52 protein-coding genes and 2 tRNA genes (2 of these 54 cut by a window edge) are annotated in these 57,671 nt (G+C 44.1%); 32 read left to right on the forward strand and 22 right to left on the reverse strand.

The annotated features are described in order from the left end of the window. Positions 1-213, forward strand: partial view of a patatin-like phospholipase family protein gene (locus ACJJI5_RS16015; protein WP_445354620.1) — the end only. 1,029 nt of this gene lie to the left of the window's left edge; only the last 213 of its 1,242 coding nucleotides appear in the window; its start codon lies beyond the left edge, outside the window; it ends in the stop codon at positions 211-213. A 50-nt stretch (positions 214-263) separates the two neighbouring features. Here ACJJI5_RS16015 and ACJJI5_RS16020 read toward each other — a convergent pair whose 3' ends face one another. The 3 genes from ACJJI5_RS16020 to ACJJI5_RS16030 form a co-directional block, all read right to left on the reverse strand. Continuing rightward, complete coding sequence (locus tag ACJJI5_RS16020) at positions 264-1,997, reverse strand: SulP family inorganic anion transporter (RefSeq protein WP_445354621.1); 1,734 nt, start codon at positions 1,995-1,997, stop codon at positions 264-266. A gap of 91 nt (positions 1,998-2,088) precedes the next feature. Then, complete coding sequence (locus ACJJI5_RS16025) at positions 2,089-2,502, reverse strand: protein tyrosine phosphatase family protein (protein WP_445354622.1); 414 nt, start codon at positions 2,500-2,502, stop codon at positions 2,089-2,091. 55 nt (positions 2,503-2,557) lie between these two features. Next, positions 2,558-3,436: an MBL fold metallo-hydrolase gene (locus tag ACJJI5_RS16030; RefSeq protein WP_445354623.1), complete on the reverse strand. Its 879-nt coding sequence runs from the start codon at positions 3,434-3,436 to the stop codon at positions 2,558-2,560. Between the two features lie 92 nt (positions 3,437-3,528). Between ACJJI5_RS16030 and ACJJI5_RS16035 the strand changes: the two genes are divergently transcribed. From ACJJI5_RS16035 to ACJJI5_RS16075, 9 genes are all read left to right on the forward strand, one after another. Next, on the forward strand, positions 3,529-3,843 hold the full coding sequence (locus ACJJI5_RS16035) for an ArsR/SmtB family transcription factor (protein ID WP_282932131.1): 315 nt from the start codon (positions 3,529-3,531) through the stop codon (positions 3,841-3,843). A 4-nt stretch (positions 3,844-3,847) separates the two neighbouring features. Next, entirely contained in the window at positions 3,848-4,291 is a 444-nt protein-coding gene (locus tag ACJJI5_RS16040) for a YeeE/YedE family protein (RefSeq protein ID WP_445354624.1), read from the forward strand. Then, entirely contained in the window at positions 4,291-4,725 is a 435-nt protein-coding gene (locus ACJJI5_RS16045; RefSeq protein ID WP_445354625.1) for a DUF6691 family protein, read from the forward strand. Before ACJJI5_RS16040 ends, ACJJI5_RS16045 begins: the two co-directional genes overlap by 1 nt. Before the next feature lie 95 nt (positions 4,726-4,820). After that, on the forward strand, positions 4,821-6,551 hold the full coding sequence (locus ACJJI5_RS16050; protein ID WP_444914231.1) for a SulP family inorganic anion transporter: 1,731 nt from the start codon (positions 4,821-4,823) through the stop codon (positions 6,549-6,551). A gap of 66 nt (positions 6,552-6,617) precedes the next feature. Beyond that, positions 6,618-8,837 (forward strand): ATP-dependent helicase, encoded by a 2,220-nt coding sequence (locus tag ACJJI5_RS16055; protein WP_445354626.1) that lies wholly within the window; start codon positions 6,618-6,620, stop codon positions 8,835-8,837. Between the two features lie 61 nt (positions 8,838-8,898). Continuing rightward, complete coding sequence (locus ACJJI5_RS16060; protein WP_445354627.1) at positions 8,899-9,396, forward strand: DUF1993 family protein; 498 nt, start codon at positions 8,899-8,901, stop codon at positions 9,394-9,396. 306 nt (positions 9,397-9,702) lie between these two features. After that, positions 9,703-10,278 carry an outer membrane beta-barrel protein gene (locus ACJJI5_RS16065; protein ID WP_445354628.1) on the forward strand — a complete coding sequence of 192 codons (576 nt, stop codon included), beginning with the start codon at positions 9,703-9,705 and terminating at the stop codon, positions 10,276-10,278. A 367-nt stretch (positions 10,279-10,645) separates the two neighbouring features. Then, the gene (locus ACJJI5_RS16070) at positions 10,646-11,287 is read left to right on the forward strand and encodes an outer membrane beta-barrel protein (RefSeq protein WP_445354629.1); all 642 of its coding nucleotides are present in this window, start codon (positions 10,646-10,648) and stop codon (positions 11,285-11,287) included. Positions 11,288-11,600: 313 nt separating this feature from the next. Next, positions 11,601-11,677, forward strand: a tRNA-Arg gene (locus ACJJI5_RS16075). A gap of 213 nt (positions 11,678-11,890) precedes the next feature. Here the strand turns inward: ACJJI5_RS16075 and ACJJI5_RS16080 are convergent. Next, positions 11,891-12,115 (reverse strand): hypothetical protein, encoded by a 225-nt coding sequence (locus ACJJI5_RS16080; protein ID WP_445354630.1) that lies wholly within the window; start codon positions 12,113-12,115, stop codon positions 11,891-11,893. A 361-nt stretch (positions 12,116-12,476) separates the two neighbouring features. Here ACJJI5_RS16080 and ACJJI5_RS16085 point away from each other — a divergent pair, with 361 nt between their 5' ends. The 6 genes from ACJJI5_RS16085 (at position 12,477) to ACJJI5_RS16110 (ending at position 16,261) form a co-directional block, all read left to right on the forward strand. Further along, positions 12,477-13,274 (forward strand): potassium channel family protein, encoded by a 798-nt coding sequence (locus ACJJI5_RS16085; protein WP_445354631.1) that lies wholly within the window; start codon positions 12,477-12,479, stop codon positions 13,272-13,274. A gap of 64 nt (positions 13,275-13,338) precedes the next feature. Continuing rightward, positions 13,339-13,863 (forward strand): hypothetical protein, encoded by a 525-nt coding sequence (locus ACJJI5_RS16090; RefSeq protein WP_445354632.1) that lies wholly within the window; start codon positions 13,339-13,341, stop codon positions 13,861-13,863. A gap of 204 nt (positions 13,864-14,067) precedes the next feature. Beyond that, a tRNA-Arg gene (locus tag ACJJI5_RS16095) sits at positions 14,068-14,144 on the forward strand. A 119-nt stretch (positions 14,145-14,263) separates the two neighbouring features. Beyond that, positions 14,264-15,247 (forward strand): right-handed parallel beta-helix repeat-containing protein, encoded by a 984-nt coding sequence (locus ACJJI5_RS16100; RefSeq protein ID WP_445354633.1) that lies wholly within the window; start codon positions 14,264-14,266, stop codon positions 15,245-15,247. 157 nt (positions 15,248-15,404) lie between these two features. Then, a complete protein-coding gene (locus ACJJI5_RS16105) occupies positions 15,405-15,719 on the forward strand; it encodes a hypothetical protein (RefSeq protein WP_413662626.1) in 315 nt (104 codons plus the stop codon). Next, positions 15,719-16,261: a hypothetical protein gene (locus ACJJI5_RS16110; protein ID WP_444907790.1), complete on the forward strand. Its 543-nt coding sequence runs from the start codon at positions 15,719-15,721 to the stop codon at positions 16,259-16,261. The genes ACJJI5_RS16105 and ACJJI5_RS16110 overlap by 1 nt, the downstream gene beginning before the upstream one ends. 148 nt (positions 16,262-16,409) lie before the next feature. On the opposite strand, the gene ACJJI5_RS16115 is transcribed toward ACJJI5_RS16110, so the two are convergent. Further along, positions 16,410-17,801: an IS4 family transposase gene (locus ACJJI5_RS16115; protein WP_507018337.1), complete on the reverse strand. Its 1,392-nt coding sequence runs from the start codon at positions 17,799-17,801 to the stop codon at positions 16,410-16,412. Positions 17,802-18,364: 563 nt separating this feature from the next. On the opposite strand from ACJJI5_RS16115, the gene ACJJI5_RS16120 reads away from it, so the two are divergent. Further along, positions 18,365-19,525, forward strand: coding sequence for a patatin-like phospholipase family protein (locus ACJJI5_RS16120; RefSeq protein WP_445354634.1), 1,161 nt, complete (start codon positions 18,365-18,367; stop codon positions 19,523-19,525). A gap of 586 nt (positions 19,526-20,111) precedes the next feature. Further along, a complete protein-coding gene (locus ACJJI5_RS16125) occupies positions 20,112-20,759 on the forward strand; it encodes an MOSC domain-containing protein (RefSeq protein ID WP_445354635.1) in 648 nt (215 codons plus the stop codon). 401 nt (positions 20,760-21,160) lie between these two features. Here ACJJI5_RS16125 and ACJJI5_RS16130 read toward each other — a convergent pair whose 3' ends face one another. Together ACJJI5_RS16130 and ACJJI5_RS16135 are read right to left on the reverse strand one after the other, a co-directional pair. Continuing rightward, positions 21,161-22,645: an APC family permease gene (locus ACJJI5_RS16130; protein WP_413662630.1), complete on the reverse strand. Its 1,485-nt coding sequence runs from the start codon at positions 22,643-22,645 to the stop codon at positions 21,161-21,163. 719 nt (positions 22,646-23,364) lie between these two features. Next, positions 23,365-24,072 (reverse strand): alpha/beta hydrolase, encoded by a 708-nt coding sequence (locus tag ACJJI5_RS16135; protein ID WP_445354636.1) that lies wholly within the window; start codon positions 24,070-24,072, stop codon positions 23,365-23,367. Positions 24,073-24,241: 169 nt separating this feature from the next. Between ACJJI5_RS16135 and ACJJI5_RS16140 the strand changes: the two genes are divergently transcribed. From ACJJI5_RS16140 to ACJJI5_RS16160, 5 genes are all read left to right on the forward strand, one after another. Beyond that, positions 24,242-25,324: an alkene reductase gene (locus tag ACJJI5_RS16140; RefSeq protein WP_445354637.1), complete on the forward strand. Its 1,083-nt coding sequence runs from the start codon at positions 24,242-24,244 to the stop codon at positions 25,322-25,324. 12 nt (positions 25,325-25,336) lie between these two features. Next, entirely contained in the window at positions 25,337-25,909 is a 573-nt protein-coding gene (locus ACJJI5_RS16145) for a TetR/AcrR family transcriptional regulator (protein WP_444897861.1), read from the forward strand. Positions 25,910-25,935: 26 nt separating this feature from the next. Beyond that, on the forward strand, positions 25,936-26,238 hold the full coding sequence (locus ACJJI5_RS16150) for a YciI family protein (protein ID WP_444897862.1): 303 nt from the start codon (positions 25,936-25,938) through the stop codon (positions 26,236-26,238). 9 nt (positions 26,239-26,247) lie between these two features. Next, on the forward strand, positions 26,248-26,856 hold the full coding sequence (locus tag ACJJI5_RS16155) for a DNA-3-methyladenine glycosylase I (RefSeq protein WP_444897863.1): 609 nt from the start codon (positions 26,248-26,250) through the stop codon (positions 26,854-26,856). Positions 26,857-27,178: 322 nt separating this feature from the next. Continuing rightward, complete coding sequence (locus ACJJI5_RS16160) at positions 27,179-27,433, forward strand: hypothetical protein (protein WP_444897864.1); 255 nt, start codon at positions 27,179-27,181, stop codon at positions 27,431-27,433. Between the two features lie 261 nt (positions 27,434-27,694). On the opposite strand, the gene ACJJI5_RS16165 is transcribed toward ACJJI5_RS16160, so the two are convergent. Next, positions 27,695-28,612 (reverse strand): LysR family transcriptional regulator, encoded by a 918-nt coding sequence (locus ACJJI5_RS16165; protein WP_444897865.1) that lies wholly within the window; start codon positions 28,610-28,612, stop codon positions 27,695-27,697. Positions 28,613-28,712: 100 nt separating this feature from the next. Between ACJJI5_RS16165 and ACJJI5_RS16170 the strand changes: the two genes are divergently transcribed. Both ACJJI5_RS16170 and ACJJI5_RS16175 read left to right on the forward strand, forming a co-directional pair. After that, positions 28,713-29,846 carry an oxidoreductase gene (locus ACJJI5_RS16170; protein WP_444897866.1) on the forward strand — a complete coding sequence of 378 codons (1,134 nt, stop codon included), beginning with the start codon at positions 28,713-28,715 and terminating at the stop codon, positions 29,844-29,846. Positions 29,847-30,783: 937 nt separating this feature from the next. Continuing rightward, positions 30,784-32,361 carry a phytoene desaturase family protein gene (locus ACJJI5_RS16175; protein ID WP_444897867.1) on the forward strand — a complete coding sequence of 526 codons (1,578 nt, stop codon included), beginning with the start codon at positions 30,784-30,786 and terminating at the stop codon, positions 32,359-32,361. 165 nt (positions 32,362-32,526) lie between these two features. Here ACJJI5_RS16175 and ACJJI5_RS16180 read toward each other — a convergent pair whose 3' ends face one another. Next, positions 32,527-34,353, reverse strand: coding sequence for a DUF885 domain-containing protein (locus ACJJI5_RS16180; RefSeq protein WP_445354638.1), 1,827 nt, complete (start codon positions 34,351-34,353; stop codon positions 32,527-32,529). 1,426 nt (positions 34,354-35,779) lie between these two features. Then, on the reverse strand, positions 35,780-36,904 hold the full coding sequence (locus ACJJI5_RS16185; RefSeq protein ID WP_445354639.1) for a manganese-dependent inorganic pyrophosphatase: 1,125 nt from the start codon (positions 36,902-36,904) through the stop codon (positions 35,780-35,782). A 1,029-nt stretch (positions 36,905-37,933) separates the two neighbouring features. Here ACJJI5_RS16185 and ACJJI5_RS16190 point away from each other — a divergent pair. Both ACJJI5_RS16190 and ACJJI5_RS16195 read left to right on the forward strand, forming a co-directional pair. Further along, positions 37,934-39,072 (forward strand): IS3 family transposase gene (locus ACJJI5_RS16190; protein WP_445354143.1). Its coding sequence is split into 2 segments (ribosomal slippage): positions 37,934-38,183 and positions 38,183-39,072, totalling 1,140 coding nucleotides; the frame shifts between segments, so codons are not numbered across the junction. A gap of 394 nt (positions 39,073-39,466) precedes the next feature. Beyond that, positions 39,467-40,015: a hypothetical protein gene (locus tag ACJJI5_RS16195; RefSeq protein WP_445354640.1), complete on the forward strand. Its 549-nt coding sequence runs from the start codon at positions 39,467-39,469 to the stop codon at positions 40,013-40,015. A 616-nt stretch (positions 40,016-40,631) separates the two neighbouring features. Here the strand turns inward: ACJJI5_RS16195 and ACJJI5_RS16200 are convergent. The 4 genes from ACJJI5_RS16200 to ACJJI5_RS16215 all read right to left on the reverse strand — a co-directional run bounded on the left by ACJJI5_RS16200 (position 40,632) and on the right by ACJJI5_RS16215 (position 43,474). Next, entirely contained in the window at positions 40,632-40,988 is a 357-nt protein-coding gene (locus ACJJI5_RS16200; RefSeq protein WP_445354641.1) for a hypothetical protein, read from the reverse strand. Positions 40,989-41,385: 397 nt separating this feature from the next. Beyond that, positions 41,386-41,736 (reverse strand): hypothetical protein, encoded by a 351-nt coding sequence (locus ACJJI5_RS16205; RefSeq protein WP_445354642.1) that lies wholly within the window; start codon positions 41,734-41,736, stop codon positions 41,386-41,388. Between the two features lie 921 nt (positions 41,737-42,657). Then, positions 42,658-43,206, reverse strand: a complete 549-nt coding sequence (locus ACJJI5_RS16210) for a hypothetical protein (RefSeq protein ID WP_444897873.1) — start codon at positions 43,204-43,206, stop codon at positions 42,658-42,660. Between the two features lie 88 nt (positions 43,207-43,294). After that, positions 43,295-43,474, reverse strand: coding sequence for an IS3 family transposase (locus tag ACJJI5_RS16215; protein ID WP_444897874.1), 180 nt, complete (start codon positions 43,472-43,474; stop codon positions 43,295-43,297). 1,182 nt (positions 43,475-44,656) lie between these two features. On the opposite strand from ACJJI5_RS16215, the gene ACJJI5_RS16220 reads away from it, so the two are divergent. Beyond that, complete coding sequence (locus ACJJI5_RS16220; RefSeq protein WP_444897875.1) at positions 44,657-44,944, forward strand: hypothetical protein; 288 nt, start codon at positions 44,657-44,659, stop codon at positions 44,942-44,944. 172 nt (positions 44,945-45,116) lie between these two features. Then, positions 45,117-45,554, forward strand: coding sequence for a transposase (locus ACJJI5_RS16225; protein WP_445354643.1), 438 nt, complete (start codon positions 45,117-45,119; stop codon positions 45,552-45,554). Between the two features lie 108 nt (positions 45,555-45,662). Here ACJJI5_RS16225 and ACJJI5_RS16230 read toward each other — a convergent pair whose 3' ends face one another. The 5 genes from ACJJI5_RS16230 to ACJJI5_RS16250 form a co-directional block, all read right to left on the reverse strand. Beyond that, positions 45,663-46,190 (reverse strand): hypothetical protein, encoded by a 528-nt coding sequence (locus ACJJI5_RS16230; protein ID WP_445354644.1) that lies wholly within the window; start codon positions 46,188-46,190, stop codon positions 45,663-45,665. A gap of 66 nt (positions 46,191-46,256) precedes the next feature. Further along, positions 46,257-46,655 (reverse strand): hypothetical protein, encoded by a 399-nt coding sequence (locus ACJJI5_RS16235; protein WP_445354645.1) that lies wholly within the window; start codon positions 46,653-46,655, stop codon positions 46,257-46,259. Between the two features lie 851 nt (positions 46,656-47,506). Beyond that, a complete protein-coding gene (locus ACJJI5_RS16240) occupies positions 47,507-48,448 on the reverse strand; it encodes an IS110 family RNA-guided transposase (RefSeq protein ID WP_445354646.1) in 942 nt (313 codons plus the stop codon). Positions 48,449-48,938: 490 nt separating this feature from the next. Beyond that, complete coding sequence (gene csrA, locus ACJJI5_RS16245) at positions 48,939-49,118, reverse strand: carbon storage regulator CsrA (protein WP_444893306.1); 180 nt, start codon at positions 49,116-49,118, stop codon at positions 48,939-48,941. Between the two features lie 1,353 nt (positions 49,119-50,471). Further along, positions 50,472-51,095 (reverse strand): IQM protein middle domain-containing protein, encoded by a 624-nt coding sequence (locus ACJJI5_RS16250; RefSeq protein WP_445354647.1) that lies wholly within the window; start codon positions 51,093-51,095, stop codon positions 50,472-50,474. Positions 51,096-51,312: 217 nt separating this feature from the next. Between ACJJI5_RS16250 and ACJJI5_RS16255 the strand changes: the two genes are divergently transcribed. From ACJJI5_RS16255 to ACJJI5_RS16265, 3 genes are all read left to right on the forward strand, one after another. After that, positions 51,313-51,447 carry a hypothetical protein gene (locus ACJJI5_RS16255; protein WP_445354648.1) on the forward strand — a complete coding sequence of 45 codons (135 nt, stop codon included), beginning with the start codon at positions 51,313-51,315 and terminating at the stop codon, positions 51,445-51,447. Between the two features lie 136 nt (positions 51,448-51,583). Then, complete coding sequence (locus ACJJI5_RS16260) at positions 51,584-51,907, forward strand: hypothetical protein (RefSeq protein WP_413662658.1); 324 nt, start codon at positions 51,584-51,586, stop codon at positions 51,905-51,907. Positions 51,908-52,117: 210 nt separating this feature from the next. Beyond that, complete coding sequence (locus ACJJI5_RS16265; RefSeq protein WP_445354649.1) at positions 52,118-53,095, forward strand: transposase; 978 nt, start codon at positions 52,118-52,120, stop codon at positions 53,093-53,095. Between the two features lie 512 nt (positions 53,096-53,607). Here the strand turns inward: ACJJI5_RS16265 and ACJJI5_RS16270 are convergent. The 3 genes in view from ACJJI5_RS16270 to ACJJI5_RS16280 are tightly spaced (at most 1 nt apart) and all read right to left on the reverse strand, a layout consistent with a single transcriptional unit that may run on beyond the window. Continuing rightward, complete coding sequence (locus tag ACJJI5_RS16270; protein ID WP_445354650.1) at positions 53,608-54,843, reverse strand: phosphorylase family protein; 1,236 nt, start codon at positions 54,841-54,843, stop codon at positions 53,608-53,610. After that, positions 54,843-55,301 (reverse strand): response regulator transcription factor, encoded by a 459-nt coding sequence (locus tag ACJJI5_RS16275; protein ID WP_445354651.1) that lies wholly within the window; start codon positions 55,299-55,301, stop codon positions 54,843-54,845. Before ACJJI5_RS16275 ends, ACJJI5_RS16270 begins: the two co-directional genes overlap by 1 nt. A gap of 1 nt (position 55,302) precedes the next feature. Further along, positions 55,303-57,671: the 3' portion of a hypothetical protein gene (locus tag ACJJI5_RS16280; protein WP_445354652.1), read on the reverse strand. The gene runs 1,072 nt beyond the window's last position; only the last 2,369 of its 3,441 coding nucleotides appear in the window; its start codon lies beyond the right edge, outside the window; its stop codon occupies positions 55,303-55,305.

The raw sequence follows: 57,671 nt of genomic DNA on the forward strand, positions 1-57,671 counted from the left end.
ATTGCAAAGTCTTTATCTGAAGAAGGGAGGATAGAATACGACTATCTAAATATCGAAATTCGAGAGCCTTTTATCGGCATATTTGAGCATAAGAAGCTCCCAAAGTTAAAGGACTATTCAGACCAACTAATCAAAGACAATCAGGCCCAAATCGATCTAATTATCGACCATTTAAAAAGTGAGAGCATTAAAAATTCAAGTGATAAGTCTTGACAGGTGACTCTTAAATCAACATGGGGGAAACCTAGAAGGTTTCCAGGCATCTATGTGTTACCTCCTTGACTCACCTGTATATTTACAAATGCCTGGTACTGGCTTAAAAATACTTCGCCAGAGAGCTTTTGTAAAAAGCTACTTTTCTCCAAACGATCCATCACCGGACCTTTAACTTCAGAAAGATGAAGTCGAACACCTCTATTAAGTAAGATACTGTTTATACTTTCCAGTACTTCCAAGGCGCTCCAATCAATTTCATTGACTGCACTACACATCAGAATAACATGCCTGACCTGGGAATTACCTGCTAGACGGCTATAAATACGCCCTTCCAATGTACTTATATTAGAGAACATCAGACGGCCATCTACTCTAAAAGTAAGAATTTCAGAAGCAGTTTTAACTCGGTGTCGATCTATATTGCGGAAATGCTCAGTGCCTTCGATTAATCCTACCTCTGCAATATGAGGCTTTGATGCACGCCAAATGAATAATAATAGCGATGCACCCACTCCACAGAGCACGCCCGACTCAACGCCAAATAATAGAGTAACGAAGATTGTCACCGCTACAGCAAGAAAATCCGCCTTGGAAAATTGCCAAGTTTTACGCAAGATAGAAAAATCTACCAGTGAAAGTACTGCAACAATAATAGTGGCAGCAAGAGTAGCTTTCGGAAGAAAATATAGTGGTGACGTTAGAAAAAGAGCCGTGAATCCAATGCCTATTGCGGTAAATAGGCTGGCAAACTGTGTTTGTGCTCCCGCGTCAGCATTTACAACTGAGCGTGAGAAGCCACCACTTACCGGAAATCCACCAGAAAAACCTGCCCCAACATTCGCCAACCCTAGAGCCACCAGTTCTTGGTTGGAATCAATTCTTTGTCTACGTTTTGCGGCTAAAGTCTTTGCCACGGATATCGATTCTACATAGCCGATGATAGCAATCATTAGCGCAGGTAACGCAAGTGACTCAAATAGGGAAAGCGACAGCTTTGGCAAGCTAAATTGAGGCAGCCCCGAAGGAACACTGCCAACAAGGGCTACTCCCCATGCTTCAAGGTTAAAAGTATATGAGAAGTACACGGTTATCAGCACTGCTACTGCGGGGGATGACTTAGACAGAAGATTAGCGGTATCAGCTCTGATTCCTAATCTTTGCAATAGTTTTGCCGCACAAGCTCTAGATAGGTATAGAAATAGCACCACCCCCAAACCGACTAACAAGGTCAACTGATTATAGCCTCCCAATTTTTCAAACAAGCCAGGCAACAGCTCTAATATTGTATCTCCATGGACCGATAGCCCCAGCAATTGGGTAATCTGATTAAGTGCAATTAATAATGCAGAAGCAGTTATAAAGCCGGAGATTACCGGGTGTGATAAAAAGTTAGCGAGAAAACCTAACTTTAATATACCTAATACTGTGAGAATTCCTCCAGATAAGAGCGCCAATATCGCTGCTGCAGTGAGGTAGTCCACCTCACCGCTCGCTGTTACCTTTCCAAGAGCAGCGGCGCTCATTAAGGAGATTACCGCTACAGGTCCTACGGATAGTGTTCGACTGCTGCCTAACAAGCCATAGACTAGCAGCGGAACAATACTCGCATAGAGGCCCACCTCAGGTGGCAATCCGGCAAGCAAAGCGTAAGCAAGGGACTGGGGAATAAGGAGCACGGTAACAATTGAAGCCGCCAGTAGGTCCTGGGTTAGCAGCTGCCGATTATAGGAGTGAATAGTAGCCAGAATGGGAAACCATCTGGTGAGATGCTGCATCGCCATGATCTGTTTTCCGCTCTGGCCTTACGGCCTGAGTTCTATCGCCTTAAAAGAAGGGGGTGAATTGCAGCACCGAAAGTGCTGCACTTTAGAGCTAGGGTTCAATCGATATCAGCACAGCGCCAATATCAAATCCTGCGGCCTGTGCCTGGGAATTGAGCTGCTTTTTATCTGCCCCCATCAGGATCTTGGCACCGGCCCATACCTGGCTGGAACGATTTCCCGTCCGGCAAAACGCGTGCACTTTGTCTCCTTCCTGCAAAACATCACGAAATGCCTCGCAGTGATTCCGCATCAAACGTCCGCGAGTAAAAGGAATAGCCACAAATTTAATGCCCACCGCCAATGCGGCCTGCTCCATTTCCACATAGGAAGGGTGAGTCTCACTCTCACCTTCCGGGCAATTGCATACTACAACTTGCACCCCACTCTGAGCCAATGGCACCATACTTTCACAGGCTATATGCTCAGAAACGCTCACCTGTTCATCTAATTGTTTAATATTCATTGTCACCTCAGTTCTATGCATTCAACTGAATAAATATATCGATCAATAATTTCGTCTAAAGCTGATTAAGCGGCACTTTCAAATAAACCGTACCATTCGATTCTGCCGGGGGCATTTGCCCCGCTCGAATATTCACCTGCACAGACGGTACTATCAGCCGCGGCACAGATAAAGTGGCATCGCGCTTGCGGCGCACCGCGACAAAATCTTCCTCGGCAACCCCATCGCGCAAATGAATATTCTCCCTGCGTTGCTCTCCCACGCTGGTCTCACACTGATAGCCCCGCTTACCTTTAGGCGGGTAGTCGTGACACATAAACATGCGGGTTTGGTCGGGAAGGGACAAGATTTTACGCACTGAGCGATACAGCTCTGACGCATCGCCGCCAGGGAAGTCACATCGCGCACTGCCAACATCCGGCATAAATAAGGTATCGCCAACAAAAAGCGCATCGCCGATTAGCCAGGCCATATCTGCAGGGGTGTGACCGGGACTGTAAATCACTTTCGCTATCAGCTTACCGACCTGGAAGGTTTCACCATCCTTAAAGAGATGATCAAACTGACTACCATCTGCCAGGAATTCCCGCTCAAGGTTAAATACATCGCGGAAGATTTTCTGCACCTGGCAAATGTGTTCACCGATCCCGATACGTCCACCCAATTGCTGGCGTAAAAACGGTGCCGCTGATAAGTGGTCAGCATGGGCATGAGTCTCCAGTATCCACTCCAGAGTCAGGTCTTTCTCTTGAATAAATGACACCAGCTCCTCAGCACCTCGGCTACTGGTGCGACCCGAGGCTGAATCAAAATTCAGCACAGAGTCCACAATAGCAGCAGAACCCCCTTCCCTGTCGTACACCACATAGCTCCAGGTTTCTGTATCCCGATCCAGGAACGGCTGTACTCGGGCACAGTGTTCTTCATGAGCCATCTTCTGCTCTCCCGTATTCACTACACCAACAATATACAATGTGATATTATATAAAACAATATATTGTAATTGTGTAAATTGATTTAGTTCCTATGCCTGATACTGAACATCTCGATCTCAACAAAATGCGCGATTCCGCTGGCCAGGCGGCAGCGATGCTGCGCTCCCTGGCCAATCAGGACCGCTTGCTACTTCTATGTCAGCTCAGCCAGGAAGAGTTAAATGTAGGCGAATTGGAAGAGCGCCTGGGTATTCATCAGCCAAGCCTGTCCCAACAACTGGGGGTCCTCCGTCGCGAAGGCCTGGTCGAAACACGCCGCGAAGGAAAAAACGTCTTCTACCGGGTTGCAGACCCGCGAGTACTCGCCCTGCTGCAAACCCTTTACCAGCTCTACTGTGCGGAGTAATCCCATGACCATCGATTGGACCGCTTTCACCCCGGGCACTGCACTCGCCGGGGGGCTACTGATTGGCCTCGCCAGTGCCGCTTTACTCGCCTTCAACGGTCGTATCGCAGGTATCTCCGGCATCATTGGCGGACTGCTTGACCAAATCCAGGGTTCCCTGTGGCGCCTGGCCTTTATCGGGGGGCTATTGATAAGCCCTCTTGCCTGGAAAATCTTTGCAGCAGTGCCCGACATTGATATCCAGGCAGGTTATCCCACCTTAATTGCAGCGGGATTACTGGTGGGCCTGGGCACGCGGATGGCTTCCGGTTGTACCAGTGGCCATGGTGTTTGCGGCTTGTCCCGACTCTCCACTCGCTCGCTAACCGCCACCCTGATATTTATGGCTGGGGGCTTCGCAACCGTGTTTCTAATGCGACACCTCCTGATCGGCCAGCTGGGGCAATGATGATGAAAACCAATATCAGTGCACTTTTGGCCGGGCTCACTTTCGGCCTGGGGTTATTGCTCTCCGGTATGGCCAACCCAGAGAAAGTTCTGGGCTTCCTCGATTTAGCCGGCGCCTGGGACCCCTCTCTGGGACTGGTGATGTTTGGCGCTATCGCCGTGGGCCTGCCACTATTCCATTTCATCAGACGGCGGGGACAGTCTATCTGGAAGCAATCGCTTCACCTGCCGGCAAGTAACCAGGTTGATCGCCGATTGGTATTGGGCAGCCTTCTATTTGGCGCCGGCTGGGGACTGGCGGGGTTTTGCCCCGGACCGGCGATTGTCGCTACCGGGGCGGGACAACTTAAAGCGGTAATTTTTGTACTCGCCATGCTCACGGGTATGGGGATATTCCAACTCTTCGGGATCAAGCGCACTGCCGCAGTGGAGTAACTTACGCCCAAGCACAACGGTGAGGCAGCCGCCGTCTATCTTGTTTGAGCAGTTCACACAATTGCGGCAGGAAGAGAGCGGAAACAAGTGTAAGGATGCGGCTACTCCACCTAATCCCTCCATGGCTTCGACGCTACCAGCCCAAGTGGCTGGTGGGAGATAGTGTTGCCGCCCTCCTGGCCAGCATGATGCTGATCCCACAGGCCCTCGCCTATGCCGCACTTGCCGGCTTGCCCCCATATCTAGGGCTCTACGCTGGGCTACTCCCATTAATAGGATACGCACTGTTTGGCTCCAGCTCGGTGCTGTCAGTAGGTCCAGTGGCCGTGCTCGCCCTAATGACCGCTTCAGCTCTCACCCCCATAGCCTCACCGGGAAGTCCCGAGTACATTTCCGGCGCCATATTATTAGCACTCTTGAGTGGAGCAATCCTGCTACTAATGGGGTTTCTTGGCCTCGGCAGCCTCGCCAACCTCTTGAGTCTTCCGGTTGTTGACGGTTTTGTCTCCGGCGCCGCGCTGCTGATTATTGCCGGGCAGATTGCCCCCTTGCTGGGAATATCAAGCAATGGCGATACGGTTCTCGAGATATTGATCAGCACCTTTAACCACCTGCCCGAAACCGATCGGGAAGCAGCTCTGCTGGGGCTCATTGCACTGGCCAGCTTAATTGCCGCCCGTCTAGGCTTGCCCTTCCTGCTCAGGAAAATCGGGGTCGGCCCAGCACGATCCAAATTGCTTTCGCGGTTGGCGCCCATGCTTATCGTGGTGATTGCCATTGTGCTCACCGCTATTTTTCACTGGGAGAAGGAATTACCCGTTGTGGGGGTTATTCCCGCTGGCCTACCGCACCTAAGTATCCCCTCTATTAACCCGGGGCTGATTTACAAACTGCTTTTGCCCGCCCTGATTATTGCCCTGCTCGGCTTTGTCGAAAGCTTATCTATTGCTCACTCTATCGCCCAGCGGCGCGGCGAGAAGCTCAACACTAATGCGGAGCTGCGGGGGCTGGGCGCCTCCAACCTTCTCAGCGCATTTTCAGGAGGGTTTGCGGTAACCGGCAGCTTTGCACGGACAGCCGTTAATGATGAGAGTGGAGCAAAAACCCCCCTCAGCGGCGTGATAGCCGCAGTGCTAATCGCCCTGCTACTTCTGTATGCCACCAAAGTCTTTACCGAACTGCCAATCTGCGTGCTAGCCGCCACCATCATTGTTGCAGCCGCAAACCTGATCAACTTCCAGGGTATGGCCCACCACTGGCGCTACGATCGCACCGATGGACTGGCTATGGCCGGCACATTTCTCGGGGTAGTGTTTTTTGGCGTGGAAACAGGGATTGCCTTGGGTGTCGGGCTCTCATTCGCCACATTGATCTGGCGAGCCAGCCGGCCACATATCGCTGTCGTGGGGCGCGTACCGGGTACTGAGCAATTCCGCAATGTACTTCGCCATACGGTGAAAACCGACTCTGAGATTTTGTTCCTGCGTATTGATGAGAACCTGTTTTTTAGCAACATCAATGCGATTGAGGAGCGACTTTTTGTAGAGATAAAGCGGCATCGCAATACCCACCATATGGTGCTGATCTTATCGTCTGTTAACCGGATCGACAGCACAGCGATAGAGCGTCTGTTACAAGTAAACCGGGACCTGCAATGCCGGGATATTCAGCTGCATCTGGCTGAAGTAAAAGGGGCTGTACTGGATCGCCTGGGCCACTCCAAACTACTACAGGAATTGAGCGGCCGCGTGTTCCTCTCTCCCTACATCGCAGAGCTTGCTCTTCGCCACCATCAAATCTCCGATAGCGACAAACCACCCAAATAAGTTAGCGCGACTTGTAAGACAACATCAAACACTGGCAAAATATCCAGTATTTGAGCAATGAGCGCGATGGGCGGAAACAACCTTACCTCTGAACAACAGGCAATTGCAGATCATGCCGGTGGTCACGCCAAGATCATTGCCGTTGCCGGCTCCGGCAAAACCACAGCTCTGCTGCACTACATAAAGAACCGCCTTGATGCAGGTATCGCCCCCGATCGACTGCTGGTATTAATGTACAACCGCAGTGCTCGGGAGGACTTCGACCGTCGCTTACGGCAGCTGGCTGAAGGCTCGACACCAGCGGTACATACCTTTCACAGTGTTGGATATCGTTTATACCAACGCATGATCGCCAATGATCATATCGCTGCTGCCAACCTATCCCCCCTGTCACAATCCACAATCCAATTACAAATCTGGAAGGCCATTGAAGAGTGCGCGCCCACTCACGAACTCGAAGAGATTAGAGCACGGAAGCAATCTGAGATTGAGGCCGCTGAATTTTTTATCGACTACACCAAAACGATTCTGTCGGGAGACCTCAGCGCATTTCAGGAACTGAAGCTCGGCGATGAATACATGTATTTTCTGCAAGTATTTCGCACTTTTGAAGCTTGGCGCCGCAGCCAAAATGCGGTTACCTACGCCGATCTGATTTATGACCCAGCCATGCTGCTCAGCATGGATGAGGAAATGGCCGAGGAGTACGGCAGCTATTACGAAGATATCCTGGTGGACGAATACCAGGATATCAATGAGATACAGCACTTTTTACTGCGAGTTCTCTACGGAAAATCTGGCAACGTCATCGCGATTGGCGACCCAGACCAAACCATTTACGAATGGCGAGGCTCCAAACCGGATTTCCTGCTCACATTTTTCGATGGGGATTTTCCCCCTTCGAATATTTATCACCTGAGCCGTACTTTCCGTTACGGCCACCAGCTATCCTTGGCCGCCAATCACTTTATTGAGAACAATCGCGATCGCGCCGATATATTCTGTGTTTCAGCCAATGAAGATCAGCAAACAGAAATCGAGTTGGTAAAAACCGATAAGGAGGGACGCTGGCTTGTAGAGCACCTGCGCCGATGTCAAAAGCAAGGTCAGTCATTCAGGGAGGTCGCCGTACTGGTGCGGCTGTGGTCTATCGCCGCTCCTATTGAACTGGCACTGCTGGCCAATAATATTCCCTACCGTTCAGCAAGCCGCAACACCGTCCTTTCGCGCCGGGAGCTCCGCCCCTTATTTTGGAGTTTAAATATTGCCTCCGGTCGATTCACCGAACTTCCACCCAAGCGTCGCCAGCAGGGACTTTACGAATGGCTGACCTCTCCCCATGTGCGTATTCCGCGCAAAGTCCTGGAGCCCATCTGCTCCTCTCTGGCAGTGCTGGACAAAGGCTGGGGCAAGAAGCTGATTGCCCTACTACCTGAAAACCTGAGCAAACCCCAGACCAAACGCTTGCGCCAACGGGCAGACCTGCTTACCCAGATCGAGAACTGGCGCGGTCACGCCGGAGAGCTACTGCGTCGCCATATCGGTGAACTGGAACTTCTCAGCGGAATCGCTGACGACGCCTTCACCCGCCAACAAGGGGAGGAGAGGCAGCAAACCATCCTCGCTTTCTGCAAGTACCTGGACACACTGAAGCAGCCGCCCACTGAAGCCCTGGCACATCTACAAGAGCTGCAACGCCAACACCGGGAGGGTGAACAAACTGAAGCGGATGCCATACAGATAACGACGATGCACCAGGCTAAAGGTTTGGAGTGGGAACAAGTGATTATCCCCACCCTCACCCAGCACAATATGCCCTATCAACCTCAACGGGACTTCAGCACACCCGCGTCACTGGAGAGCGAACGCCGCTTGATGTACGTGGCGATGACCCGAGCCAAGTCAAAACTCTTCTTGTTGGCCCCTGCAGAAGACTCCAAAAAGAATGATCCAGAGGCTTCGCAGCCTTCATTATTTATTAATGAAATGCAGCTTCCTTTAAGTAAATTGATGGCAGACTCCTTAAAGGAGCGTCCGGAAAAAATCGACACCGATGTACCGGTTTCACGCCAAGCGCTCCACTATTTAGAAGCTTGTGATTACAACCCCAATATCAGTGCACCCAGGGCACCAATGCGAAAACCCGAACCTGGAGAGGGACTGCGGCATCGAAAACTTGGCTATGGAAGGGTTTTGGGATGGGAGGACAAGCGTATCGAGGTTTTATTTAGCGACGGTAAGGCTCGGCGGTTTGATTGGGAGACTTTGTCACAATATCTGATGTAGCAATACCTAGGAACGTGCGTACCAAAAAAATTAATTCACTCCGCTGTTATCAGGTTACCTAATGCAAATATCTATCAAGAGCCTTCTTCATAATCATCTTTCCCAACTGCTTTCCATTACGACTAAAATTCCGCAGGAAATATTTCACAAGCAGCTGGCACCTGACATGTTCAGCTTAGCTGAAAATGCAAAAATTGCGGCCAATTTTTCTCTTCGCGGATACTGCCCGCTCGTTGACCAGAAAATTGTGACATTTGAAGAAGATGGGAATACAAAGGAAGGTATTCTGAGAACTATCCAAAAAACACTAAACTATTTAGATTCTTTACCCGAAGTAACCGATCTGGACAGTAGTAGAAGAATCAATGATAAAGCGGGTTTCACAACAGTGGATCTCCCACAGCCACAATATATCCATCAATATATAATTCCAAACTTCCTATTCCACATGAGCATGGTTTATGCAATTGCACGCCACTGTGGTGCAACCCTTAGCAAAGGCGATTTTGATGGGTTACATAAGTACCCTGACAATTTTACCTTTATAGATGGGTTTTAAAAATGACACAATTCCATATGTACTACAGTGGCAAGTTAGAAAAACTACAAAAAGCTCTTCAAAAAACCTGCCACAACTACAACTAAATTCAGACAAAAAAGGCGTGCAGACCGATACTTTGACAAATCAAAAGAAGACAGATTGGCAATCAAATCAGACAAAGCACCCCTTCAACGCACAATCACGCCTCAAAACCATCCTACTCTAATTAAACAACTTGACTGAATTCTTCAGACAAAAGCAATATAGGTGTTATCTATTTTGACGCTTGAGCATTTCGTTACTTTTACACCTCAGGAGACCAACATGAAAATTTCAAAAATATTTCTATTGATCCCTCTATTAGCCAACTACAATTCAGCATTTGCAAAAGAAACCCCTTTCTACGCTGGAATTGGATACGGGACTCAGGATTTTGATGGGCAACAAGAACTTACAGATTATTATGTAAATAATAATTTTAAAGATACCACCAGCTCCTTTGATATTTACGCTGGCTACCAACTAAATCAATTCTTCTCTGTAGAGGCAGGATACAGCCATTTTGGTAAAGCATCCGACACCTATATTCATCATAGTGCAGTAATAGCTCAACTTGACTATAACATCATTAATGACAAGGAAAGCTTGGATATTGACAGCGTACAAATAAATTCTGTCTTCGAATACCCAATGCTAGATAATGTCACTGTCAGCGCCTACCTTGGCCTTTCTTACACTAAAATAGATAGTACTTATACCGCCTACATGAGCATCGCGGATATTGATGGAAATTATGAAAACAATAAACCTTTCAAGTCCAACGAAAATGATTTTGACCTAACTTACGGTATCGGCGTCAGATACGACTTTACCAACCGGTTCAGCGGCAAGCTGCAATGAAAAAACATCGACAATAATTTCGTAAATTTCATCGGCATACATTTATTTCTAGTAACCCGCTTCAAGAATATCTATAAAAGGAATATCCAAAGGCAAAAACTGCCTTTATTTAAGCCTCATCAAACTGGCCTTTTATCCTAAGCTCCTAAATTTCCGACTTCCATTTTATTGCCAATACCCTACACTTCCATAGCTAGCTCGCTGAGCAGTTTATAGAGGCTTAATGAGCCAAGCCTAAAATAGATTGAGTTGATCAGGCAACAAATCCTAACTTTACTTGAAAGCGAATATAGCGCAACGGTAACTAGCGATTTACAACCTATCAAAGAGATAAAACCGCTCATTTAATGGAATAAATGGGGCCAAAATGAAATACACTAGACTAGCCATATTACTATTAACCCTTGCAAACACTTCTATCGCGGCAGAGAAGTCAATCTACGCCGGAATAGGATATGGATACTTTGACTTTAAGGGCCAGAACAAACTTTCAGAACCCTATATAAGCTCTCAGCGCTTTGGCGATCACGCCAACAACATCAATATTCACGCCGGGTACCAATTCAATCAGTTTTTTTCCGTTGAACTCGGGTATGATCACTTCAGTAAAACCTATGATGAATTTGTTGCATTAGTTAGTTTCTATGACAGAGAAATTGATGAATATCGCGATGCCTATATCACCGATGATGAAACGGTTACAGCAGGAAGTTATCATCTGCATGTTATTGCCCAATATCCAATCCTTAACAAGACGACAGTAAATGCTCTTATTGGCCTCTCCCATACCAAAATCGACAGCGAGTTCATACCAAGATCCAGCTGGATACCAGATAGCCCATTAAGCCCAACCTACTCCCAAAGCAAAAATGAAACGGACTTAGTCTACGGCATTGGAATAAAGTACGCTTTCACTGATAACTTTGCATGCAGGCTCCAATGGAAAACAATTGATAATGATACCCTGAGGATAAGCGGATTTGACTTGTCATTGGAGACGCGCTTTTAGGCGCTGAGATCGAAACCTGATAAGCCGGATGAGATTGACTGCCCCCTACTTTGTCATTGATCGGTACATTTCCTTTCAAGAGCCTCCAAGAGCCACGCAAGCGGGCCTTGCCCTCACTCTGTAAAACCACTTATCTACTCTTGATGGTGGGGTCTTATCATCCTCTTGGCCCGCTAGCCCTGGCAGCGAATTTACAACTAGTCAAAACTCACTCAAAGTGCCTAACATTTACCCAAGACAATGTTTTTTAAGGGTTTTTTTATTCTTTAGGTTGACTTGCACCAGGTGCATCTATAATATCCGCACCCGTAACGCGCTCGTAGCTCAGCTGGATAGAGTACCTGGCTACGAACCAGGCGGTCGGAGGTTCGAATCCTCCCGAGCGCGCCATACAAACAAAGGGCTTATGCTTAACGGCATAAGCCCTTTTTGTTATAGCGCGGTAAAACCCGCATGTATATATCACCGCCAGCATTACCTTTATGCCTGAGTCGGCCCCACCGCCATCAACTCCCCCAGAACTCCACCATTAGGCATCCGTCACCGTGTCGTAATACAAGGACTCCTAGGAAGTAATCCTCACCTTGAACCCATTGCTGAGAGCTAGTGATGGAATTGGCGGCTCACTGCCAGAAACATAAATTGCCGGTGATGCAGATAAGTTAATACAAGCAGGGGCTGAGCCAGTTTCCCTTTCCCAAGAAGAAAGCCAGCGATTGGGTAAGTACTAGATTTTAACTGATCTCCACCGGTAACAATTAAGTGGACGAACCCCAGTCGACAAACAGCCAACGAAAAGCCATTATCAGGTGTAATAGAATTACGCATCAGGACTCTCTACTGAAAAGCAATAATCATACCCCTCGCGTACAGGCTATTTTAGATGTTAGATAAATTGAGGAGTAAGTTTCTCGACGATATAACCCACCTCCTCCCATCAACTCATAAATGCAAATAATGCTCTTAGCATCACCAACGACCTATAAGCAATACGCCTTGTAACATCGACTCAAAAATTCACAACTTAGCTAACGTTACTATGCTAATAGAAACGTTAGATCAAAACAGTCATCATAATTCAGACTGACTGTAAGCAACCCTCTTTTACACTTACTGGCGCGATCGTAATTATCCCAAAAGGAATGACGCAGACATAAATTATATCGCTTATAGTTAATGAGCACAGAACATGACACGTTTCCTATCTTTTCTGACATGGAAAAAAATACTTGCCGGCTATTTTTCAGTAATATTCATCTTTGCAGCCATATATAGTGAATGCGACTCCTGTATAAATGAAAATCTCGATTTCACAAAAAGCATCTACTTCAGCATTGTAACAATAACAACTTTGGGCTATGGAGAGATTCACCCTATCAATGAGCTCGGCTATCTACTAACCTCCATTGAAACACTGACGGGAATTGCAACATTTGGGTTACTTTTGAATGAATTTACAAAATACCAATCAGACCGACAAGAAAAATTAAGACAAGAAAAAAGAGTCGAACAATTAAAAAATGCATACCATTATTTTCGAGTGCATATGGCCGATTTTTGTGCCGCGGCTATCAGCACTATAACTCACAAAGAACAAGCCCCAGCATCCTATGACATGATGGGTTTTAGAGAATATTTGGAGAACAACAATAATAGAAATGCAAATATCCTTAAGAAAGCCCTCCCTCATGACTACAAGTTCAGAGCAATGGTCATGACGGAATACAAAATATATGCCCGACAAATAGAACTGGCTTGCTCAACGATAAATCTCCACGATACAAGGCTATTGGACTTCTTCTATACCCATATAAGCCAGTCTGTCCGACTTGAAGCTGTGAGTGAAGCATCAGAGACATTATCAGAAACTCTATTCAATCTAATCAATGACATTATGGCAGGAGTCGATGCAAATGGAGGCAGGCGTGACCGTGACATATATTTGGGTTATATCAATTCACTAGAGTCGCACGTTAGCCAAGGCTAACAGCCCACCAAAAGGCGATTCTAATACTTCTTTGCTCGCCCAAATAGATAGCACCGATAATTTCATGAATATGACTCAGGATGGCACTAACAATGTCGGAGTATCTATACAGGTTGAAAGCTCACTGGGTACCGTTCAAATTTTACAAATCGGGGATCAAAATGAGAGTGGAATATCTCACAGCTTAAGCATTTCTGATTTTGCCAGCTCTACACAATTTGGCACTGGAAATATATTCAGCCTTGGTCAGAGTGCAGGCGGTAATAATTTTGCTATTGGAGATCAAGTTGGTGAGCTAAATACCGTGTCAGCCAATCAATCCAACAGTTCCTTTAGCCAATTAAATATAAGCCAGCAAGGCATGCAAAATTCACAAACACTGTTTCAGGCAGGCTCACAAATTAGCTCATGGACCACCCAAAGCGGCATGGAGAACTCTGTAATGTCGAATCAGAGCGGAATGAACCACACTTTAACATCCCTTCAAAACGGGACTCTGAACAGCCTCACCGCTAGCCAAGGTGGAACCTCACAACTTGCCAATGTGACCCAGCTGGGAACAAGCAATAGCGGAACGATCAGTCAGTAGTCGCCGTAGAGCCTCAAAAGCCTCTTATAACCTCTAGAAAGCCCTACACACGACTTTCTGCCCACGCCTCCTGAGCTGAATCCCTCTGCGAGAAAGCAGGAACAGACAAACAAGTTTTTCGGTCACCAAACACCAAAAAAGTACTTCATGTGAAAAAAGTTCTTGACTCTACCTACGCCAATCTATATTGTGCGCCTCCTCGACGCGCTCGTAGCTCAGCTGGATAGAGTACCTGGCTACGAACCAGGCGGTCGGAGGTTCGAATCCTCCCGAGCGCGCCATTTTCAAGGGGCTTACGTTTTTTGACGTAAGCCCCTTTTTTATTGCGACAACCTCAACACCAAAGCACAGCTAGGCTTTGGATTATGGAAACAAAGAGAAGTTTTCAGGGGTTAGCGCCATGGATATCACGACTCTAAATGCACTTAAGCGGCTAGGTTTGTTAGCTGCAGTCTTTACCCTATCTACGGCTGCACTGGCCATTGAATGCGGCGACACTATATCTGAGCCCACCACTCTATCTCAGGACCTGAATTGCGAGTTGAGTATCGCCAATCCTGTAGCACTCACCATTGTAGGCCCATCAGGGAGCCTGAATATGGCGGGGTTTGAGCTTAGCTGCGTATCGTTGGACCCAACCCAAACAGATTTCTACGCAATAGACCTCCAGGGCACCGCAGCATATCTCAGCAACGGCCAACTAACCAATTGCACCAATGGTGTCATCACCTCCAGCTCAGGCTTCCACTCCATCTCCAATATGGAAATAAATAGCGCTGTAAGAAATGCAATTTTGCTATTCGGCAACGGCAATACCATCACCAACGTCGATATTACAGGTCCTGCTACTTCAACCATCTCTGATGGTATTGAGGTTTTTGGCGATTACAACACCATTAGTCGCAGTACAGTACTAGGAGGCGGAGACGAAGGCATTGAAATCCTGGGAGACTATAACAATATCTCCTTTACTACCGTTTCCGGGTTTAGCGAGGACGGCTTCGAGATCGATGGCAACTTTACATTTGTATCTAACAGCATCATTGAGAATAACGGTGAAGCTGGAATCCTGATAAACGGTAATTTCAACAACATAGCAAGTAACAATGTGGCGGATAATGGGCAGGTGGGCATTAATCTAAGTGGCGGCTCAAGCAATTCGATTGCAAGCAACACGGTATCCAATAATGGGCTCTCGGTACTACCAAGCAATGGCGGTATTATCGTTACCGACTCGAACAGCTTAAACAACCGGATTACCGGGAATACCCTAAACGGCAATCAGCAATTTGACCTCGCAGATCCCTTTGACCCCGACTGCAATGAAAGAAATCTTTGGAGTGGAAACCAGTTCACTACTTCAGACCCCACATGCTTGGACTAACCGCCCAAACTAGAGAAATGGCTTGCGCTGCAAGGCCGGGCACCTCTAGTGTCACGAAGGCTATATCCGGGATTTAAACAGAAGCAAATAGGACTCAAGTACCAAAATTACTGTTCAAAGTTAAACCAAGTTGAATCAAGAGTCTCAATAGTTAAAAATGCATGAGGAGCTGTCAAAATCAGAAGTAAGGGACTACATGACTGATATCCTCAAAGATATACTTCAGTTCGTACAGAATGTGGGGCTTAAGAATGGCCTCTTTGTCATATTTTTCATCTTTGCGCATTACCTCCTCTTCTGGATGTACAGTGGGCGCCTGAAGGACCGACAAGTTGAAATTGACCGGCTTGCAGCAGATAATAAAGAATATAGGGACAGGTTTTTAAAGCTGATGGACAACGCCTTCTCTTATTCACCTCCCACTAGGAAAAACGCGCCCAAGAAGCCAATTAATGAAAAGGAGTTTGAGTAGTGCTCTATCTATTGCCGGCAATTGCTCTTGTCTTCATTTTCGCGAAAATGTATCAGCTTCTGGAAGTAAAGAAGCATGATCAACACTTATTTGAGTTTTGTCAGCTGCGGAGAGATACGATCAGCTATCTCTCCGATTCTTATACCGACCTATCAAGAAATGATTACATAGCCTTACGCAAGATCAATGATGCACTCAGCACCATCATTGCCGGCTATAAAGAGCACAGAACGGTTGTGTTTAATCTCAGGTTATTTTCAGAGTATGTCAATCAGCTAAAAGCCTTTGAGAAAAAGGCCGAGAAGATATCAACTAGCAATCCAGATATACAAGAGTTACTAAACAGAGTTCATCAGTCTATATTTAATGCCTTTCTGGCATTTACCCCCTACCTAAAATCAGAACTCGCGTTCAATGTAGTGATGAAATTGATCTCTCTGGGAGTAAATGCCGGAGCCAATTCATTCAGGGCACACTTGCTAAGCCTTAAAGAAGCCAAAACCCTGCTCAATACCTTTAAAAAGCATTCCTCCCCTTGCTGAGCCCCTCTTTTCAGCCACCGAGAGCTTTTTGGCTATTTGCATCGCAAGCGCTATCAAGAGCAAACTTTGATACCAGCCAGTACGCCAAGCGCTGATATCAATCCTGCTGGGAGTCAGCCAATAAGGCTGGACCTGTGTTTTATACACATTATTTAAGTCCATTTAGAGCTTCTGCTGCCTCTATATAATGAAGTAGCTTGGTGTATCCCTGCCAAACGGTTTTAACCCCTGGCTCGCCATCCCCTTTACGCCCCAAAAAACCTCCTAAACCTGCCAACATACGGGTTATCTCCCTCATGCTTGGGGGTTCATTTGGTGGAGTAGTTTTATCTCGAATCATCCATATCATACGCCATTCTTTTTCAGAGTAGGCACTTGTACACGGTGCGTCAGGAACTCTTCGTGCATGCGTAGTTATCGAATGTAGCCGCCATCCAATAATCATATAGATCGCAATGCAGTTCAACATGCGCTGCTCTGTTCTAAAACGGTTACTTTCTATCTGGCATCCGCCTTTCACCACCCGAAAATAGGTTTCAATTTCCCACCGGCTTCGATACCACTCAATGATGACCCTTGCCTGCTTAAAGTCTTCAACTGGAAGATCAGTTAACAGCATCCACTCAATGCCTTTTTCACTCTCTGGTGGGTTTAATTCTTTAGCCAATACAGCATAGAGAGAAAGTGGTCGTTTAGATTTTCCTTTCCCAAGTAGCCGTATCTCAGTAGTGGATACGTTGACCTTGGCTTTTCTTCCAGGCTCTCCATTCCGTTTGGGAATATCTACCGTGTATAGACCGACAGATTTCTGCTCATTCATATGATCCCAAAGCAAAACCGTTTCTTCTCCATCGAGCTCTAAAGTGCGATTGGCCTTAGCTCGAACGATATAGCTCGCCCGCCGCTGTTCACTTTGATCTTCAGCCAGTTGAAACCACTCATGAATATCACCCTCTCTATCAGCAATACTCACAATTGTACTTTCAGGGCAGCGCTCCTGTATCTGACAAGCCGTTTCGTAATGGTCTAGCCAGCGTCGACTCTCCTTATCCTTTATCGACTTGGTATAACGGGAATTAGAGCTTGATTCCTTGTCTCTCTGCCACATACTACCCTCAACAACACCCAAGTTAATTCTTGATGGCGTTATAGCGATGGAGGTGTGCAAGAGTTGCTGATTGGTCTCTTTCCGCCTAAGTGTTCCCATCTCTTTACTTTCTAAGTCAGTGGCAAAATTTAGAAAGGTGGTATCTTGAGGGATAAGAACAACGGGCTGCGCCTTGATTCTCTCAAGAGTTGCCGATTTATGGCCGCTCATAATAGAGTCAAAATTGACTTTATCATTTTCGATAAAGCGATAAGCTGCAAACGTTTCTGCCCAAGTTTTGTTTGCACAGGGAATGCTATTCTTTGGATCTGAACTTAAACTACTAAGAATATTGGACAAGCGCTTATTCAAGCGTGTATCACCCATAACCTGATTTTTTACTTCGTCCATGACCCAGTCCTGCATAATAATCCAATCAAATCTGTAATTCATGCCAGGTCAAACTGTAACTTATTGATTTACATAATAAAACCGGAAAAACTTGTGTATAAAACTTAGGGCTGGACTCTGTGGACACTCAAGATTCTATGCGTGAAAAGTAACTAAAGGCGGAATTTTCAGTCAAGCAAAAAGCACTGAAAAATTAATGGGTTAATACAGAAATACACTTATTTTTTGGAATGTTTAATATCCCAAATTAGGACAGCACTCCATCCAGCATCAAACTATTGATATTTAACTAAATAGTCATCTTTAGCTCATATTAAACCATTCGGTCATCGTCGATATATCGATAATTTCGAAAAAATCGATATACGAAATAATCATTACCAGAAAACTGAAAATAAGACGCACAGATCTATAAATCGCACTTTTTTCTCACCGAAAGCCCTTACAACCGAGAAAAAACTACGGACCGCTCAACCCATAAAAAGTAATATCATACGTTTTTTCCGCCCCCCTTCTTACCCGACAAAACCCGTTCTCTCCATTTAGTCAATATCAAAGATTCGGTGTCTATATCCTTGCGACGTAAATACCTTATAGGTGCAGAAATGGAACTCAGTTATATCCTTATTATATTTACAGTGATCATCGTGATTTTCACTGCCTGCGCCTATCTGTACAACTACATCCTTACAGCAAGCGCAACATTTTATCGCTCACCAGTGCAAGAGGATGAGACTGCGATACGCAATCATCTCAATGATAAAGATACGATCAACATACTTGTCATTGACGGTGGTGGTATCCGTGGACTCATACCACTATATGTCATTAAGCACTTGGAAAAAGCACTGGGGCAACCAGTTGACGAGCTTTTCGATGTGTTTAGTGGTGTCTCGACGGGCGCTGTCATTGTTACCGGGTTGAATGTCCGCTCATCTCACCTGGCTAAAAACTATGCCAATGTCGATTCAAAAACAGACTTGCTTATTAACTTATACAAGTCGAAAAGTAATTATCTGTTTTCAACCCCTTGGTATCATAAACTGCTTACGGCATCCGGTCTTTTTTCTCCAAAATATTTGGGTCGCCGCCTTCACAAAGTGATGGAGAAGCACTATACACCAGAGCTTAACTTCACCGATTTGAAAAATTATGTGATTATCCCCTCACTCAGTGTAAATACTGGTGAACTTCACCTCTTCAAAAACCGAGGAGGAGATACCAGTGAGCTTCCTACCAACAGCCTATACCAACTGGTCACAGCTGCAGTTAGTGGGGTTTCACTGTTTCCCCCAGTTGGCTTTATGGCTGACAGCAAAGAAGTGGGCCATAAATACTTTGCCGACGCAGGTATTTCTGCCAACAACCCTGCAAGTGTTGCACTCCTGGATATCATCAAAGAGTTCCCTCACAAGAACTACTATGTGCTGATTCTTGGGTCCGGCACCTCCCCGCTAACCAGTTCGCAGGTGAAATATAAAGACCTGAAAAACTGGGGCATACTACAGTGGGCACGAGATGCTATCTCAAGTGTTCAAAGATCAATGGATGAGCAGCAATTGCACGCCCTGGAAATTGCTTCATTACTCTCCAACAATGTAAAGATCAAATATGACTATCTCAATGTAGAGGTAACTGAACCCCATGTCGGTCTATTTGAATATGACAATATCGATTCACTCAAGATTCACTCAGATCGACTCATTAAAAACAATAAACAGAAAATACAACAGGTAATTGACCAATTGGCCACTGCCAGCGGATAAAAATCTCATCACGATGTAAGGCGGCAACTCAACAAAACGGTTGCCGCCTAATCTAAGGACAGTAGCATTCACTCTATCAGAAAATACACGCTTAGCACCCAACACCCTCTCACCCGCCTGCCAGCAAACCAACCAACAAATATTTTACTGATTTATCGCTAGTGACATTACTCTTCAGGAGCAAAATCAAACGGCGTTTAACCATGCCAAAGCTTCGCTATCTAATCACAATTCTAATTACACTGACTTCCTGCCTCTTTGTGAATGTAAGAGCTGGAGAACTTCATGATCGTGAGGCTCGAAATAGGTGTATAAAAACCTGTAAGAATAGCTACTATGACTGCATTAGAGATAATGAAAATCAAGACTGGTGCGTAGAGAAGAAGATCCACTGCGATAATATATGCTATGAGTACGAAGAAGATCGCTGGCGCTGGTATCGAGATAAATCTTCCAACCATTAACCAATAAACAGATATATGTAAGCCGTCCTATAGGACATCAAAGCAAAATAGGATAGCTGTGCATTAAGCGTATATTTTGCTAAGATCCAGGTCCTGCATAAATTATCTACCAATAAGCAAATATGAAACTCCTTTCTATAAACGTATCCAAAAAAGTAGATTGCGAATACAAGGGTAAAACTGTAACAACGGGGATCTTCAAGAAGCCAGTCCAAGGAAAAGTTTTTGTTGGAAAGAATAATTTGGAAGGAGATGAGCAGGCAGACTTAAAAAATCATGGCGGCAAAGATATGGCCATATATGCGTTTTCTAATGACCACTACCCTTACTGGGAGGACCTGTTAGGCAGAAAGGGCCTTAAGTATGGCGCATTTGGTGAGAATTTAACGGTAGAAGGGCTTCGAGAACAAAATATCTTTGTTGGAGACCAATTCCGCATAGGCAGTTGTATCCTTGAGGTAAGTCAACCCAGAATACCCTGCTTTAAGCTAAGCATAGCCCTAGATAATGACGCTGCAGCCAAGATTCTCACTAGCAGCTTTAATTGCGGTGTATATTTTAGGGTTATTAAGGAGGGGCATATTAAAGAAGGGGATTCGATTTGTAAGATAGCTGAAGCTCCAAACTCAATCGACATACGATCTATGTTCAGAGCTTTTTTTGATAAGCAATTTTCTAATACCAAGCAAGTACTCCAGGCTGCAATTCAGCTACAACCCCTATCCAAAGAGTGGAGAGAGAAAGCTGTAAGGCGGCTCTCTAAGCTCTGACAATTGAGCAATTTATCACATCAGCCTACTAACTATGTTCCCTCCGAAAGCGAGCCTTCCGTAGGGCTATGTAGTAAAAGTTAAAACCTGGCACTACCCGGGACTTAAATGTTTTAGTAGTAGTTTTTTGGAGAAAAGTACTAATTTATTAAACAAACAAGAATTAATAGGCTTCCTCAAGTTGATATTACTGCGCGAGCTATGCTCGAACACCCCCTATTGTCATCTACCAATATATTTGCGGATAAAATGATAGCTATTATCAGGCATTCAATAACTTAAACTGACCCTGTCAGAATTGGCCTTGGCAAAAGGGTTCACTCATGTACTTGGATCCACCCAACACCCTGGAATCTTTTACTAATATCACAGACACCAACCATTTAAAACCATACATCAAGCTACAGCTTATTATATACCCTGCAAAATTTAACATAGGGCTTCGAAGATATTAACAAATAAAAAGCAACTGAAAAAACAATTACCGCCCAAGTATACTGAATAAAATATAAAATCCATAAATATATAATAAACGGCAGAACTAACACAGATAATTTCTTAACCCCAATACTGGCAATATGCAATGATGCATAAATACAGATAAGTACTGACAAAGAGGCGCACACCAACAAAAGGGATGATGAAGTTATGGTAATCATGAGCACCCCCAGTACAGCAAAAACAGCCGCCCCAAAGTATCTCGTACCAGGTTCAAGTGCTCCCATGCTAATGGGGGCAGCCATATATCCAACTATATGATAGCCAGATACGATCACCATAAGTGCTGCCCAACTATCAGCATGAGCAAGTACAACTGCTGCTATCAACCAATTAGTAAGCATCGAGCGCCTTGATAAATTATGTACAGGATCTAAAACAGCTAACCATCGCGGCATTTGCCCTACAGAGGCCATTGCAAATAGAATTCTTGACGAGGCCCCCAAATAAGTATATCCAGATGCCGAGGGACTTATCACACTGTCTGCGAGTAGTATCATTGCAAGAAAGTGCAAGCCAAGCAGTGTCGCCAAGTCCAAAAGCGGCGAGTCAAAATTAATCCCTTGCCAACCACCATTTTCCACCAGAAGATCGTTCGGCACTGAGGCCATAAAAGCATATTGTAATGCAAGATAAACAAGCGTCATTATTGTAATTGATAAAGTAACGGCCAAAGGAATATTACGCTTGGGATGTTTTATCTCACTGGCAAAGGCAACACTGATCTGAAAGCCATTAAACGAATATATTAGACCTGCCCCAATAACAGCGGAAAAAGCGCTTCCAAACCCAAACTCCTGATTAGAGTCAATTGAAAAATTTGACCCACTTGTATCACTACTAAATACAACTATAAGCAATACAACTATTGCAAAGGTGGGAGTAAATATCTTTAGAACAGTGACAACATTATTGATCTTGGCAAGAAACCGTATTCCATAATAGTTAATCAGCAAATATACAAAAAGAATACTTAACGCGAGAACCTTCCCCCACGGAGTCAAGGTATGATTGTCAATTAACAAAGAGGAATCTATAGCAGATGAGAGGTATTGAGTAGTTGCCTGCGCCTCGGTCGCAACAACCATTAATGTGCCAAACCAGTTAGCAAACGCAAATGGCATTCCAAAAATACTATTGTGCGACAATGCACTGGATTGAGCGAGGGCACCACGGACTGGGTAGAATGCAACGACACGGCTTAGGCACAAGCCAACCATCAAGACCAAAAGTGCTGCTAATATCCAAGCTCCAAAAGCCCAATTACCTGCATAGTTTGCCGTAAGCTGCGCACTAAACAACCAGCCCGAACCTATCATACAGGTGGCACTAAGCAGCGTAGCACTCAACAGAGAAACGCGTTTTTTTCCGCCTTTGGCACAACCCATATCGACCGTTTTCTAGAGTGTTATGCAGGCGTCTTCTCTATTTAATCTGATAGCTCCTGCTACTAGTATCTTTAGTTTAGCCAGCCCAGTTCATTTCAACCAAAAACAGTAAGTTATCTCTTTCTACTTCAGGTATAAGTCAAAATTAAAAATGGAGATATTGTATAGAAGCCTTTAAAGGCCTTATAGAAATTTGACATGAGCATCAACTCGCCTTTCCAAAAGCTTAGGGCTGCCTGCCGGGAAGCACGTTCAACATATGCAGCAATGAAAGTTAACGCAACTATACAGAGGACTGAAGGAAATCCCAGCGGTTGCATCTTTCAACACCAAGGTATTCTTTCAAGATTGACGCCATACGCCCCCGCATCCGCCAGAATTTTTCTGGCACATAGTTAGTCGCAAAAGCTATAGAGGCCTTACATTCAGGAACAACTAAAAGGTAAGCCGTAGCCGCATCATCAGTCACGCCACCGTGATGTAGTACCAACCATGGCTTATAGATTTATGCCACCCACCCGCAACCGAGGAAATGTTTTTTCTCTTTGATTTCTTCACTATGTAATTAGGCGTAGTCAACACAAAACTTGGATTCAATAGATCAATTATTTTTTATATCGACACGCACTTTAATTATACAGAGACATACTTGACCCATCTCTCATTGGAGCATCCATAAGGGGTGCCCCATATAAGTTGCTAAAGTAGCGCGGCTATCGCTATATCGAGGCTATCAAAATTTGGGTAAGTTCTTTGGGCATATCTAGCATCACATCATGACCACAGGGAAGGTTTATCGTCTCCCAACCAAGTTCTTTCTGGGCTCTCTCAAAGAACGGCCTACCAATTCCTGGTGCCCAGCCCGATGCATAGATGTACCGGTGCCGAGCAACTTGCTTCCATAAGCCCTGTAGTTGAATCGGTTGCTCAAATGATCCCAGTGGATGGTCGACACAGCGCCGATCCACCCACGCCTGATCTTGAATGTTAACCCCGAAATCTATTGCAGGACTTGGCGCTACGCGAAATCCATCACCCTGAGTTCTGGCAATATCCTGAAAACTCAACCCGACCTCTACAGGCAAAAGATCTAAGACGTTTTGCCCATCCTCTGGAACTAAGGCATCAAGATAGACAAGGGATCGTATATGCTGGTGAACCTTATCAGCCACACCGGTTATTACCACTCCACCATAACTGTGGCCACACAAGACAATATCCGTTAACTCTTCACATGCGATAACACCCAGAATGTCTTGTATATGCGTATCCAGGTTGATTGTGCCATCTAAAAGGTGCGCCCTTTCTCCGAGCCCCGTCATGGTTGGGCTGTAAACCTCATGGCCGCACCGCCTAAGAAACGCTGATACCCGCTTCCAACACCAGCCTCCCTGCCAAGCACCGTGTACCAAAACAAATGTTGCCATATTGCACCCCCTATCAATCAAACCTACTGGGTGTACAAATTATCGCCCCCCAATCCTCGATCAGTATACGAATTGATAAATGGTTGACACCGCTAGGACGGGTGACCTAGCATAACAACCACTAGGTCAGGCGTCCTAGAGAAATAAAGCTGAGAAAAGGAAGTAAAACATGGCTAATTTATTCCAATCCTTCGATTTGGCAGGTCTTCAACTCTCAAACCGAGTGGTGATGGCACCAATGACCCGCAATCGAGCAGATGCACAAGGGGTAGTGACACCAATGATGGTGACGCATTATCAACAGCGGGCAAGCGCAGGCCTAATCATCACAGAATCCTCCCCTATATCTGCTCAAGGCATTGGATACCCATGCACACCGGGTATTTACACAACGGAGCAGGTCTCTGGCTGGAGGAAACTCACACAAGCAGTGCATCAAGCAGGTGGGAAAATTTTTATACAGCTGCAACACTGTGGGCGCATATCCCACCCCACATTGCAGCCAGATGGAGATACTCCCGTCAGCGCATCGGCAGTTAAACCAGTTGGACAAGCGGTTACCTATGAAGGAAAAAAAGACTTTGTACTTCCCAGGTCATTAGAGAGCAGTGAGATCCCCAAAATCGTAGAGCAATTTGGCTTTGCCGCACAAATGGCTAAAGAGGCAGGCTTTGACGGAGTTGAGATTCACGGTGCGAACGGTTATTTGATCGATCAGTTTCTACGGGATGGTACTAATCAGCGCGGTGATCTCTATGGCGGTAATATAAAGAACCGCATGCGGCTGCTAAATGAAGTGATTGACTCCGTAATGGCAGCGTGGCCTTTAAATAGTATTGGAGTGCGACTTACACCCGAAAATTGCTTTAACTCGATGTCCGATTCCGATCCGCAAAATCACTTTGAATACCTATTGCAGCAACTAAGCTTCCGAAATATTGCCTACGTCCATATTTTAGAAGGTGATATGATGAAGAAAGAGCGAGATGTAAATTACCAGCTCTTGCGGGAACGCTTTAAAGGTGTGTATATCGCCAACAACGGCTATGACCTCGAGCGCGCCCAAACATCTTTAAAAGAAAATAAAGCTGACCTAATTGCTTTTGGGACACCCTTCCTAGCAAATCCCGATTTAGTCTACCGACTTAAGCAGGGTATACCACTTAATCCAGCTGACCATTCAACTTTTTACGGCGGGGACGAAAAAGGCTATAATGACTATCCATTCGCTTCAGCCCAGATTAGAAAATAGTCCCCGATCAATATGGAAAAACTAGATACCCGTGAACGAATCATTGATGTTGCAGATGATTTATTCTACCAACAGGGATTTGAGCATACCTCTTTCAAAGATATTGCCAGCCTCTTAAATATTTCACGCGGGAATTTTTATCATCACTTTAAGACGAAGGATCAGATCTTATCCAGCGTAATAGAACGAAGATTACAAAAAACCCGAGTAATGCTCCAAGATTGGGAAAATCAAGGAAGCGCACCTGATCAGAGAATCAAGTGCTATATACGTATTGTTATTACCAATTGGGATAAAGTCAGAGATTTTGGTTGCCCCATTGGTACTCTCTCCAATGAACTAGCTAAGCTGAATCATATAAGCCGGGAGGACGCTAATAAAATATTCACTCTATTCAGAGAGTGGTTAAGAATGCAATTTACTCAGCTAAACCCCGATATTGATGCAGATAACTTATCATTGAAGGTTTTATCTTGGAGCCAAGGGGTGGCCACTATGGCAAACGCCTTTCAAGATAAGGGTTTTGTCGAGCATGAAGTTAAGAAGATGTGCTCTTGGGTTGATACGTTCCAAATGAAGGGGTAGCCCTATTTATAAAGGAATTGAATTATATGTTTATTATCCTATTAAAATTCTCACAGAACAAAGCACAAGCTGCCCAGTATATGTCAGGTCATAAGGTGTGGCTGCAAAAAGGTTATGATGATGGTGTATTTCTAGCATCAGGAAACATAAAGCCCGGTATTGGTGGGGGGATTTTAGCGTTTAATACTACTTACGAAGAATTGTTGGAACGCATCAGTCAAGATCCTTTTATATCTGAAAATGTCGTTAGTAGCGAAGTCATAGAAATCGATGCATCCAAAACAAGTCCGCAACTTGAATTCTTACTAAATACTGAGACAGATGGTTAGGAAGCTGATATGCCTGCACAACTTATACAAGGCCACGATGGTAAATATCGCTGTAGCTGGTGTTCTTCGGCACCGGATTTTCTAGAATATCATGACTCTGAATGGGGCTACCCAGTAGATGATGATTACCGTCTATTTGAAAAACTATGCCTGGAAGGTTTCCAGTCGGGACTGAGCTGGCGCACAATCCTAGCCAAGAGAGAGAATTTCCGGAGGGCCTTCCATAAATTTGACTTTAACAAAGTAGCTCGTTTCAACCAATCAAATATTGAAAAACTTCTAAAAAATGAAGGGATAATTCGGCATCGGGGTAAAATCGAGGCTGTAGTTAGTAATGCCAAGTGCGCCAAAGAAATCGTTAAGAACGAAGGTTCGCTGGCATCGTTTGTTTGGAGATACGAACCTAAGGAGGAAGCCCTTGCCACACCACAAAGCATGTCAACCTCAAAAGAGTCTATCTTACTTTCAAAAGACTTAAAAAAACTCGGTTGGAAATTTGTAGGCCCAACAACTGTATACGCTTTCATGCAAGCAATGGGACTAATTAACGATCATTTAGAGGGATGCGTCACAAGGACACAAATTGAACTTCACAGGCGGAAATTTATAAGGCCCTAGCAATCAATAAGACAGCAAGAATGAGTAAACATACCACACTCAGCTGGAAATGTTCTTTGCACAACTTGTATCTACCCCCATTCACACTTTAATCATCTTTTGTTTTCGATCAGAAAATTTTACAAACTATCTGTATATCTATATAGATCTGGATTATGTATAAAGCAAAAAATCAGGGTTTAATTGTTACCACTTTAAAATAGATATTCGCCCCCTATCAGATTAAGTGACCTCCTTACTTTAAAAGATAAGCAAATGGAAAAACTCGTATCCTGTTAGGTGGGAAAGTATATCTCCAAGTAATTCCAAGAGATAAACTTAAATGGAAAATAACCTGGCACACTACGGTCTTGACTGGCTAGCTATATCCTTAAGCTTATATGCAGCCTACTTGCTTGGCAACAAGCAAAAAATTGGCTTTATTATTTTTGCAATTTCCAATGTTCTCTGGATAATTTTAGGAATATTCTTCATGTCAAGTTATGGTATGGCTATTGGCAACCTGGCCTTCTTCTTAATAAACGCAAGAGGTTTTAATCATTGGAACACTGAAAACGTGGAGAAAAAAGTAATATAATTAAACAACAAAGCATAGTCTAACTCATATATCTCACTTGCAATCATCATTTGATATTAACGTAACGATTTACACTTGAGTCTCAATCACGAAGCACATCAATGGGCCACTTAAGAAATACTGATGTGCTTCAACCTTGTAAGCAATTTTTACAGTAAAGCGAAATGCCTCAGCCATCCTTCTAAGAATCGCAACCTATTTTTATAATTTAACATTTGAGAAATCCTATAAATAGTTCTTGAAAACAGAAAAGTACAAAATTTATATGCTTAAGTCACCTGAACTTTCACTCAAATGACTATCTATAAAATTTGTCAGTAGCGTCAAGCGATAGGTGGGCCGCCTATTTCCAGGCCTCAATGAATAAAGGTTCAGCCTTTTCGTTTCAAAGCCTGTTAATATCGGGACCAGTCTTCCTTTATCAAGGTCATCAGCGATAATAAACTCAGGTATCAAGGCAATCCCCTTTCCCTCTAATAAAGCCGTATGGAGTAGTTTACTATTATTGGAAACGAGCCTAGGCTCCAGATAAACTTCTAGCAATTTATCCTTTTCCTTAAACTGCCACACTCTAGGCATGTCCGGCAAGGTATACACTAGACATGAATAATCACTCAGATCTTGAGGATTGCGCGGCTCGCCATATTGTTCTATATACTCGGGTGCGGCGCATGCAACTCTGCGATAACTGGTTATTTTTCGACAAAGTAGTGAACTATCAACTAGCTCATTAGTGAGCCGTAATACGAGATCAAACTTCTCCTCTAACACATTGACATGATGATCCCCCATCTGGATATCGAGGCTAATATCTGGATAGCTATCCATAAATGCATTTAGGATGGGACCAAATTTGGATAGCCCCCAGGACATAGGCACGCTTACCCTCAGCTTCCCACTATGACTCTCACGGGATTCCGATAGATCATCTTCTAAAGCATCCCATTTGCTGAGCAAGTCAATAGCACGTGAATAACAACGCTCCCCAGCGTCGGTGATTTGCATGTGCCTAGTAGTGCGATGGAAAAGCGTAACCCCTAGCTGAGATTCCAATCGCTCTACCGACTTGGACACCCAAGCGGCAGAAACCCCCAGCCGTTTCCCCGCAGCGGTAAAACTCCCGCGCTCCACCACGGCACAGAATACTCTCAAGCTCTCTAACTGATTAATACCCGGCATATTCAATAAAAAGTTAAAAATGTAACGACAGAATGACTCATTTACATAACATTTTGTGAATTGTCAAAATGAGGAAACTTATTACAAGCACAAGTGATTTATGACTACTAAGTACCGTAATCTATTTAACGACACTAAGATTGGAAAGCTCTATATACCTAACAGACTAGCCGTAGCGCCGATGACACGGGTCAGTGCAGAGCCAGATGGCAGGGTGGGGCCATTAATGGGGGAGTATTACGAGAAATTTGCCAGTGGTGGATTTGGGCTGATTATCACAGAGGGGCTTTATACCGATAAACTTTTTAGTCAGGGCTATAGAAATCAACCTGGCATGGCCAGCCTCAGCCACGCAGAGAGCTGGAAGCCAATTACCAATGATATCCATGCACTAGGAGCAAGGGTATTTGCCCAGTTAATGCATGCCGGAGCCCTCTCCCAGCACAACCCTTACGCCAACAGAACTGCTGGCCCCTCTGATATTCGCCCATTGGGAATCCAGATGCCTTTCTACCATGGCGAAGGCCCCTACCCCATACCAGAGGCCATGACACAGCAGGACATCTCACAGGCTGTTGAAGGTTTTGCTAAGGCTGCCCACTTAGCCCAGCTTGCTGGCTTTGATGGCGTCGAAATCCACGGAGCTAATGGCTATCTTCTAGATCAATTTTTGACCGCCTACACTAATAAACGACAAGACTGCTTTGGCGGGTCACTTAATAACCGCTTACGTATCTACAAAGAAACCCTTAAAGCTGTAAGGGAAACAGTCGGAGATGGCTTTACGGTAGGTATTCGCTTCTCACAGAAGAAAGTCAACGATACCAACCACATCTGGGACGAAGGCGAATCTGGAGCTGCCAAAGTCTTCGAGTTAGTGAGACAATACGGCGCCGACTATATTCACACCACGGAGCCTGAAATAAGCGCTCCGGCCTTTGAAGGCACGGAATCACTCTCGCAGCTAGCGAAGAAGTACAGCGGTCTGCCAGTGATCGCCAATGGTGGCGTGACCGAGCCAGAGCAGGCAAGTCAGGTACTAGAGAGTAATCAAGCAGATATTATCTCGCTAGGTAAAACTGCCCTGGCCAATCAAGATTGGCCCTGCGCGGTTAAGAAAAACCGTTTGTTGAAGAAATTTAATTTTGGCATGCTCTCACCCCATGCAAACCTTGAGTGCGCACGCAGCTACTGTCAAGAGAACCCCTCCCTGTCGGTGAGTGATAAATCTTAGATCACCTAATATTGTTTACCTCACAGCCGCCAAATGATTAATTGCATCAAGTTTTTATAGGCAGTACTAAAAGATATACCTGTTCTGTATTGGGTTCATGATATGTAATTGGCGGCGTTTCTTTAGAACAAAATAAATCACTTATTCTCAGTTACTTTTTAGCAGCTTGAGGGAAGGATACCCTAGTACACTTAGAGGGAAAACTATGGGCGAATCATAATATCCATTGCGGCGCCCAATACAGTCTTTATCCGAGGTAAAAAAGGCTAATTTTCTAAATAGAAACCACATTCAGAATGTCACGAATCTACTAACAAAAATTCGAAATATAGCTTTATCATTCAACCGTCACTAGACACAAATGATAGTACAGTCAATGAAACCCTACTCTTTTTGAAGAAGGATGGCGCCGATTTGCATCATATTGCAACAGCTAGATCACTAAAAATAATTAGGGCTTGAGTTAAACACTTGCACTGGATTAATTCTAAACCGCCTATTTAATCTAGGTGAAATCGTTGCTCCGATAGAGCATACTTAGAGAAATTAAATTTGGAAGAATTGATCCTCATCCCTTCAGTGCCTGTAAAAATTAAAACTGCTACTCATTATACTGGCACTTATTATTCACACCGACTACCGATTTTTCATTTGATTTAACTCATTGATTAGACTTTACCTCTCAAAATAGTCACCCGACCCTAAAAGGATTAAAGTAAGATAGAGTATCTCTATTACTTACTACAGGCAGCACAAAGGAGCATCCCCATAGAGCTTAGGGCCAGTGTGCCAAAATAATTGGATCGCAAGTTATTTTAGCCTTAGACTAAAAATAAAAGAGATCAGTCTTTAGGAAAGGTATATTTGAGTCGCCCCTTTATTTTTTGATTTTTTTTGGCAACAATCTGTACAACCATAATCCAACTAGAGAATAATAATGAAGGATTTTTTAATTATCGGTGGTGGCCATAATGGCCTGGTCTGCGCCTGCTATTTGGCAAAAGCGGGAAAAGCTGTAACAATCCTAGAGCGCCGATCTATAGTCGGCGGCGCCGCGATTACAGAAGAATTTCACCCGGGCTTCCGGAACTCTGTAGCAAGCTACACCGTAAGTCTACTCAACCCGAAAATCATTGAGGAGCTGCACCTCCGTCAACATGGCCTGGATATAAAGTTACGGCCTCAATCTAATTTTTATCCACTTTCAGACAATGAAAGCCTTTCTTTCCATAAGAATTTTCTCGATACACAGGCTGAAGTTGCCCGCTTCTCGAAGAGGGATGCAGCCACGCTACCTGACTTTTATTCCATGCTCGAAAGCGTTGCGAACATACTGCGCGAAGAGCTACTGCGCACTCCCCCCAATGTGGGAGGCGGCCTTGTGGACATGGTTCGCGCTGGTGGATTTGGGCTTAGAGCAAAAAAGTTAAGCATGGCATTACGCCGAGATGCTCTGGACCTGTTCACTAAGAGCGCTACCAACGTACTCGATAGCTGGTTTGAGAACGACCATGTCAAAGCCGCGCTTGCCTTCGATTCTATTGTCGGCAACTATGCCGCCCCCAGTACTCCCGGCTCTGCCTATGTGTTACTACATCATGTATTTGGAGAAGTAAATGGTGAGAAAGGCGCCTGGGGTCATGCCATGGGCGGTATGGGTGCTATCACTCAGGCTATGTGTAAAGAAGCAGAGCACCTCGGAGTCACTATTCGCACAGACGCTGAAGTTAAAGAAGTGCTTATCGATGGTGATCGCGCTACCGGGGTACGACTAAGTAGCGGGGAGACCATTACTGCCAATAAAGTAATCGCTAATGTCGGCCCCAAACTACTCTATTCCCAGATGATTGACGAACAACACCTGGACCCAGAGTTCCACCGCCGTGTATGTGGTTTTAGAGTGGGGTCCGGCACCTTCCGTATGAATGTCGCACTGTCTGAACTGCCAGACTTTACATGCAAACCCGGTACTCACGTGCAACCACACCACAAGTCAGGAATCGTCATTGGCCCTACCATGGATTACCTGGAGCAGGCCTATATAGATGCGGCTCAATACGGCTGGTCAAAGCAACCCATAGTAGAGATATTGATCCCCTCCACCATCGATCCCTCCCTGGCCCCCGAGGGTCAACATGTCGCCAGCCTATTCTGCCAACAATTTGCTCCAGAACTGCCGGACGCTAAAAGCTGGGATGACTATCGCGAGCAAGCAGCACAAACCATTATCGATACTGTCACTAACCATGCCCCCAATTTCCGTGACTCCATCATCGCTCATCAAATTCACTCACCTCTAGATTTAGAACGCAAATTTGGCTTGATGGGGGGGGATATCTTCCATGGTGCCTTAGGATTGGACCAACTGTGGAGCAACCGGCCCTTCATGGGCTTTGCCGATTACCGCACGCCGATCCAAGGGCTGTACCTCTGTGGCTCCGGTAGCCACCCAGGAGGCGGCGTTACTGGAGTGCCTGGACATAACGCTGCGATGGAGATTCTAAGGGATAAATAAAAAATGACCCGCAGCAAGCAGGCCATTATCTGTTTGGGTTCAGTAGTGGGGTATGAGTCGAACTCAACCCCCTATTCAAGTGCTACAATGACCTTGATGATCTCTATTACAATTAACGCGAGCTCACTCTAAATAGCAAATAATACCGCTTGAAATGCCTCTTTATTAACTCTCATAGACTTTCTTAGTGACAATCCAGTGATCAACTAGTTGCTCTAACACCATCAGTGGTACGGCACCATTAGTTAGTACCACATCATGGAATTCACGTATATCAAATTTATTCCCTAACTTTTGACGAGCACGTTCTCGCAACTCCAATATCTTCAACATACCAGTTTTGTAAGCTACAGCCTGACCCGGCATCACGAAGTAGCGCTCAACCTCAGTGGTGACTTCAGTTCTCGGAAAACCGGTCGTTTTCACCATATATTCAATCGCCTCTTCTCGACTCCAACGCTTGTGATGTATACCGGTATCTACCACTAAACGAACAGCACGAAGCATCTCATCTTGTAAACGCCCAAGATCATCATAGGGATCATCTTGAAAACCAATCTCCTTGGCTAGCCTCTCTGTATAAAGAGCCCAGCCATCCGCATAAGCTGTATTTGATACGGCTTTAAGAAAAGTTGGCAATCCCTCTAAATCTTTTGCAATTGCCTCTTGAAAATGGTGCCCTGGAATTGCCTCATGATAAGCCAAAGTTCGCATGGTAAATTTCTTTGTTTCATGAACATCGCGCAGGTTTACATAAAACACCCCTCCGCGAGACCCATCAATTGCCGGGGGCATATAGTATGCTTTAGGTGCGCCTTGTTCTTTGAACTCCGCAATTCGCTTAACTTCAACACCCGCAGTTGGCTTTATATTGAAATAATCGTCAATACCTGCGTTAATCTCATCGATAATCAATTGATAGTCTTTGATAATCTGCTCACGGCCCTTATCTGAATTTTCATAAAGAAACCGAGGATCATTATTTATTGCAGAGAAACGGGTATTAATGCTACCCGTATCAAGACCTACAGAAGCAAAGATCTGTTTCATTTCGTCTTCTATACGTTCCACTTCCATCAATCCTGTATGGTGCAATTCATCAGGAGTCAGATTTGTAGTGGTATGAATACGTGTTTGATATGCATAAAATTCATCACCTTCAGGAAGGGCCCAAACGCCATTATTCTCTGTAACTTTATATTGTAATTCTTGATAATAGGCGATCAAGCTTGCGTATGCAGGATAGACATCTGATTCAATTAATATTTTTCCTCTATCAAGAATGCGTGTACGTTCTTTGGCTGGCAGAGTTTCAAGGGTATCCAGTCGCCTTTCCAGAGAGGTATAGAGTATGTTTTCATGCACAGGAACGTTAATAAATCCTTGCATTTCGCTCAACACACGATCAATTACAAAACGTGGAGGCAAGATTTTCTTCTGCTCCCGAATTTTCAACCCATCCAATACTTGAGAAAACTTTCTATCTACTTCACTTAAGCGGGAGAGATAATAATCAGCTTCCTTGACATTATTAATTTGATGCAATTCAACGAGAAACTCCGGAAGAGCATTTTGCACACCAAACATTTGATTGAGAGGGTAATTATGATGCCTCCAGCGCTCTCCTTCTACAAGATTCTCCAGGTAGTACTCCAGAATATCGTAGAAAATTGCCTGCCGATCATCGAGGCTAGATCGATCATAGCTTCTTAAAGTAGATAGTTCATCCTTAACTATCTGTATCTCATGCAGCTCCATCTTTTCAGAAACATCATCAAGATGAGCATTATGGTCATCAATCCCAAATCGTTCTAGCATACGAAAAATTGAGAGTGTTTCCGGGCTGGTACTTTGGATTTTTATAAAGGCCCTTTCAAAATACACATTGATAGACCACGGTTTAAAATAAATCGCATTTACAGCAAAGACTGAAACTGCAACCATTCCAAGTAATAGCATCCCGCCAACCCACCTGGCTGTTGTTTTTATCATTATTAGATCCTCCTAAATTGTGCCGCTATTTTCACTACGCTCTTAAACAAAGCACAACCATTAGATCTAGATAATGCGCCAAACAAACCGAATAAAGCGACAAAATGCACATTGTAGATAGATCATGGTAGAACAATGGATTTAAGAGAGACTTGAAGCCTCAAATAGTTCAAGCCTTACCAAGTAGGATCTTCCACTGTCCTCTCGACTCCGGCTCCAGAAAACTATCATATCGCCAAGCCACTTCACTAATAAATCATTCCAGAATATTGGAGGAATAGAACCTGAGAACTATCGCGATTAATCCGCGAAAACCATTACTGGTACCACCACCAACTACTATTCTAATGTCCGTAATGCCATCATCGTCCAGCCCCCCTGAATTTGGAACAAAGGTTTTGTTTGATCTACTGCGACATCTACCATAATACCTTGGGATTGCATTAACTGTGAAGTAACCGATTCTTTATTTAGGATTCAGGTTAGCGTATCCAGTAGTAAGACCTCCGTGTTTGTGACTCTGACAACTCCAAAAGATTTTTTAGGGGCCTGTTTTGGCAGTTAAGATACCAAGAATCAAAGGTACCAGTTCTGGAGCAGCATAAACTTTGACGAACCCAAACTCGTATTAGGGAAAGGAAAATTGGTACACACAACATGAACAAGGAAATACAATTTAATGAACTTATCATATCTCCAGACTATCGCTGGGCTTTACCGCTTTACCCCCTACTAACAAACATAAACATACAAAAAGTACAGAGAAGGCATTTCTTTGGAGAGGAAGCCTAAAATATTCAAAGCCTTCCAATCTCACTCAACCCAGCATAAAACATTTAAAAATCTTGTTATCACGCCCACATTTGTACATCTTTAACAATGGAAACAACAATCAGATATCGCCTATATCAGATCTCATCTTTACCTCCATAAGATTTTTAGAAATATATACTCAACAATCTAAAGGGGGAAATTATCCTGAGAAAATAAAACCTTCTAAAACTATAAATCACTTACTAATCATATAAATACTTCCACCCACTTTTACTTAAAAGCGAAGTGGTAAGAATCAATTACAACACATTCTAAATTGTTATAGAGGTAGTTATCATGAAACATTATCTCCCACACAATTGACTTTACCTTACCAAGGACAATCCTATAAGTACTCGAAATATTTGATGATCTCCAACCATTTCAATCAGAATCGTCGTTGACGATCGAGGTATCCTGGCGCCAGCGAAACTATCCGCACTCCATTTTTTACTTGTAGTAAATTCTCACACCTGGCATAAGCCAATTTTATTCCAGCTTTTCTGACATCTTCTCTTTCTTGATAATGATCCCGCCCAATTTTATCATCACCCAAGAATGAGCAACGCAGAAATAAAATATTTTTGGAGAACTCAATAAACAAATAAACCTTTCAATTTTCTAGAGCTCTTTGTATAGCAGGGCCAATTTGGCGCTTACGTGAGATCACACCCTCGGCAATAACCATGTCATCCACCTCCTGATCTCCAAAAGCCGCAACAACAACATCTTTGTCTTGATCGTCACTCCAAAGGAGATAAGATCTATTTTCACGAGTGTCGACAATTGCAAAGATCAAGTGATCGATATTTTTTTCTTTCTTAATCTCTTCCATAGCGGACTTCAATTCATACCTCCGATTGATCAACTCCTGGGGTATAAGTGTTTCAGCAACACCAATTCCGACTTTCTTTCCTCCAAACTCAAAATTCTTATAATCAAGTAAAATAATGTCCGTAGCTGAAAACCCACCCAGATCAGATTTCGCCAGCAACATATTCTCTGCAAATTTATTGACATCATCTATACCTGCTCTATTGGCCAAATTTTGAACATAGGCTTTATCATATTCGGTAGTAGTCGGTGATGTCAGATTCACGGTATCAGAGAGGATTGCAGCCAATCCCATACATGCTAAATTCACTGGTAACTCAATACCAAGCAACTGTGCATGGTCAGCTAAAATTGTCGCAGTTGATCCCCAGGGTCTAACTTCTATATTGATCACATTTGGAATGTTGACTGGCGACCCACCAATTGCATGATGATCGATTATTGCCACGATTGAGTCTGGATCGATGCCGCCTGGTAGTTGAGTGCTTTGGTTGAAATCAACCAGTCCAACAGTCTTTCCTGAAAAATCCTCGATAATTTTTGGATCACTCGCATTACATCGCTCAACTGCAAAGCGAGTTTCCGGGTTAACTTTACTCGGAATACTTGGTTCACCTCCATAAATAAAGGCTGCGAGCAAGCTTCCGCTCACGGAATCCGTATCGGGAATTTTATGACCAATCCAAACCAAGTTCTGGCTGCTTTCTAGCTCCTTCTTTAAATAATTAACAGCGATACCGTTAGCGAGTTTAATTTGTCCTGCTGCTGAGGAACTGATTTCCTGTGCGCCTAATGCCCTGCCCATCAGCCCCAATAGTAAAAGTACAACTCCTGTGAGCACGCCAGAGAAACTAACTGAAGGGTATTCATCTAATTTTTGCAAACCTGAAACCGGATATCTCATCAGCTCCCTCCACTGTCATTTGTCAAGAGAGCAATGAAAAGTATAATAAATTGCCGATCGCATAAGTAGCTTCCACCCATACCGAACTTTCATTCGCCTGAATATTAATCCGATCACAATACTGTTAGTCGCCCCCTCATGAATAGATAAGCAATTCGTAATATAGACAAGGGGCAAACACTTAGGGGATAAGTCTGATACATCTTAACTATACCCTTGCAATTTGTCGCATGCCGCAACATATATGTACATAACTTCAAAAGCCCCATTTCCTAACTCGCTTTATGTTTGACACAAAGAATGCGATATTGGTACCCGTTGTCTATGGATATCCTCCCAACATAAAGTCTCAAGCGCCAATCTCATTAACAATCGAGTAAGATTTTATAGAGCACTGGACGTTTATCTGCATATGTTTAGCCAGAGGTTCTGCTGTGACGCGCCGAGATTTTTCTTGATGCAACACTTCCTTATAACTACCCGTCCTGCTGCGTGCTGTGTGGTTAAAAGCCGTATACACAAGTAATAGGAGTTTTATCATTGATGCCACAGTCTAAGCTGTAGTGAACAATCACTACAATATCGTACTTTCTATCAACAAAGAGCCACCCCTTAAGAGGATAGATTGCAAAGTTATTCTTCATTGGCAGACGCTAATTAAGACCTCAAAGCTGTCATAACGGCACCCTCAGCTACTATACATTGGCAAAACTACAAGAAGTTGTCGCCCTGAAAAGCGAACTTCTAATGGATATTATTTGACTTGCGTACTGCAAGTTGATCTGCTGTTTGTCAACCAAGTGATCAGGCCGTATTTATCTTCCAGAAATAGGGCTGCATGTCTGAGAGCTGACCTCCAATCCCTAGGTAGTTTGCTATCTCCCCAACGCCGGCCATATCTCAACCATAATTTTAAAATCGCAGACCGCTTGCTGGGTGGGATCATTGAGGGCAGTACCAAAGGTCTGTAGTGGTCTAATCCTTCCGGACACTTCGCTAAGATGGTAAAACTACCAAGCGAGGTGAAGTATGACAACAAAAGGTACACGCCGGTATTTCAAGCCGGAATTTAAGAAAGACGCCGTAGCGCTAGTCTCTGAGCAAGGGTATTCAATTTCTAAAGCAGCAGAGGCTGTAGGAACAACAGCCAATAACCTGCGACGCTGGATAAAGGAACTGAAGCAGGAAGAAGACGGTGTAAGGTTGGATGTAGGTGAGCGCGCAGAATTAGAGCGATTACGACGTGAAAATAAGCAGTTGCGGATGGAGAAAGAAATCCTAAAAAAGGCCAGCGCCTTCTTTGCGAAAGAAATGAAATAAAGTACAGCTTTATTGAAAAACAGCAAGGCAGCTTTCCTGTTAGGGTGCTCTGCCGGGTAATGCAGGTAAGTAAGACTGGCTATTACGATTGGTGTTGCCGTGGTAATAGCTCAATAGATGCTCAAACATGGCAACTATGCCATCGTTTGAAGGCCCTATTTGCAGAATCTAGACAGAGCCTCGGAAGTCGTCGGTTAATGAAGCTGTTACGTAAAGAAGGTTTTGAAGTCGGGCGCTATCGAGTCCGCAAGCTCATGAAAAAGCTAGGCTTGGCAGTAAAGCGTAAGAAGCGATTTACAATAACGACAGACAGTAAACATCACCTACCGGTCGCAGAGAACCTTCTGAATAGGGAGTTCTCACCGAGTGCTAAAAATCAAGTTTGGACGACTGATATTACATATATTTGGACTTCGCAGGGCTGGTTGTACTTGGCGGTAGTGATTGATCTCTATTCGCGCCGGATTATTGGTTGGCATCTAGATCGGAAGATGGAAACGGCCCTGGTAACTCGTGCGTTGATGATGGCTGTCAATTTGCGTTCGCCCCCAAAAGGTCTCCTGCATCACTCTGATCGTGGCAGTCAGTATGCCAGCCATACCTACCAAACGTTATTGAGTCAGCATGGGATGGTGTGTTCAATGAGCCGTAAGGGAAATTGTTGGGACAACGCACCGACTGAACGTTTCTTCAGCAGCCTGAAGCGGGAGTGGGTAACAGGAAACCTTTATCCGACAAGGGAGGATGCGGTAGCGGATGTAAGAGCCTATATTGCTTATTACAACTCACGCAGAATACACACAACACTGGGAGACCTAGCCCCTATCGAATTTGAGAAATGTGCTTGAAGAAGTGTCCGGTTGGAGTTGACCACAACAGTCTTTAGCCAGCTCAATGAGCGTGGGCATACAGGATAGCTAGCCGCCAGTACTTCCTCTCAGCAACTTCCTGCTAGTCTAGCCCTGCTCAATACATCCGACACCACAACCCTTTACTTTTTATCCCAAAGCTAGTCTTTAAAGCTATAACACAAACGCCCAGCATTTTAAGTGTCTTACCTCTAAACCAGAGATGATAATTCACAGAAACTGACACTTACCGTGTAACTGACAACTCTCACTAACCACACAATACTCTGAATAATTATTTATGAACGAAGCTTAGTGTTATAATCTTGTCACCGTGATAATAACAAGGTGTCGAAATGGCAAATATATTTACCTCCCGGTAAACAGTGAAGAAATGCTAGAGTTTGCGGAGAATATGGCGAGCGCATGGAGTATTCCGAAGAATCATATTCTTGCCAACAAGGTTACATCCGGTATTGGTAAGTCTATGTACCGCTGGATTGATAAGTGTCTCAGTAGCCTCAAATCTGGAGATACTCTTTATATTGTTTCTCATGGTACTGGCGCTGGTGACGGTGAGCAAATTGGTGCTCAACGCAATAACGGTAAGAATAAACAAACCAAAGTTTTCGAGAGAGGCGTAGAGTCGTGGCAGGGTGGAGAATGGAAAACCTATACCCCGACGCAACTAGCAGCTACTTTGGTTAAAGAAGGTTTGCCTGGTGGTTTTGTGGACCTGCATCTCTGTGCTTGCGGGTCAGGTTATGACGGTGAGAGGCTAAGGCCCTGGGCACAACGTTTACGTGAGGCGATGGCCACTACCCATAAAAGCCTAGAGGTTACTGGGTATCTTGGTTGGTTTGACGCTACTGGCAGCTCTGTCAAGATTAAGGTTAATACAAAGTATTATGATTTGAATGAGCGTGCAGTGACCTTTTCTTAATAGTTATCAATTTAAGATAAGTATAGACATCAGGTAGAGCGCCCAAAACTCAGCATACGTAAGACAGCTATAAGCGGATGTATTTCTCCAGGCGATCTAAAAAATGGATCGCCAGCTGTTACCGTTTCAAGTTTGAACCAAGCACCTCCAGTATTCGGAAGCTTTGGGTGTAACGGCATAAAGTGGTTTCTATTCTCTTGGCGAAACCACGCTTGCTTAACCCATAGAATTATCTGTATGTAGCCTCCAAAGAGAAGGATCGCAATTTAGATTTCAGGAACAATCACACGGCTAAAAATATTCCATTTATTCCAGGCTGGATTAATGCATCATCCAAATGCTGGTCTTCTATCAGCCTAAACTTTGAAGATTACTTTAAAGGTTTTACGGGATCGGAGGGGGTACTGTAACAAGCTTATAGCCAGGTCAATAAATTATTAGTTCACGGCATAGGCGACCACCATCCCTCTAGTTAAACATTTAACTTTAAAACCTGAGTACAAATTCCCAGCATTTTTTCCTTGTTTATTATTCGCAAATAAAAAGCCTTCAGAGTATAGGCTTGCCGTACAACTGACACCCCTTTCCAATCTATAGATGCCAATAAACTACTTTTCTAATTAATACAATAATGGTAGGTGTACGCTTGCTTTCTCCTGATTCCATAATCTCCCTTTGTATCTGGCTCCTTGCTTATCATTATCAATGTGATTAGGGCCATTGCTTCCCCCCTCCAATCTAATACCGTTTCACCGATATGGCATTCTTCGAGAATATAGTTATCTGGCAAATAATCCCCACTATCGTAATAAAACTCCACATAGCAGAACATCTCACCAGCGTGCTCTTTTTTCTGAAACTCAACTCCCTCTACATATACATTACCACTGATATTCCACACACCGCTACAGTCGCCGTACACCGATATAGGGAAAGATATCGCCAACATAGCTGAAAAGATTAAATTCTTCATTGGAGCTCCCTTCCGTTTATTTAAATAAATTAACCTTCATGCAATAAAACAAAGTATTGGTAATAAAATATTACCATTATCGACTGAGAACCCCTACTAAATTCATTACCCTGCCTTTACCTATGGAACAATTAGATGCCACCTACCCTCTGCTTTTTAGCTCAGACCGTACAATACCCACGGAAGATAGTGTATAAGAGAATAAATGTAACTTTAATACTTACCTACTCATAACGCCAAAACAAGAAACAAACCTAAATAGAGCAAAAACAACTTGTATGCATTTCCCCTTCAATTGTAAATTAGCGATAATTTATGACTTTAATTGTGTTTGTGTGAGGGAGGGGGGAATACCCATGCGCTTAAGAACACAAGGGTATTCTTTGCAATAACTATTTTAACTATTGTAAGTGCAATCTGAATTGGTACACAGCTGAACTATAGTGGCTTTTTGCTTTTCACCAATGCATCCGTCCAACTTGAAACGAATAGGCTTTTGGCTAACTTGAGCTGTCATTGCAATTGATACAGCACGGTTAAAAGCTGCCTCATTACCCAAAGAGTCAGCATCAAATCTTACCGCATGACTGCCGCTACCACACTCTTGAGTTTTAGGCCCAGTCCATCTTACAACCACATAATCAGAAAAAGATTCAAGCAAATCAACCTCGCCATACGACCAGCTAGGCTCTGCAAATACATTTGGAGTTACAAGCATCAGCAGCAGAGAAAAAGCAAAATTTTTCAACACTCACCCCCTTTAAATATCAAAAATAAATTCAATATTACAACAATCCAATGTATATTTCATCATCTATAGCACTCATGTAACGAACAGACACCTGTGGGATGAGTGGGTCTTTCTACCTAAATTAGATCGACCCAAACCTTCATCTATACAACTCCAAGAGGCAATTGACTGAGATCTATAACTTCAACCTAGGAGTAATCCCTGCTTGCGCAGCTTCATTTAAAAGCCTTAACTCTACCCATACCAATGTCAATTGGCACTAATTACTCTTCGATTTAACGGCGTATTCGTGCCTCAACCTAAAGCAACCAGCCCAGATACCTATTTCTATTAACCCGTGTAAGCGTTTGAATACGCCGAACGCGCTGCCTTTTCAATTGGACAACTATTTGAGACTCCCGGGCTGGAGTCGTCGGCATTCAGATCTTAGAAATCGAGGCTATGTTATCGAACGCACGCCTCCCACCCAAAGTGGCTTGGTATCTCACACCATCAAGGCTGCATTTAACCGGGATTTTGAAAGCCGCCTCCAGGCTTTTAGGAATTAGTCAGGCAGTGCAACAAATTTAAAGCCGACTAAATAGAATTTGGGTACATGGCATAGATCAATACAGTCACCTCATCTTAATTACTCTTTGCTAATCTAGCTCACCCTCGAACATCTACCGCCGCGATTGCCGTTTTCTATAAAGAATCGCGTTAGAAGGCTGAGTAAAATTTGTAACATTTCATATCCACGGCCTTCATTTCGAATGATGATGAGCCTCTGGAATTTGGGCTTGTCATGTAATTACCCCCTGAAAACTCTCTCGTATTGAGTAGACGCCTACCCAATTCAAAATGGTAAGCATCTACTCAGTAGGGGGGAGGCTTTATCCCATGGAGGGGCGAAGACCCAGAGCAAATTACATCAGCTTGTTATGTTTTTTCATATATTTCTATAAACTCTTTAACTATATACTCATCAAGTTCTTTCGCACTTCCCCAGCGATTTCGATACTGGATTTCCACATCAGTTAACATCCTAGCGGCTTCCGATAGACCAGATTCACAACAGAGATATAGAAACACCCAATACCTCTCTATTACCCCCACCATATTTTTGTCAAATTTAAATAAGTGTGTGAGTAATTTATTAGGTGAATCGATAGAGTGAACAACACTGAAATACTCCTCAATGTCGATCTCCTCTCCCGAATTAATAAAAACTTCCCCACTTTTAGTATTACTTTTCTCGATAATAGGAGAGGCAAATGCCAGACATCCATCCTTGTCTTCTCTAAGCTTCCTTGGGAGGTAACCCCAAAATGGAGAGCTCTGTTCTCCAAAAAGTAGGGCCATCAATCTAGAAAATTTTTTCGAGTAGAAGTACATATACAAAAAATCTTTTTCTGCATTGTCTTTATCAAATTTTGACTCGAATAAATAATCGCCAAATAATTTAATGGATTTTTCGTATTTACTCATGAGTTTCTTGGTCGTTGCCTGAGACTGGGCTTGCCCACAAAAAGTAGACTCTCCAACTATACGTATTTTCGCTCATACTCTGCTGGACTTACACAGCCCAATGCAGAGTGCTTACGAACCCTACTGTAGAAATCTCAATGTATTCAAACACCTCAGATTTTGCTTGCCCTTCTCTTTCGAATGTTCCGGCATAGACCAGCTCGACTTTTAGCCTGCTAAAGAATGATTTCATTGCCGTATTATCCCAACAGTTAGCCTGGCGACTCATACTCGGCTTGCACTTGCTTTCAGACAAGAGATACTAGCATTTCTGCGACCGATATTGCCCCCCCCCTGTCAGAGCGAACTATTAGTCCAGGCTTTATTTATCGTCGCTCTAGAGCCATTTCCAATGCACGACGTGCCAATTCATCGATCATCTGCAATAGGTCTAAACCTAACTATACAGGGTGTCTACCAAGCGTGGGTAAGTCTTGTACATAACGCCGCAAACAGCGGCAGATTTGAAGCAGCGAAGCTGCTGAAAAACTGTCCAACCCATGTAGTGGGCGGTGCAACTTCGCTTGTTATGCAATGCTGACATTATTGCTACTCTATTATTTGGCTTACGCTACTTGGATCAATTCCACACTCTTTGAGCCACGATGCCATTTCTGACAAGCTAATTGAGTGTTTTGTGATCGCTCCGCCGCTATTGCCCTCAAAATAGTAGCCTGAGCTATTGTGCCCCTCGTAGATTGTTTTTATGCCTTTGCAATCTGTAAGAAACTCCCGTTTAAACGCACTCTTTCCCAGTGGAGGCTTAGTTTGTGATTTCGTTGTACAACCCGCTTGCACAAGAATGAGGAATATTAAAATAAATATCGGGGCTCTCTTCACTCGCTTTCCTTGTGAGCACAACGCCCAGCAGCGAGCCCGGCAGACGAAGCCTGTGTACTTGAGCCGCTTGTTATGAAGTTGGGCCATCAGCACGCTTCTTTTTAGATTTCTTACAGGAATACAACACAGCACTTCTTATCACTGTGCAGAAGCATATAACTGATCCGATGAAGCACGGGACAAAGAGCAATAGAATTCCACCTACATACCCCATATAAGCGAAGACTCCAAGCAGAAAACCAATGAAAACCTCGGTTACCACTGACTCCCAATCTACGGAACTATTCAACTCAACCGTCTTAGCTCCATAGTGCCTTAATCCTATTCTTTGTATCTTTCTAGGCATAAAAAATCATAACTCCCGCGGAGGCCCGAAGGGCCGCAGCAAACTGCTTGCGTTTGTATGGTTGTTCTTGATCGATTCTGATGTTGAAAATCTTTTTCGCTAACGGGTAAATTGAGACCTACCTTCGGCGGCCACCGAAGGCCTTGTTTGTCACCGTTCGTTGCTGCGCAGGTTTATAACAAGTAGGAACGTGACAAACACTCACTAGGCATAACTCAGATAGTCATGTGGGCCTCGAGCCTGAATAGCAAGGCGGAAATAGCTTATCTTATAGAACCTCAAGATATCAATGTCGGTATCGACACCAGCAGTAAACAGCTCGATATTTATGTAAGACCTACTGGTCAGTTTTTTAGTGTTGCCGATAATGAAAACGGCAATAAGGATGCCATTAAACAACTACAACCGATTAAACCTCAAAGAGTATTAATAGAGTCCACGGGAAGACTCGAGTTACATTTTGTTTACGCCGCCGACAAAGCTGGATTACCTGTTGTTGTTTGCAGTTCTTAGCAGATAAGAAACTTCGCTAAATCCGCAGGTCGTCTCGCCTAGACTAACAAGCTAGATGCAATAGATATTGCACATTGTGGTGAGGCCATGAAGCCAAGGTTGTCGACGCTAAAACCAGAAAAATTTAGGGAGATCAGTGACTTACTGATCTGCAGGAAGCCAGTGCATAGAGATGAGCACAATGCAAAAGAGTCGGCTTCAGCGGATGCCTAGATCAGTGCACAAACCTATCCAGACCATTTTAAGCACCACTAGAAGAGAGTTACAAGGTATCAACAAAAAACTGGATAACAGTGTGTCTGAGTGGCAGCAAAGGCGCGACCTATTGCTGAACCCTAAAGGAGTCGGAAATGTATTGGCTTATAAGCTGATGAGTGAACTTCCTGAGCTCGGAGAATTGAACCGTAAAGAAATCGCTGCACTTGTAGGTGTCGCCCCAATTAACCGTGCTAGCGTCAGCTTCCAGGGAAAGAAATATATTCGGGGCGGAAGGCATTGTGTACGCACGGTTCTGTTTGTTTCCATCAGGCCAGCCATACAGCATCATCCCAAACTAAAGCCGATGTATAAGCGATTAGTCGATGCTGGCAAATTTAAAGGGTCGCTCTAATTGCCAGCATGAGAAAGCAGATTACGATCCTGAATACGATGGTGAAAAATAACACCTACAGAGATGAAAGTATGGCTTAATAACTTGATGGGCAACCATAGTCACTTGTTAACCCTTACCCGCTTTGACGGTAAAAACACTTGATGGACCAACGTTTAGGCCGTTGGTAACAAGAAATACCTCAACTTCTAAATCAAGCGCGATTTGATGAGATGGGTGCCCATCCAGCCACGCAAGTAAGATATTACTCTTGCCGTTTTCAATTGCTCCGACCATGGGTAAGTCCGGGAAAATAGCATCTGGCAGAACTCCGCTTTTAACTCGGAAATAAATGCCAAACTCTTCGATTGAGTATGTGGATTCTTTGGGAAGAGAAATTTCCAGAGACAAAGTGCCAGCATCAGAACAGGAGCTTCCCGGTGCGCTTGAACCTCTGGTGATGCCAGAAACTCTAACGATAGGAGCTGGAACTTGCTCCCAATAGTCTCCTTTCTCTCCCTTTTGAGCTGGACCAGGGTGTTGCTCCCATTGCTTTAAAGTGGGCTTGAATAAATCAGAGCCGCTAAATGAGCACGCCAATGCCCCTTGGGCAGATAACAACGAAGAAATAACGATTATTTTAAGTAGATGCCTCATGACTCTCCTTGAGGGTTAACGATTTTAGCAGCGTGTGCACGCTAGGGCGTCGCCAGCCTAAACTTGTTATTGGGCCCGCGGACTGGTTGTTTTTATCGGGGCCACAAGATCTGATGGATCTTCATAAAGAACTACTTCATGCTTATCCGAATCGGTCTCAATTCTTACAACCCATTTAGCGCCCATAAACGCTATTTTCCACCAGAAACTCAAGTTTTCTATTTCTACAGACTTGATACATTCAAGTGGAATGGCGATTTTTATTTCCTTTTCAAACATTGCCGCCGAGCAATCATTCGGACTATAGGACCAATGTACGATCGATTCTCGATCTACATACAATGCACCTGGTCTAGAACGAAAACACAGACCGTAATAAGCTCTGCTCGTACCGAAACGGACATCTTCAGGGATACTCCGCTCTTCTTTCCATTGCTTAAACTTTTCTTTTCCTATCAGTTTCAATTAGAACTTTCCTTCACTTCAAAGACGTATAACAGTTAATTTAAAAGAAACTTCCTTATATCACCCTGCTTTATATTTCTATACTCCACTTCCTCTGAAGACTTAAAAACCAATAAGTTATCGTAAATCTGTGTAAATACGCAAAAATAAATACAAAGCAGCGTCTTTACAACTCTGTATTTGCTCTGCTTTACATCAACTTTTGAACCCTTTAAGTATCAATGAGTTACTAAGTTTCACCTAGAAATAGGAACAGCTATCGCTGATTTTTGTTATAGATTGCACAGCTGTACACTTTTCGTTCGACATTAGCCAATTTGAATAGCTAAAAGTTTATAATCTGAGGGTTATACTAGCTAGTCACTTCTGCCCTCTCCCTGCCCCAACCTTATTGATCTCCTGATTTTTTATCACCTGGCGTCAACAGGGCTTCCGTTACTACTACCCTTGTAAGTAGCGATAACGAATCTGGGCGGCTGGTTATACAGGTTCGGAAAAACGTGATGGATTGAAATCTAGCGTTGTGGGGTGGTACTTTGCAGGGTAGGCGAGCCGCTTGAGGCTCCATCCAGGAAAGGATGAGCTGCGAGGAGCAGAAAAACCAAAGCATAGATTCCTTCAAAAGTGGAACCTCCATTGCTGGCAGCTGGATTGATCACTGACTCAGTACACAAGAGCTAGGGAGCAATGACGGGAATATTCCTCCTTCATCAAAAGGCTAAGCATCTTCACTTATCCTAGGCTCTGTCTTCAGCGCAATCCCGGAGGTTGCTTGAAGCAGCTGGTGGGCTCGGCAACATTCATCTGGAGGATCTGTGCATAGCAAGTGACTATGGTTACTCGTCAAGTTTTTAAGCCATACTTTCATCCCAGTAGGTGTTGTTTTTCACCATTGTATTCAGGATCGTAATCTGCTTTCTCATGCAGGCAACCAGAGCAACCTTTTTAGGTTTGCCAGCGTCGACTAATCGCTTATACATGGGCTTTAGTTTGGGATGATGTTGTATGGCCGACATGATGGAAACAAAAAGAACCGTGCGTACGCGATGCCTTCCACCTCGAATATATCGTTTGCCCTGGAAGTTGCCGCTATCACGGTTCATCGGGGCGATACCGACAAGTGCAGCGATTTCTTTACGGTTCAATTGTCCTAGCTCAGGAAGTTCACTCATTAACGTATAGGCCAATACATTTCCGACCCCTTTGGCACTCAACAATAGGTCACGCCTTTGCCGCCACTCGGACACACTGTTAACCAGTTTATCCAGTTGCTTGTCGATACCTTGTAGCTCTTTCTTGATGGTGTTTAGAATGGTCTGTATAGGTTTGTGTACTGATTTCGGCATTCTCTGAAGCCGATTCTTTTGCATTGTACTCATCTCTAAACACTGACTTCTTACCGCCAGTAAGTCACTGATCTCCCTAAGTTTTTCTGGTTTTGGCACCGACAGCCCTGGCTTCATGGCCTCACCAAAATGTGCAATATCCATTGCATCTAGCTTGTCAGTTTTGGCGAGGCGCCCTGCGGATTTAGCGAAGCTCCTTATCTGCGACGGATTGCAAACAACAATAGGTAATCCGGCTTTGTCGGCGGCGCAAACAAACTCTAACTCGAGCCTTCCCGTAGACTCTATTAATACTCTTTGAGGTTTAAGAGGTTGTAGTTGTTTAATGGCATCTTTAATGCCATTTTTATCATTGGCAACACTAAAGAACTGGCCAGTAGGTCTCACATAAATATCGAGTTGTTTACTGCTGGTATCGATACCGACATTGATCTCTTGAGGTTCCATAAGATAAGCTATCTCCGCCTTGCTATTCGGGCTCGAGGCCCACATGACTATCCGAGTTATGCCTAGTGAGTGCTTATCACGTTCATACTTGTTATCGGTCTTTTACGAACCAGCCAAGCAGCGAACTGTGATAAACAAGGCCTTCGGTGGCCGCCGAAGGTGGGTCTCAATTTACCCGTTAACGAAAAGGATTTTCAACATCAGAATCGGGCAAGAACAACCATACAAGCCAAGCATTGAGTACACATCTTATGGCGCTGGCAAGGCTTGCCTACCCTCTCTTCCTGTCGGATAAGAGGGTCTGCTTGTTAAACACTTCCAAGACATCAGCACGGCCACTCCGAGTTCGCTAGCTAGTCACCTTTGGCATCCAAGAGGCATTCGATTCAGAGCGCGTATATCGCCTTACGGACAGAGGCGCAATGATTCTTCTTGGAATCCCGCTTTCAATTATTGGGTGCCTCAAGTCGCCCTACCCTTTTTAGGATATTCAGGCCTTTGCCCGCTGCTGCTTTTTGATCCGCACATAGATTTCTTCACGGTGGATGGGGAGTGACTTGGGTGCGCTTATACCTATCTTCACTTGATTGCCTTTCACCTCCAGCACTGTGACTGAGACATTTGCTCCAATCCTTAGAAGTTCACCTGTCCGTCGCTTTAAGATCAACATACTTATTTCCTTCGATGGTCAAAGTTTGGGCGCTTCCGGGGTGGGGAAGCTTGGGCTTAACATTTGGAGGGAATGTGGGGTGGCGCGCGGGGGCGGTAGGCAGAGAAGAGGAAAAGGCGGGCGCTAGGCTTCCAGAGCTTGGGAAAAGGCCCCAACCTGCTGAATGTACTCCACTTTATTGAAGACGAGCGGGTTTCTAGCGTATTATCCATATAGCCATTTTGATACTTAGGTTATCAATTTGGTTAGCTGGCCCCGGGTGTTCCTAGCACCTTGGGTCAGCGCCTTTTACTTACTCTTACGTCACGCTACCGTTCTCCTTTGAGGGATGGGTCTTTTAGAAAACTCTCGACTCTCTCGAAGCTTTCAAAACTATTCAAACTTCTGAAGCCTTTTTAATCGGCTCGCTCAATTACGACCAAAATACCCAAAATATCTATCGATTTTACGCAGCTTTGAGATCGAAACAAACTGAATAAATTCCAATAGGATAATTTTCGCGCCTATATTTTAGTTATTTTTGACTGAGGAAATCTCTATCAACCATTGGAAAACTCAATTCATATTGAAATGCACTCCATGCTTTCCTTAAAAGATTAAAGAGTAATTCTCTCAATCATACAGCTAACTAAAGGCAAAGCCGGGGAATGTGAAAGTTCACTAATAATTTAATTGGCTCATTAGTTTTATACTCGTATCCACACTCCTTTGCTAAATACTGGAAGAGCAGGATTCCGTTGTAGGGATAAATATTGAGTTCAGCATGGAGTTACCATCTTGCAAGTCACCTCTCCACATTAGTGCTATTGCTTGGTTATTTTGGGTTAAAACAATCGTACAAGTAGCCGCTGGTAAGGTCATTTTAAATTCCAGGCTTAGCTCTATCCTTACCAGTATTGCCGAGATATTGAAGACTCTGATTACACTTGTACTTAACCGCGCATTCGCACGGTCGTATCTAGTGAGCAATCCAAAACTCTACTTTATTTATTGGTAGTGAGCGCTTGAAGGAACCTAAAGCACTCCCCTTTCCGTTGAAGCACTATTTGGAGCCATTGACTGGAGTGGCCGATATTTAGATCCTTAAAAACGAGGTAGGATGTGCTGTATCAGCCCTCCTATCCGAGATACTTGATACCTCACCTCTCCACTGGCTATGTAGCAGCCATATTTTGAGGGCAGATTAAAAGTTTGTAGGTGACTGCCAGTAGCTTCCTCTTAGCGTTCCTTATATTCTGGCCTACCCCCAAATCAGCCTTCCCCAAAACCTGAATGTCAATTTCTGGTAATCCACTTCCCCCGCCTCTATGCCAGAGATGGAGAGTCTGCAGAAAGCTCTCATGCCTATTTACATCAGAGCCACTGCCATCTGGGGCCATCAGGATAAAGCCTTAACCTTTGTCCTTGAATATGTGTACGGTCGGTATAAGTATCCTCGCTCCCATCGACAGTCTCTTTAACAACAGTGCCGCGAAAACGTTGATACCATTTGCCTGTATAATTATGATCTTGAAAATTTTTTAAGCGCAACTTACAGGTTTTTGACGAAATCCCAAAATCCATTTCGGTTTCACTTAAGTCAACATTATTTTTTTCCAGTTCTTCTTTAAACTGCTCCATATAATCGCTAGTGGGCTGGTAGTGGCCACTGAAATTGTTAATATGCTCTATTATTCCACCTACCACAGAGATATGCCCAGCCGCAGCAACTGGGCGCCCCGAAAAAAATGCTGAATGGTGCTGAATGTCACCATTTTTGTTACCACAAAAGATACGTCCATTTTTGTCCATAACAAATGCCCAAGATCCGCCTGGATTGGTATTAAGTTTCTCACCGCGCCAAAACAGAAGCCCATCTTGTATAGTAACCTGATATTTTTCTCGTTCAGCTTCACTCATATAGGGCACAACAACTCCACTAAAGGCATCTTTACTTAAACCGCTATCTTTTAGCATTCCAAGTTCTTTGTATGGCATGTTAGTTATCTCCTTTATAAATGCGCCTAATAGATAGCCTTCAATAATAGCTAGTTATTTTGATGGCCATTTCAAGAGTATTTCTATCTCCATTCGTAAGTTTGACTCCAATGTAAATCAATGCGCTTCTGGTTACATACGCAGGGCCTTTCCTTGTGGGAAAGATAGCCAACCCGGAGAGGATTTTGAGAGTCGGCATCAGTGTATTGAGGGTAGAATGCAAAAGCTAGTCGCCATCTTTGCGTTCGATGTTGCAGCCTATGCTGTGGTGAGCAACCACTACTATATTATGTTCTATATCGGCGCAGAAGCCGCCAAAACTTGGTCCGATACCGAGATCCTTACTCCCTGATGAGGGCTTTTAAGAACTTCCGTACTAACTCAACGCTATCTTCAAGGGAACACTCTCGATTCTAGCGAAATAGAAAAGCTCCATGAGCTTAAAGAGTGGCCATAATGAATGACTTGCCACTAGAGACCTATAAAGCATGATAAATTTCAATGAATATAATCAACCAGCAAAGACATTGGTACTGTATTATGCAAAACAACTAAACTCTGAAATCGCTCGATCGGTTGTTTCTGGAAACTCCAATTTAGATAGTAAAGAGGAGGCAGAGTCTTTGGCTTACTTTTTCTGGAAAATGACAGATCAAGCGGTTGATGACGAAAAAGATTGCAAGATGATTGAGGGTATTTCAGATATTCAGTCTTGGCTAGAAAAAGCACTTCATATATTTAGAGGTTACTTCAAAAAGCAAGGCTATCAGCAAGAGTGGTCAGAGGGCTATGGCAAATACCATAGTGAGTAGAGTTTTATAACAAACTTCCGCCTAACTGCTATGAGGAGAGGTAGGGTCGCCACTTTTGGGGGGGTATTCATGTCTCAAGGGTATTTCTGGGTATTCTGGGTATTTCTGGACACCCACCAAATAGAAAGTATAAACCGCCAGCCCTATTGACAAAAGGATGAAACCCTTCAGGATACTGTATATTCATACAATCCAATACACGTGCCGCCGATGACTCTACCCCGAAGCACCCAGATATCTCTGGATGCAACACCTTATTATCACTGCGTTTCCCGCTGTGTACGCCGTGCATTTCTCTGTGGCAGAGATAGTAAATCCGGAAAAGATTACGAATATCGGCGCGAGTGGATTGAAAGCCGTATGTATAAATTGGCCGAGGTGTTTGCGTTAGATATTGCCGCCTATGCAGTAATGAGTAATCACTACCATATAGTGCTCTATATCGACAGAGAAGCTGCTAGCAAGTGGTCTCTCAAAGAGGTAATTACTCGCTGGCAAAAACTGTTCAAAGCTTCCAGCTTGGCTCAGCGCTATCTTCAGGGCGATACCCTCGATCACTGTGAGGTAACTAGGCTAAAAGAAGTCGTTTCTCTATGGCGGGAGCGTCTAATGGATATCAGCTGGTTTATGCGCTGCTTAAACGAATCTATCGCTCGCCAGGCCAACGCTGAGGACAACTGTACAGGCCGCTTTTGGGAGGGCCGTTTTAAGTCCCAAGCCTTACTGGATGAAAGAGCCCTTGCTGCCTGCATGGCCTATGTAGACCTCAACCCGATCCGTGCCAATATTGCCAAAGACTCCGATTACACTTCGATTCAACAGCGTATTCGTGCGGTAGCCTCAGGCAAGCAGCCCAAAAGTCTACTTCCGTTTGTCGGCGGTGAGCGTTTGAGTATGCCGAAAGGGCTACCTTTTCAGCTGGATCACTATTTAGAGCTAGTGGACTGGAGTGGCCGGCATTTAGACCCCAGGAAACGAGGCTGTATTGTGGAAAACACACCTCCCATCCTGGAGCGGCTTGGTATCTCACCCAGGCACTGGCTCTATCTCAACCGGAATTTTGAAAGTCGCTTTAAAGGCTTGGTGGGATCAGTGAAGGTGGTACAGCAAGTCTGTAGCCACCTCAATAAACGCTGGGTACACGGTATTGGTGACTGCCGGCGCTTCCTCTCAGCTACTTCCCACTAATCTAGCCCTACTCCAAACACTCGATAGCACGATTGCCGGTTTTATATCCAAAAATTGCGCTACCTACAGACTGAACACAGACCCTCTGCATTCCCCCCCCCTTTTTTTCCCTAAATTAGAGAGAAAAAGCTACCAGAGCTGGTGCTTGCCACGTAACTGACACTACCCTCCAATCCTTGGGTGTCCTGGATTGCTTGATTCTTTCAAATTATGGGTGTCCTGGATTGCTCTTTTTTGGGTGTCCTAGATTACTTTTTACTCCAGAACGAGCCAGCCTGCCACTGTGGGCGTTGCATGTGGCCAAAGGGGGCCTGAACAAATACGGTCAAGAAGCTCAAAAATTGATCGGCCTACTATTCCAGGCGAAATCTTGGGTTATCACTCGCTTCCACGAATGGACTGTTCGACTTATTACTGAATTCGAGAGTTGCGGAGCGGAAGCGAGAGCTATAGGAGGGGCGAACGCCCCTCCCTTGGAGTACTGTCAATAACTGTACGAATCAGCTATCAAACTAAGAACTTGACCACTCATTTAGGAATCTATAGACAAACTTGGCACTCGTATGGCAAGCAAATTTATGAAATCTATCGTCCTTATCTTCATCACCAAAATCACAAACTGATTTAATCGAAATACACATGGGAGCGGGATCTCCGGAATACTCTGCAGCTGCAAATACCGCATAGCTCTCCATTTCAATACCAATTAAATTTTTGTGTTGTGCTATAACCCCCTGCATAAGAGACCTAGCCTGGAGGACAGAGCCACCGCTCGCCATCGCATTCATAATGATCCTTGGCACATCCTCGGGTCTCTCCCCCTCGAAACCATCGGCTATTTCCTCTCCGATACCCTTCAAGCCGGACAGCCGAGAAATTATTCTATTGATGCAATGGTTTAAACGAAAAGGATACGGCGCAGGCCTGAATGAAAGCTCGCTACTTGAAGGGTCAGAAACCCACTTTCCACTTCCATAATCGAAACACGGGTCGGCAACCAGGACATCTCCAAAATTAGACTTGCCCCTAACCCCCGCACAAATTCCAGACATAACTAGGAGCTTTGGCCTAAAGTTTGTGATAAGCCTCGAGGTTACGACCCCGGCAGCCGGCATGCCCATTTGAGGCGAAGAAACGGCAACAACATCAAGCGTCACATCGTCGTTAATAACTAAGCTTGTGCGGAAGTAGTTCGAATGATCATGATCTACAATGACTTGCCTCCATCCACCGTCAAACTCAAGAATCGCCTTAAGCTCTTCATCCAATGCGCAAACAATTGCGACATCACAATGATATGTAATACCGTCATTTGGATAAGGTGGTTTATCTAATGAAACAAGATAATTGACAGAAGACTCCAGAGAGTCCCTCCATTGAACGTCCGCATAGTTAAATTTAACGATTTTAAATATCACAGAATCAAAAGAATCTTCTGCACCCTCGAATGCTTCGTCGTAAGCTGTCAAGCCAACCACATACCGCGGCTGCTTAACGCCTAAATTTTTCCTTATGAATCTAAGCACTTCAGCTCCGCCATCAGGCTGAGGCGGCAGACTTGGCTTCAGGGGAAGGTTGATATCCAGTACTACCAAATCATAGTGCTTTTCGCGCAATTTAATTTTGGCCGAATGACAATCATACGCCTGCTCAATATTATCAAACGAAATTCCGCTCACTCCGGATATTACTTCGATTATTAGACGTGATTTTTCTTGCTCATCATCCACCACCAATATTTTCAGCACTATAGCCCCTTAAAGGCTGAATTTATTAGCCTTTTCATTTCAAACTTCCATTCATCTCCACTTTGATTAAAGTGGACGCCACCCATAAAAACGTCCTCACAATCGTTTTTACACATCTCCATTACCTCAGAAAAAGTTTTCTGACTTTCTCCCTCATCAAATGTTTCGAGCTGAGTAAAAACTATTGCCTTGCATAGTACGCCCCTAAGCATAAGCTTACGCATAATCTCATACCCCCCTAAAGGCCTCAGCTTCCCCTCCCTTCTTCCTGGCCCACGATCGAAATTCGGTATAGTCATGTCCAGAATAAGCAAATCGGGCTTCTCGACTTGGATTGCCTTCATACCAGATTGATAACTTTCAAATGCAAGAACACTTTCAATCTCGAATTCAGAATCAAGAAAAAACTTTAAGGCATCAACCTTCACTTCGCTATCTTCAATAACATATACAACCATCTCAAGATTCCAGAATATTAGCTAAAGATAACTTCAGCTTACTTGTGAATGTTCTATCTTCCGCAACATCAAGATCTAAGCTATATCCACATTTAAAATCATGCTCCAATATTCTTCGAAGCTTTGATAAGCCGGAGCCACCTTCATTGCTGGCCCTATCTAATGCAGAATCGCTCGTGAACCTTTTCTCCGCCAGCTTAGATTTACTTTTCAGGTCATCAATATCAATTTCTTCTGAAAAATTACTAATAGTCTTAATTTCACAATCCTGGAGCTCAGAATTCCTCCTTATTGAGAGAGTAACAGGCGCCAAATTTAAATCACTATGCTTCGCTACATTCTGAAGAAATATAAAGAACAACTCCACGAAACCTGACAAATGGTCTCCTCTAACCCGACCCTCGAATAAGATATCTTTTTTAAGCTGTATTCTCGTATCCTTGTAGCAACTATCAACTTGATCATGCGCAACGTCCACAGCAAGATCAATGTCAAAGGGCTCAAACGTCGACCCTAGAGGTATATTAAACCAAGACGATATAGTATCCACCTCAGCTGAGAACTCTGTTTTTGCGAGATACACTTTATCAACAAGCTCAACTACCTTGAAATGTTCAACTTTCTTTTCTATAGATGCCGCAAGCGCATCACATGATCTATTTACCTCTACTCGCAATTCATCATTGAGATTAGCCCTAATACTTGATAGGGAAGCATCAACTAGGCCCCACGCAAATTCAAGCAAACTGGCAACGAACTCATCATATGTGGCTCCCGATTCGAAGCTATCCATGAATTCGCCAATCTCTCCAGCCGAGCAATAAAAATTAAACATCCCATCCGGATGCTCCAAGCTTTTTATTCTTAGGTATTCATCCAGATACTTTTCGATCAATCGCTTCAATCTATCAGTAAATCTTTCGAAGCACTTATATATATGGGATCGCTCCGATTCCGAAAGTCCTCCGACACAACCCTCAACATCCCTTGAAAAAACTGGTCTCTTTTCACTCGCTGAACGAAGACATAGCAAACCCTTCGTGGCAAAGGGACGTCGCACATGTCCTTCAAATGAACCATGGCGAATAGAGCTACTTATATTCACATTCAAGCCAAAGGCCTGATTGAAAGCAAACTGATCAAAGAAGTATGTGAGAATATCCTTAAAAACAGCTTCTTTTTCAGTGGCTGGGACCCTGATATTTTTTAGATCAAAATTGACCTTATCGCTAAACAGCGCCTCGAATTTCTTGGAGATATTTCGCGCTTGATCAGTCAGCTCAGGATAGTCAATAAGGCGAATAAAGCGATCAAAATAAATTCTCATCCGCTCCTCAGAAGCGCTCAAAACTCCACTTTCATTTACATAGATTTTAGTAGAGTGAACATGCCTAACAACCTCAGACACTCTTTCATTCCTAGCAATAATTTTTATTTCTGTGGAATAGACGTTTTCATTATCAGGATCAATTTCAGATAGAATTCTGCAAATTTCAATTCGTTCATGCTCAATTTCTTCGGGGGAATCAAAAACGATAGTATCGTCCATTACCCTCTGCACACAGATATAACGTAGAAAATAGACCAACCAATCCGGGTTAGCACAAGCAGAATCAAAATTAACTTTTGACGGTCTATCGACACCAAAACCGTGCAATATATTCTCATACAAGTCTGACAGCAGCCTCTCCAACTTGGAATCGAAATTTCTCGCGCAAAGACTGACAAGTATGGAAAATGACAAACTAGAATTGAGGCTATCTTCTTTTACACCCGCCTTAACAAGATCTTGCAGAGGAAACAAAGAAACCGAAGCGGGACTTTCAAAATATGTAGTGCAAACTAAATCTACAGCTTCAGATATTGAACCCTTAGAAAATAACGCCTTGTATAGAAAGAAGTAAGAGGCGAATTTTATCAACCCACCCCCTTCATTTTGGGCAGATTTATATGAGCTGATAGCTTCATCATATTTTTCAACTTTGAAATAAATATGCCCCAAGTACATATCCCGCCGAGCTGGAGGAATAGGTAACTCTGTGATAATTTTTCTGGCGACACCCAGATCAGACTGCAAAGCCACCTGGAGCTGAATAGATGTAGACTGCGGCAGGCTTTCGAAAAAAACACTAAGGTAGCGCCGACCTGGAAATATTTCATCTATTGTTCGGACAGCCCAAGGGTCACCAACCTCTTGAACAGAAGTAATCTTGTCAACTTGAGACGAATTCTCCCTGAATACGCCATACATATCCCTTTCTAAAAAACCTGCAATCTTTTGAGAAAAAGGCATACCAAAAGATATCATTGCAAGCTTTTTCAAACGAGATCTATGCTTCTCATATTCGCTTGAAACCCCGAGGACCTCCC

The organism is Microbulbifer maximicatervae (SeqCode), assembly GCF_052467955.1.

Coding starts and splice junctions, on each gene's coding strand:
- ACJJI5_RS16255 (WP_445354648.1), top strand. CDS start 51,313: ATGCAAAAGCTAGTCGCCATCTTTGCGTTCGATGTTGCAGCCTATGCT.
- ACJJI5_RS16035 (WP_282932131.1), top strand. CDS start 3,529: ATGCCTGATACTGAACATCTCGATCTCAACAAAATGCGCGATTCCGCT.
- ACJJI5_RS16105 (WP_413662626.1), top strand. CDS start 15,405: ATGCATGAGGAGCTGTCAAAATCAGAAGTAAGGGACTACATGACTGAT.
- ACJJI5_RS16125 (WP_445354635.1), top strand. CDS start 20,112: ATGAAACTCCTTTCTATAAACGTATCCAAAAAAGTAGATTGCGAATAC.
- ACJJI5_RS16080 (WP_445354630.1), bottom strand. CDS start 12,115: ATGCGTAATTCTATTACACCTGATAATGGCTTTTCGTTGGCTGTTTGT.
- ACJJI5_RS16135 (WP_445354636.1), bottom strand. CDS start 24,072: ATGGCAACATTTGTTTTGGTACACGGTGCTTGGCAGGGAGGCTGGTGT.
- ACJJI5_RS16200 (WP_445354641.1), bottom strand. CDS start 40,988: ATGAAGAATTTAATCTTTTCAGCTATGTTGGCGATATCTTTCCCTATA.
- ACJJI5_RS16100 (WP_445354633.1), top strand. CDS start 14,264: ATGGATATCACGACTCTAAATGCACTTAAGCGGCTAGGTTTGTTAGCT.
- ACJJI5_RS16265 (WP_445354649.1), top strand. CDS start 52,118: ATGACTCTACCCCGAAGCACCCAGATATCTCTGGATGCAACACCTTAT.
- ACJJI5_RS16040 (WP_445354624.1), top strand. CDS start 3,848: ATGACCATCGATTGGACCGCTTTCACCCCGGGCACTGCACTCGCCGGG.
- ACJJI5_RS16115 (WP_507018337.1), bottom strand. CDS start 17,801: ATGAATTACAGATTTGATTGGATTATTATGCAGGACTGGGTCATGGAC.
- ACJJI5_RS16155 (WP_444897863.1), top strand. CDS start 26,248: ATGCCTGCACAACTTATACAAGGCCACGATGGTAAATATCGCTGTAGC.
- ACJJI5_RS16150 (WP_444897862.1), top strand. CDS start 25,936: ATGTTTATTATCCTATTAAAATTCTCACAGAACAAAGCACAAGCTGCC.
- ACJJI5_RS16175 (WP_444897867.1), top strand. CDS start 30,784: ATGAAGGATTTTTTAATTATCGGTGGTGGCCATAATGGCCTGGTCTGC.
- ACJJI5_RS16210 (WP_444897873.1), bottom strand. CDS start 43,206: ATGAGTAAATACGAAAAATCCATTAAATTATTTGGCGATTATTTATTC.
- csrA (WP_444893306.1), bottom strand. CDS start 49,118: ATGTTGATCTTAAAGCGACGGACAGGTGAACTTCTAAGGATTGGAGCA.
- ACJJI5_RS16045 (WP_445354625.1), top strand. CDS start 4,291: ATGATGAAAACCAATATCAGTGCACTTTTGGCCGGGCTCACTTTCGGC.
- ACJJI5_RS16065 (WP_445354628.1), top strand. CDS start 9,703: ATGAAAATTTCAAAAATATTTCTATTGATCCCTCTATTAGCCAACTAC.
- ACJJI5_RS16215 (WP_444897874.1), bottom strand. CDS start 43,474: ATGAGTCGCCAGGCTAACTGTTGGGATAATACGGCAATGAAATCATTC.
- ACJJI5_RS16020 (WP_445354621.1), bottom strand. CDS start 1,997: ATGGCGATGCAGCATCTCACCAGATGGTTTCCCATTCTGGCTACTATT.
- ACJJI5_RS16230 (WP_445354644.1), bottom strand. CDS start 46,190: ATGAGGCATCTACTTAAAATAATCGTTATTTCTTCGTTGTTATCTGCC.
- ACJJI5_RS16055 (WP_445354626.1), top strand. CDS start 6,618: ATGGGCGGAAACAACCTTACCTCTGAACAACAGGCAATTGCAGATCAT.
- ACJJI5_RS16260 (WP_413662658.1), top strand. CDS start 51,584: ATGATAAATTTCAATGAATATAATCAACCAGCAAAGACATTGGTACTG.
- ACJJI5_RS16170 (WP_444897866.1), top strand. CDS start 28,713: ATGACTACTAAGTACCGTAATCTATTTAACGACACTAAGATTGGAAAG.
- ACJJI5_RS16240 (WP_445354646.1), bottom strand. CDS start 48,448: ATGGAACCTCAAGAGATCAATGTCGGTATCGATACCAGCAGTAAACAA.
- ACJJI5_RS16050 (WP_444914231.1), top strand. CDS start 4,821: ATGCGGCTACTCCACCTAATCCCTCCATGGCTTCGACGCTACCAGCCC.
- ACJJI5_RS16085 (WP_445354631.1), top strand. CDS start 12,477: ATGACACGTTTCCTATCTTTTCTGACATGGAAAAAAATACTTGCCGGC.
- ACJJI5_RS16275 (WP_445354651.1), bottom strand. CDS start 55,301: ATGGTTGTATATGTTATTGAAGATAGCGAAGTGAAGGTTGATGCCTTA.
- ACJJI5_RS16140 (WP_445354637.1), top strand. CDS start 24,242: ATGGCTAATTTATTCCAATCCTTCGATTTGGCAGGTCTTCAACTCTCA.
- ACJJI5_RS16060 (WP_445354627.1), top strand. CDS start 8,899: ATGCAAATATCTATCAAGAGCCTTCTTCATAATCATCTTTCCCAACTG.
- ACJJI5_RS16180 (WP_445354638.1), bottom strand. CDS start 34,353: ATGATAAAAACAACAGCCAGGTGGGTTGGCGGGATGCTATTACTTGGA.
- ACJJI5_RS16120 (WP_445354634.1), top strand. CDS start 18,365: ATGGAACTCAGTTATATCCTTATTATATTTACAGTGATCATCGTGATT.
- ACJJI5_RS16250 (WP_445354647.1), bottom strand. CDS start 51,095: ATGCCATACAAAGAACTTGGAATGCTAAAAGATAGCGGTTTAAGTAAA.
- ACJJI5_RS16185 (WP_445354639.1), bottom strand. CDS start 36,904: ATGAGATATCCGGTTTCAGGTTTGCAAAAATTAGATGAATACCCTTCA.
- ACJJI5_RS16025 (WP_445354622.1), bottom strand. CDS start 2,502: ATGAATATTAAACAATTAGATGAACAGGTGAGCGTTTCTGAGCATATA.
- ACJJI5_RS16070 (WP_445354629.1), top strand. CDS start 10,646: ATGAAATACACTAGACTAGCCATATTACTATTAACCCTTGCAAACACT.
- ACJJI5_RS16225 (WP_445354643.1), top strand. CDS start 45,117: ATGAGCACAATGCAAAAGAGTCGGCTTCAGCGGATGCCTAGATCAGTG.
- ACJJI5_RS16030 (WP_445354623.1), bottom strand. CDS start 3,436: ATGGCTCATGAAGAACACTGTGCCCGAGTACAGCCGTTCCTGGATCGG.
- ACJJI5_RS16220 (WP_444897875.1), top strand. CDS start 44,657: ATGTGGGCCTCGAGCCTGAATAGCAAGGCGGAAATAGCTTATCTTATA.
- ACJJI5_RS16130 (WP_413662630.1), bottom strand. CDS start 22,645: ATGGGTTGTGCCAAAGGCGGAAAAAAACGCGTTTCTCTGTTGAGTGCT.
- ACJJI5_RS16090 (WP_445354632.1), top strand. CDS start 13,339: ATGAATATGACTCAGGATGGCACTAACAATGTCGGAGTATCTATACAG.
- ACJJI5_RS16195 (WP_445354640.1), top strand. CDS start 39,467: ATGCTAGAGTTTGCGGAGAATATGGCGAGCGCATGGAGTATTCCGAAG.
- ACJJI5_RS16145 (WP_444897861.1), top strand. CDS start 25,337: ATGGAAAAACTAGATACCCGTGAACGAATCATTGATGTTGCAGATGAT.
- ACJJI5_RS16160 (WP_444897864.1), top strand. CDS start 27,179: ATGGAAAATAACCTGGCACACTACGGTCTTGACTGGCTAGCTATATCC.
- ACJJI5_RS16165 (WP_444897865.1), bottom strand. CDS start 28,612: ATGCCGGGTATTAATCAGTTAGAGAGCTTGAGAGTATTCTGTGCCGTG.